General features: G+C 64.9%; 54 protein-coding genes and 1 riboswitch (2 of these 55 cut by a window edge). Of the genes, 17 read left to right on the top strand and 37 right to left on the bottom strand.

What is annotated here, in order from left to right:
* The 4 genes from CI15_RS15210 to CI15_RS15195 form a co-directional block, all read right to left on the bottom strand.
* Positions 1 to 598: the 5' portion of an NAD(P)H-dependent flavin oxidoreductase gene (locus tag CI15_RS15210; protein ID WP_062129152.1), read on the bottom strand. The gene continues 503 nt to the left of window position 1, outside the view; only the first 598 of its 1,101 coding nucleotides appear in the window; it begins with the start codon at positions 596 to 598; its stop codon lies beyond the left edge, outside the window.
* A 58-nt stretch (positions 599 to 656) separates the two neighbouring features.
* On the bottom strand, positions 657 to 1,928 hold the full coding sequence (locus CI15_RS15205; protein ID WP_062129150.1) for an MFS transporter: 1,272 nt from the start codon (positions 1,926 to 1,928) through the stop codon (positions 657 to 659).
* Positions 1,925 to 3,133: a YbfB/YjiJ family MFS transporter gene (locus CI15_RS15200; protein ID WP_062129148.1), complete on the bottom strand. Its 1,209-nt coding sequence runs from the start codon at positions 3,131 to 3,133 to the stop codon at positions 1,925 to 1,927. Before CI15_RS15200 ends, CI15_RS15205 begins: the two co-directional genes overlap by 4 nt.
* Before the next feature lie 136 nt (positions 3,134 to 3,269).
* Positions 3,270 to 4,196, bottom strand: a complete 927-nt coding sequence (locus CI15_RS15195; RefSeq protein ID WP_062129146.1) for a LysR family transcriptional regulator — start codon at positions 4,194 to 4,196, stop codon at positions 3,270 to 3,272.
* Between the two features lie 376 nt (positions 4,197 to 4,572).
* On the opposite strand from CI15_RS15195, the gene CI15_RS15190 reads away from it, so the two are divergent.
* From CI15_RS15190 to CI15_RS15180, 3 genes are all read left to right on the top strand, one after another.
* Positions 4,573 to 5,019 (top strand): Ohr family peroxiredoxin, encoded by a 447-nt coding sequence (locus CI15_RS15190; RefSeq protein ID WP_062129144.1) that lies wholly within the window; start codon positions 4,573 to 4,575, stop codon positions 5,017 to 5,019.
* A gap of 73 nt (positions 5,020 to 5,092) precedes the next feature.
* The gene (locus CI15_RS15185) at positions 5,093 to 5,539 is read left to right on the top strand and encodes an OsmC family protein (RefSeq protein WP_062129142.1); all 447 of its coding nucleotides are present in this window, start codon (positions 5,093 to 5,095) and stop codon (positions 5,537 to 5,539) included.
* A 69-nt stretch (positions 5,540 to 5,608) separates the two neighbouring features.
* Entirely contained in the window at positions 5,609 to 5,878 is a 270-nt protein-coding gene (locus tag CI15_RS15180) for a hypothetical protein (RefSeq protein WP_062129140.1), read from the top strand.
* Here CI15_RS15180 and CI15_RS15175 read toward each other — a convergent pair.
* The 4 genes from CI15_RS15175 to CI15_RS15160 all read right to left on the bottom strand — a co-directional run bounded on the left by CI15_RS15175 (position 5,875) and on the right by CI15_RS15160 (position 9,878).
* Complete coding sequence (locus tag CI15_RS15175) at positions 5,875 to 6,249, bottom strand: DUF190 domain-containing protein (protein ID WP_062129138.1); 375 nt, start codon at positions 6,247 to 6,249, stop codon at positions 5,875 to 5,877. The two genes, CI15_RS15180 and CI15_RS15175, sit on opposite strands and share 4 nt — an antisense overlap.
* 151 nt (positions 6,250 to 6,400) lie before the next feature.
* The gene (locus CI15_RS15170) at positions 6,401 to 6,730 is read right to left on the bottom strand and encodes a DUF190 domain-containing protein (protein ID WP_062129136.1); all 330 of its coding nucleotides are present in this window, start codon (positions 6,728 to 6,730) and stop codon (positions 6,401 to 6,403) included.
* Positions 6,731 to 6,795: 65 nt separating this feature from the next.
* On the bottom strand, positions 6,796 to 8,346 hold the full coding sequence (locus CI15_RS15165) for a MutS-related protein (RefSeq protein WP_062129134.1): 1,551 nt from the start codon (positions 8,344 to 8,346) through the stop codon (positions 6,796 to 6,798).
* Entirely contained in the window at positions 8,343 to 9,878 is a 1,536-nt protein-coding gene (locus CI15_RS15160) for a MutS-related protein (protein ID WP_062129360.1), read from the bottom strand. The genes CI15_RS15165 and CI15_RS15160 overlap by 4 nt, the downstream gene beginning before the upstream one ends.
* A gap of 174 nt (positions 9,879 to 10,052) precedes the next feature.
* Positions 10,053 to 10,116: riboswitch (Fluoride riboswitch) on the bottom strand.
* A 234-nt stretch (positions 10,117 to 10,350) separates the two neighbouring features.
* Between CI15_RS15160 and CI15_RS15155 the strand changes: the two genes are divergently transcribed.
* Together CI15_RS15155 and CI15_RS15150 are read left to right on the top strand one after the other, a co-directional pair.
* Positions 10,351 to 10,947, top strand: coding sequence for a cytochrome b (locus CI15_RS15155; RefSeq protein ID WP_062129132.1), 597 nt, complete (start codon positions 10,351 to 10,353; stop codon positions 10,945 to 10,947).
* Between the two features lie 119 nt (positions 10,948 to 11,066).
* Positions 11,067 to 12,431 carry an MBL fold metallo-hydrolase RNA specificity domain-containing protein gene (locus CI15_RS15150; protein ID WP_062129130.1) on the top strand — a complete coding sequence of 455 codons (1,365 nt, stop codon included), beginning with the start codon at positions 11,067 to 11,069 and terminating at the stop codon, positions 12,429 to 12,431.
* Between the two features lie 9 nt (positions 12,432 to 12,440).
* On the opposite strand, the gene CI15_RS15145 is transcribed toward CI15_RS15150, so the two are convergent.
* The 6 genes from CI15_RS15145 to CI15_RS15120 form a co-directional block, all read right to left on the bottom strand.
* Positions 12,441 to 13,091 (bottom strand): BON domain-containing protein, encoded by a 651-nt coding sequence (locus tag CI15_RS15145; RefSeq protein WP_062129128.1) that lies wholly within the window; start codon positions 13,089 to 13,091, stop codon positions 12,441 to 12,443.
* A 63-nt stretch (positions 13,092 to 13,154) separates the two neighbouring features.
* Positions 13,155 to 13,505: an Hsp20/alpha crystallin family protein gene (locus tag CI15_RS15140; RefSeq protein WP_062129126.1), complete on the bottom strand. Its 351-nt coding sequence runs from the start codon at positions 13,503 to 13,505 to the stop codon at positions 13,155 to 13,157.
* A gap of 101 nt (positions 13,506 to 13,606) precedes the next feature.
* A complete protein-coding gene (locus tag CI15_RS15135; protein ID WP_062129359.1) occupies positions 13,607 to 13,882 on the bottom strand; it encodes a DUF1488 family protein in 276 nt (91 codons plus the stop codon).
* A 173-nt stretch (positions 13,883 to 14,055) separates the two neighbouring features.
* Positions 14,056 to 14,910 carry a potassium channel family protein gene (locus CI15_RS15130; RefSeq protein WP_062129124.1) on the bottom strand — a complete coding sequence of 285 codons (855 nt, stop codon included), beginning with the start codon at positions 14,908 to 14,910 and terminating at the stop codon, positions 14,056 to 14,058.
* 184 nt (positions 14,911 to 15,094) lie between these two features.
* Complete coding sequence (chrA, locus tag CI15_RS15125; RefSeq protein ID WP_062129122.1) at positions 15,095 to 16,345, bottom strand: chromate efflux transporter; 1,251 nt, start codon at positions 16,343 to 16,345, stop codon at positions 15,095 to 15,097.
* A 6-nt stretch (positions 16,346 to 16,351) separates the two neighbouring features.
* Entirely contained in the window at positions 16,352 to 17,557 is a 1,206-nt protein-coding gene (locus CI15_RS15120) for a succinylglutamate desuccinylase/aspartoacylase family protein (RefSeq protein ID WP_062129120.1), read from the bottom strand.
* Positions 17,558 to 18,101: 544 nt separating this feature from the next.
* Between CI15_RS15120 and CI15_RS15115 the strand changes: the two genes are divergently transcribed.
* Positions 18,102 to 19,040, top strand: a complete 939-nt coding sequence (locus CI15_RS15115) for a helix-turn-helix domain-containing protein (protein WP_062129118.1) — start codon at positions 18,102 to 18,104, stop codon at positions 19,038 to 19,040.
* 48 nt (positions 19,041 to 19,088) lie between these two features.
* On the opposite strand, the gene CI15_RS15110 is transcribed toward CI15_RS15115, so the two are convergent.
* The 19 genes from CI15_RS15110 to CI15_RS15025 form a co-directional block, all read right to left on the bottom strand.
* Positions 19,089 to 20,111 (bottom strand): phosphotransferase enzyme family protein, encoded by a 1,023-nt coding sequence (locus tag CI15_RS15110; protein WP_062129116.1) that lies wholly within the window; start codon positions 20,109 to 20,111, stop codon positions 19,089 to 19,091.
* Positions 20,112 to 20,119: 8 nt separating this feature from the next.
* Positions 20,120 to 21,403, bottom strand: coding sequence for an aspartate aminotransferase family protein (locus CI15_RS15105; protein WP_062129115.1), 1,284 nt, complete (start codon positions 21,401 to 21,403; stop codon positions 20,120 to 20,122).
* A complete protein-coding gene (locus tag CI15_RS15100) occupies positions 21,396 to 22,631 on the bottom strand; it encodes an MFS transporter (RefSeq protein ID WP_062129113.1) in 1,236 nt (411 codons plus the stop codon). Before CI15_RS15100 ends, CI15_RS15105 begins: the two co-directional genes overlap by 8 nt.
* 26 nt (positions 22,632 to 22,657) lie before the next feature.
* Positions 22,658 to 24,136, bottom strand: a complete 1,479-nt coding sequence (gene styD, locus CI15_RS15095) for a phenylacetaldehyde dehydrogenase StyD (RefSeq protein ID WP_062129111.1) — start codon at positions 24,134 to 24,136, stop codon at positions 22,658 to 22,660.
* A 58-nt stretch (positions 24,137 to 24,194) separates the two neighbouring features.
* Positions 24,195 to 25,190, bottom strand: a complete 996-nt coding sequence (locus CI15_RS15090) for a WD40/YVTN/BNR-like repeat-containing protein (protein ID WP_062129109.1) — start codon at positions 25,188 to 25,190, stop codon at positions 24,195 to 24,197.
* A 33-nt stretch (positions 25,191 to 25,223) separates the two neighbouring features.
* Positions 25,224 to 27,587 carry an efflux RND transporter permease subunit gene (locus tag CI15_RS15085; RefSeq protein ID WP_062129108.1) on the bottom strand — a complete coding sequence of 788 codons (2,364 nt, stop codon included), beginning with the start codon at positions 27,585 to 27,587 and terminating at the stop codon, positions 25,224 to 25,226.
* A gap of 81 nt (positions 27,588 to 27,668) precedes the next feature.
* Positions 27,669 to 29,492, bottom strand: a complete 1,824-nt coding sequence (locus CI15_RS15080) for a DUF1302 domain-containing protein (protein ID WP_420915862.1) — start codon at positions 29,490 to 29,492, stop codon at positions 27,669 to 27,671.
* An 87-nt stretch (positions 29,493 to 29,579) separates the two neighbouring features.
* Positions 29,580 to 30,941 (bottom strand): DUF1329 domain-containing protein, encoded by a 1,362-nt coding sequence (locus CI15_RS15075; protein WP_062129104.1) that lies wholly within the window; start codon positions 30,939 to 30,941, stop codon positions 29,580 to 29,582.
* Positions 30,942 to 30,991: 50 nt separating this feature from the next.
* Positions 30,992 to 31,468, bottom strand: coding sequence for a c-type cytochrome (locus CI15_RS15070; RefSeq protein ID WP_062129102.1), 477 nt, complete (start codon positions 31,466 to 31,468; stop codon positions 30,992 to 30,994).
* Positions 31,465 to 31,971, bottom strand: coding sequence for a c-type cytochrome (locus CI15_RS15065; protein WP_062129100.1), 507 nt, complete (start codon positions 31,969 to 31,971; stop codon positions 31,465 to 31,467). Before CI15_RS15065 ends, CI15_RS15070 begins: the two co-directional genes overlap by 4 nt.
* Complete coding sequence (locus CI15_RS15060) at positions 31,968 to 32,507, bottom strand: methylamine dehydrogenase light chain (protein WP_062129358.1); 540 nt, start codon at positions 32,505 to 32,507, stop codon at positions 31,968 to 31,970. Before CI15_RS15060 ends, CI15_RS15065 begins: the two co-directional genes overlap by 4 nt.
* 37 nt (positions 32,508 to 32,544) lie before the next feature.
* Positions 32,545 to 33,186: a methylamine dehydrogenase accessory protein MauD gene (gene mauD, locus CI15_RS15055; protein ID WP_062129098.1), complete on the bottom strand. Its 642-nt coding sequence runs from the start codon at positions 33,184 to 33,186 to the stop codon at positions 32,545 to 32,547.
* Positions 33,186 to 33,752 (bottom strand): MauE/DoxX family redox-associated membrane protein, encoded by a 567-nt coding sequence (locus CI15_RS15050; protein ID WP_062129097.1) that lies wholly within the window; start codon positions 33,750 to 33,752, stop codon positions 33,186 to 33,188. Before CI15_RS15050 ends, mauD begins: the two co-directional genes overlap by 1 nt.
* 13 nt (positions 33,753 to 33,765) lie before the next feature.
* Complete coding sequence (locus CI15_RS15045; RefSeq protein WP_062129095.1) at positions 33,766 to 34,914, bottom strand: amine dehydrogenase large subunit; 1,149 nt, start codon at positions 34,912 to 34,914, stop codon at positions 33,766 to 33,768.
* A 214-nt stretch (positions 34,915 to 35,128) separates the two neighbouring features.
* Complete coding sequence (locus CI15_RS15040; RefSeq protein ID WP_062129093.1) at positions 35,129 to 35,551, bottom strand: hypothetical protein; 423 nt, start codon at positions 35,549 to 35,551, stop codon at positions 35,129 to 35,131.
* 75 nt (positions 35,552 to 35,626) lie between these two features.
* Positions 35,627 to 36,502 carry a helix-turn-helix domain-containing protein gene (locus tag CI15_RS15035; protein WP_062129357.1) on the bottom strand — a complete coding sequence of 292 codons (876 nt, stop codon included), beginning with the start codon at positions 36,500 to 36,502 and terminating at the stop codon, positions 35,627 to 35,629.
* 13 nt (positions 36,503 to 36,515) lie between these two features.
* Complete coding sequence (locus CI15_RS15030; RefSeq protein ID WP_062129091.1) at positions 36,516 to 37,097, bottom strand: carboxymuconolactone decarboxylase family protein; 582 nt, start codon at positions 37,095 to 37,097, stop codon at positions 36,516 to 36,518.
* A 457-nt stretch (positions 37,098 to 37,554) separates the two neighbouring features.
* Positions 37,555 to 37,965 carry a hypothetical protein gene (locus tag CI15_RS36515; RefSeq protein ID WP_153041115.1) on the bottom strand — a complete coding sequence of 137 codons (411 nt, stop codon included), beginning with the start codon at positions 37,963 to 37,965 and terminating at the stop codon, positions 37,555 to 37,557.
* A gap of 14 nt (positions 37,966 to 37,979) precedes the next feature.
* Positions 37,980 to 38,567 carry an RNase A-like domain-containing protein gene (locus CI15_RS15025; protein ID WP_062129089.1) on the bottom strand — a complete coding sequence of 196 codons (588 nt, stop codon included), beginning with the start codon at positions 38,565 to 38,567 and terminating at the stop codon, positions 37,980 to 37,982.
* 223 nt (positions 38,568 to 38,790) lie between these two features.
* On the opposite strand from CI15_RS15025, the gene CI15_RS15020 reads away from it, so the two are divergent.
* On the top strand, positions 38,791 to 39,807 hold the full coding sequence (locus CI15_RS15020; protein ID WP_062129088.1) for an alcohol dehydrogenase: 1,017 nt from the start codon (positions 38,791 to 38,793) through the stop codon (positions 39,805 to 39,807).
* A 153-nt stretch (positions 39,808 to 39,960) separates the two neighbouring features.
* On the opposite strand, the gene katG is transcribed toward CI15_RS15020, so the two are convergent.
* Together katG and CI15_RS36510 are read right to left on the bottom strand one after the other, a co-directional pair.
* Positions 39,961 to 42,222, bottom strand: coding sequence for a catalase/peroxidase HPI (gene katG, locus CI15_RS15015; RefSeq protein WP_062129086.1), 2,262 nt, complete (start codon positions 42,220 to 42,222; stop codon positions 39,961 to 39,963).
* 626 nt (positions 42,223 to 42,848) lie between these two features.
* Positions 42,849 to 43,091: a hypothetical protein gene (locus tag CI15_RS36510; protein ID WP_153041114.1), complete on the bottom strand. Its 243-nt coding sequence runs from the start codon at positions 43,089 to 43,091 to the stop codon at positions 42,849 to 42,851.
* 144 nt (positions 43,092 to 43,235) lie between these two features.
* On the opposite strand from CI15_RS36510, the gene CI15_RS15010 reads away from it, so the two are divergent.
* From CI15_RS15010 to CI15_RS14995, 4 genes are all read left to right on the top strand, one after another.
* Entirely contained in the window at positions 43,236 to 43,805 is a 570-nt protein-coding gene (locus CI15_RS15010; RefSeq protein WP_062129084.1) for a hypothetical protein, read from the top strand.
* A gap of 473 nt (positions 43,806 to 44,278) precedes the next feature.
* Positions 44,279 to 44,863: a DUF2760 domain-containing protein gene (locus CI15_RS15005; RefSeq protein WP_062129082.1), complete on the top strand. Its 585-nt coding sequence runs from the start codon at positions 44,279 to 44,281 to the stop codon at positions 44,861 to 44,863.
* Entirely contained in the window at positions 44,860 to 46,707 is a 1,848-nt protein-coding gene (locus tag CI15_RS15000; protein WP_062129080.1) for an Hsp70 family protein, read from the top strand. Before CI15_RS15005 ends, CI15_RS15000 begins: the two co-directional genes overlap by 4 nt.
* Entirely contained in the window at positions 46,704 to 49,595 is a 2,892-nt protein-coding gene (locus tag CI15_RS14995) for an Hsp70 family protein (protein WP_174543231.1), read from the top strand. Before CI15_RS15000 ends, CI15_RS14995 begins: the two co-directional genes overlap by 4 nt.
* A gap of 26 nt (positions 49,596 to 49,621) precedes the next feature.
* Here CI15_RS14995 and CI15_RS14990 read toward each other — a convergent pair whose 3' ends face one another.
* A complete protein-coding gene (locus CI15_RS14990; RefSeq protein WP_062129079.1) occupies positions 49,622 to 50,551 on the bottom strand; it encodes an alpha/beta hydrolase fold domain-containing protein in 930 nt (309 codons plus the stop codon).
* Between the two features lie 121 nt (positions 50,552 to 50,672).
* On the opposite strand from CI15_RS14990, the gene CI15_RS14985 reads away from it, so the two are divergent.
* The 3 genes from CI15_RS14985 (at position 50,673) to CI15_RS14975 (ending at position 53,412) form a co-directional block, all read left to right on the top strand.
* A complete protein-coding gene (locus CI15_RS14985) occupies positions 50,673 to 51,590 on the top strand; it encodes a LysR family transcriptional regulator (RefSeq protein ID WP_062129077.1) in 918 nt (305 codons plus the stop codon).
* A 188-nt stretch (positions 51,591 to 51,778) separates the two neighbouring features.
* The gene (locus CI15_RS14980; RefSeq protein ID WP_062129075.1) at positions 51,779 to 52,147 is read left to right on the top strand and encodes a YciI family protein; all 369 of its coding nucleotides are present in this window, start codon (positions 51,779 to 51,781) and stop codon (positions 52,145 to 52,147) included.
* Positions 52,144 to 53,412, top strand: coding sequence for an RNA polymerase sigma factor (locus CI15_RS14975; RefSeq protein WP_062129074.1), 1,269 nt, complete (start codon positions 52,144 to 52,146; stop codon positions 53,410 to 53,412). Before CI15_RS14980 ends, CI15_RS14975 begins: the two co-directional genes overlap by 4 nt.
* 26 nt (positions 53,413 to 53,438) lie before the next feature.
* On the opposite strand, the gene CI15_RS14970 is transcribed toward CI15_RS14975, so the two are convergent.
* Complete coding sequence (locus tag CI15_RS14970) at positions 53,439 to 54,347, bottom strand: LysR family transcriptional regulator (RefSeq protein WP_062129072.1); 909 nt, start codon at positions 54,345 to 54,347, stop codon at positions 53,439 to 53,441.
* A 110-nt stretch (positions 54,348 to 54,457) separates the two neighbouring features.
* Here CI15_RS14970 and CI15_RS14965 point away from each other — a divergent pair, with 110 nt between their 5' ends.
* The 3 genes from CI15_RS14965 to CI15_RS14955 all read left to right on the top strand — a co-directional run.
* Complete coding sequence (locus CI15_RS14965; RefSeq protein WP_062129070.1) at positions 54,458 to 55,246, top strand: gamma-glutamyl-gamma-aminobutyrate hydrolase family protein; 789 nt, start codon at positions 54,458 to 54,460, stop codon at positions 55,244 to 55,246.
* Positions 55,247 to 55,262: 16 nt separating this feature from the next.
* Entirely contained in the window at positions 55,263 to 56,366 is a 1,104-nt protein-coding gene (locus CI15_RS14960; protein ID WP_241495844.1) for a M14 family metallopeptidase, read from the top strand.
* A 65-nt stretch (positions 56,367 to 56,431) separates the two neighbouring features.
* Positions 56,432 to 56,525, top strand: the start of a protein-coding gene (locus CI15_RS14955) for an MFS transporter (RefSeq protein ID WP_062129068.1). The gene runs 1,223 nt beyond the window's last position; the window shows 94 of its 1,317 coding nt (coding positions 1-94); it begins with the start codon at positions 56,432 to 56,434; its stop codon lies beyond the right edge, outside the window.

The following is a 56,525-nucleotide window of genomic DNA, read 5'->3' as shown; positions in this document are numbered from 1 at the left end:
GCTCGTCGCGCCCGGTCGTGTCGAACACGCCGCGATGGCCGCCCGCTTCGATGCCCTGGGCGACGATCGCGTCGACACCGGCCTCGACGGCCGCTGCCGCTTCGTCGAGATGGGTGGCGCTCGCCAGCAACCGGATGCCCGCGTGCTTCAGCTGCGCGATCACCGCATCGGGCGGCAAGCCGAAATGGAAGCTCACCACGGCCGGTTTTTCCGCGAGCAGCATCGCTTGCATCGCTGTGTCGACGACGAAGCTCGTGTATATCTCGGCGAGCGACGCCGGCGGCGTCGCGCCGTATTGCCGGAACACGGGTTCGAGCCAGTCGAGCCAGGCGCGCTCGACGGCGGCATCGGGCGTGGCCGGGCGATGGCAGAACACGTTGACGTTGAACGGCCGCGTCGTCAGCTCGCGGGTCTGGTGGATCGCGCGGCGCGCGTTCTCCGCGCTCATCGCGGCCACGCCGAGCGAGCCGAGGCCGCCCGCGTTCGACACCGCGGCGGCCAGCGCCGGCGTGGTGACGCCCGCCATGGGCGCCTGAATGATCGGCTTCTGGATGCCGAGCGAGCGCAGCAACGCGCGATTGTCCGTTTGAGTGCTCATGGTCGTTTTCCACCCGATGCGTAAGCAAGTTCAATGTGTCTGCCAGCCGGTGCGCTGGTCAGACTCCAGCGCGGCGCTGCGCCCAATGCGCGAGGCCGCCGCAAGCGATCAGCAGTGCGCCGGTCACGAAGAACACCGCGTGCAGCCCGAGATGAACGCCGATCACGCCGCCGATCACCGGGCCCACCACCTGGCCGCTGAATTGCGCCGACTGCAGATAGCCGAGCATGCGACCGGTCCTGCTTTCGTCCACCGATTGCCGCGCCAGCTTGCCGATCGACGGCAACAGACCCGCGAGGGTCATGCCCATCAGCATGCGCAGCGCCGCGAGTTGCCACCAGTGCGTCACGAACGCTTGCGGCACCATCGCGAGCCCGGTGAGCACGAGGCAGGCGATGATCACGCGCCAGCTCCCGAACCGGTCGGCGAGCGCGCCGAGGCGCGCGGCCGTCAGCATGCTCCCGAGCGCCGAGCATGCCATAACCACGCCCGCCACGCGCGCGAGATGCGCCGCGCCCACGCCAAGTCCGCCGATATATACGGTGATGATCGGCTCGATCGACATATTGGCGAGCAGCACCATCATTGCCGTGACGAGCAGCGCGGCCACCACCACGTAATTGACGCGGCGCACGGGCGTGCCCGCCGCGTCGCGCGCGTGGGCTTGCGCGTCGCTGGCCGGGTGAAATTCTTCCTTCACGACGAAGATCGTCAGGAGCGCCGCCGCGGCGATCATCGCGCCGCCCGCGAAGAACGTGCCGCGAATGCCGATCCAGTCAGGCAGCACGCCGCCGACCAGCGGCCCGACGAGGTTGCCCGCGAGCGCGCCCGTCGACAGGATGCCGAGTGCCCAGCCCGCACGTTCGCGCGGCGCCTGGGTGCCCACCATCACCGTTGACGCCGACGCATAACCCCCGACCAGACCGGCGACGAGCCGTAGCGCGACCAGTTCGTACACATTGTGCGCCACGCCGATCAACGACATGACCACAGCCATGCCGATCGCCGCGCGAACGAGCATCGGCTTGCGGCCGAAGCGGTCGGCGAGGCGCCCCCACAGCGGCGCGGTGAGCGCGGTGCCGAGGAAGGTCGCGCCGAACGCGATGCCCGACCACTGGATCACGGCGGACTGCGAAGTGACGCCGAGCTGCCGGACATAGAGTGGCAGGAACGGCAGCAGCATGCTCAGGCTGACGAGCGTCGTGAACGAGCCGAACACGCAGACGACGAGATTGCGCCGCCAGTACTGGACGTTGCGCTCGGCGTAGCCACGCGGCTGCGCATGGGGTTGCCCGAGCGCTGTCGGTGTGGTGGAAACCGTCGAACTCATTTCGCTCTCCGCGCGGAAAAAAGCTCGACAGCGAGTGCGAGCACAAGCGCGCCCGCGCCAATCACGTACAGCATCCGATAATTGCCGCCGCTCGACGAAAACACGAACGAAAGACCGTAGGCGGCCAGCGCCTGCATCACGGCGAAGCTCGTCGTTGCACGGCTCCACGCCGGCTTGACGGCCGACGGATGATGCGCGAGCAACTCGTTCACGCGGCCGAGCGCGAGCGGCACGATGCCCGGTGTGAAGGCGCCCACGACCAGGGCGGAAACCATCAGTCCCGCCGACCCGAACAGACCCGCGGCCGGGATCGCGACCGCCGCGGCCTGCACCAGAAACGCGACGCGCAGCGCCGGACCAAAGCCCGCGCGATCGGCAAGATGCCCCGCCGCGAGCGGCCCGACGATCGCGCCGATGCCGTACAACACCCAGAATTCGGCCCCCGCCTCCACGCCGCGCCCGAGCCCGCGCGCGACGAAATCGACGAGAAACAGCATGTGCGGGACGAGCCCCACCGCGTTCAGACCATATTCGACGTAGAGCGCGCGCAGACCGGCGCGAGGATAGGCTGGCGCTTTTTCGAAGCGCGAGTGCGGATCAGCGTGAACGGGCGCGGCGTGCTCGGGCCAGCCGTTCCACGCCACGACCGTGAGCAGCAGCGAAACGGTCGCGAGCCCGAGCCACGTGGCCGTGAGCCCCTGATGCAACAGGATCGGCACGATCGTCCCCGAGGCCGCGATGCCGAGGCCGATACCGGTGAAGATCCCGCCGCTCGCGAAACCGCGGCGCGCGGCCGGCACGTGCGCCAGGATGGTCGGCGCGGCGAGCACCATCAGCGCGCCGCCCGAGAGGCCCGAGGCCAGCCGCCAGACGAAAAACCACAGGAACGACACGGGCGCCGCGCAGGCCACGAAGGCGAGGGTCGCGAGCAGCATCATCGCGCGCAACACGGTGGCGGGCTTGGCCACCCGCACCATCGCGCCGGCCAGCAGCGCGCCGGCGAGATAGCCGCCGAGGTTCGCCGCGCCGAGATAGGCGGCGGTCGAGGCGGGAAACCAGTGCGCGCCGATGATCGCCGGTAACAGCGGCGTATAGGCAAAACGCGCGAGACCGATGCCGATGAGGCTCGCGCTAGCCCCGGCGAGCGTGCCCCGCCAGACGTTGTAGCCGGCCGGAGCGGCCGGATTCGAGACGGCTTGCTGCATGACGACTCCCCTGGACCGATGCTGTTAAGCACCTGATGAAGATGGAAGTCAGTCTAGTTCGGCTCGCGTTCCGGGAGAATCGCCGCGTCGCGTAAGTCATTCTTCCGCGCGGCGAACGAATCGGCGTCAATCGGAGTCAATCGGCGTCGGTGATTTGCTGCGCCCGTTCGAAATACTCTCGCAGCAGCGGCGCGGCGAAATCGACGAAGCTGCGTACCTTGGGCACGGCCAGGCGCCCGTGCGGCGTCACCAGATTCGCGGGCAGCGGCATGTGCTCGCTGTCGCGCAACACGATCTTCAGCGCACCGGACTTGACCTGCTCGGCCACATGGTAGGAAAAGAGCCGCGTGACGCCATGCCCCTCCACGGCCGAAGCCAGCGCCGCGCGGATCGTGTTGACGATGACACGCGGCGTGAACCGCACGACTTGCGGCAGGGCCGCCTGCCGCGCCGCCGGAAAGCTCCACGAGTCGAGGCCGAAATGCGTCATCGAAATGATCGGATGGCTGGCGAGATCGGCCGGCGTGACGATGGCCGGATGCGTGGCGAGATAGTCGGGCGAAGCGACCACCACCCTTCTCACCTCGCCCACCGGAATGGCGACGAGCGTCGAGTCCTGCAGATGCGCAATGCGCAACGCCACGTCGAGTCCCTCGTCGATGAGGCTCACGGGCCGGTCGAGCAGGTGCAGGCGGATCGATGCCTGCGGATGGCGATCGAGAAACGCGTCGACGATCGGGCGCAGTACCGCCTCGCCCACGGCCACCGCCGCCGTCACGCCGAGCAGGCCGCGCGGCGCGGAGCGCTCGTCGGCCGCGAGCAGGTCCGCTTCCTCGAGATCGGCGAGGATGCGCCGGCACGCCAGCGCATAGCGCTCCCCTGCCTCGCTGAGCCGGATCGTGCGGGTAGTCCGGTGGAGCAACGGTGTGCCCGTGTGCGTCTCCAGAAACGCGATGGCCCGGCTCACCGCGGCGGGCGAGCGGCCGAGCCGGCGGCCTGCGCCCGCGAGACTTCCCTCGTCGAGCGTGGCGACGAATACCTTCATGGCATCGATGCGGTCCATGGCGTGTTGGGTCTCGGGGTGGGTTTGGGCGGTGCTGCGGTCTTTTCGGTCGGTGAAGCGCGGATCGATCTTAGCGGAATACGGCCCCACGGCAGTGTCAGCACGTTGCAGAAGATCGTGGAGAGGATGAACTGCTTCATCGTCGACGCCCACCTGAGCAGCTCAATAGCTTGTTGGGCTACGTTCCGGTCGCGGCATTGGGTCAGGCGAAGTCACTCCGGCTGCCGTGGGATCTTTACTCGTCCTATCGGCAACTCGCATGCGATTGAAATTATTTCGATTGACATTGCGAGTGTCTTTCCCCATCATGCAACGCATGCGATTACATCGCATACGATTTAAAGCACTCTCCCCCTTATTTACACAGGAATTCATCATGACCAGGATCGATCAAGTCCTCTTTTCGGGCAACTCCAATGCCGCAGTCAATCACGATCCCGATGTCCAGCGTGGTGAGCACGGCGTGCTCGACCTCAAGCTATCCGCGCTCAACGGCGAAAGCCGCGATTTCATTGCGACCGAGCTCCACCCGCGAGCCGAGCAGCTGTTTGCGGGCGCGTGGTCGGCCTGTTACATCAGCGCATTCGAGATTGCGGCCTCGATGAGGAAGGTCACGCTGCCGTCTGACTATTCTGTGGACATCGCGGTTAGTGTCGGGACGGTCGGTAACGGGTTCTGTCTCGGCGCCGAGTTCACCATTCGTGCGCCGGGTCTTGCAGCGGACGTCGTCGAGGCAATCGCGAACCGCGCCCATCAGATCTGCCCCTACTCGAAGGCTGTGCACGGCAACATCGAGGTCGGCCTGAACATCGTCACGGCATAACATTTACATCGCATGCGATTATATCGCATGAGTTTAAACACACTGATTATCTTTGTAGAGATAGGAATCCATCATGGAAAAGATCGAAAAAGTCCTCGCCTCAGGCAACTCCCACGCCACCGTCAACCGAGACCCTAATGTCCAGCCCGGCGAGTTTGGCGCCTACGACCTCAAGCTGACAGCACCCGGCCTTGAAAACGTCGAATTCATCGGCACCGATCCCCACCCGCGAGCCGAGCAGCTGTTTGCAGGCGCCTGGTCGGCCTGTTACACCACGGTGTTCGGGATGGCCGCGCAGCTGAAGAAGGTCACGCTGCCGCCCGACTATTCCGTGGACATCAAGGTGAACATCGGCCAGACCGGCAGCGCATGGTTCCTCGGCGCCAATTTCGACATCCGCGTTCCGGGTGTGGAAAAGGAGGTCGTTGAGAAAATCGCGCACCTGGCCCATCAGATCTGCCCGTACTCGAAGTCTGTGCGCGGCAATATCGAGATCGTTACGAACATCGTCACGCAGTAACCCGGCAGGGCACGTGCGTCCCGCTGGGACACGTGCCCGTCACTAAACATTATTTCGGGAATACCCATCATGAAGACCAACGTTTTCTTTGCACTGCTGGCCGCAGTTTTCGCGTCTGCCGCCGCACCCGCGTTCGCCAGCGGCTATGGACCGGCCCCCGTCTACGAGCCTTCGGTTGGCGCACCGGCAGCGCAAAGCGCTCCCAGCCTGCGAACCATCGGCGCTGAACGCGCGGACACTGGCAGGGAACAGGCGTATGGCGGTGCGGCCTCCGGACTGTCGCAAGCGGGGAGCCGTGCTACCTTGGTGCCGCGCCAAAGCCTGTTCGCACACCACTAATCGTGCGGTCGCCGGCCAAAAAGCGAGAAATGCTTTTTGGCCGCGGCGTCGTGCCCCTCTTCGCCCAGCACGCCAAACTCGACCGGCGTGCGCGTGTAAAACACGTGCACCTGCTGCAGTCTGACGACCTCGAGCATGCGCTGCGCCTCGTCCTCGGTCACCGCCAGAATGATCTGCACGGGCTGATCCGCAAGCCTCAGCGCATGCGCCGCATGATGAGCGCCCGCGTGCCCCGTTCCTTCCGCGCAGTTGATGACGGTGGCGCCATGAATGCCGAGTTGCTTCGCCTCGTGCAGCAGCCATTCGGTGACCGTATGGTGGCCGTGGCGACGATTCTGCTCGGTGTAAAACGTCAGCTGGTAGCCGTTCATGTCTGCCTCCGTCGATCGGCACCACCCACATCGCGGCGGCCTGCCGTAGCAACGGCCATGCGATGGATCTTCATCGGCAAAGTCTAGTGCAATCGAGCAGCGCGCGGGATATTGCAGCGCGTCACGAGCGGCGGCGACGGTCGCGCCGACGTCAGTCGGCCGCGGGTGTTCCAAGGGTGTCGTATTCGATCGGCACGCGGGTATAGAAGAGCCGAACTCCGCTGCCGTGCAATTTTGCAAGCAGCGCATCGATGTGCGCATCGCTCGCAATCACCGTCACCGCGACCGGTTGATCGGCCAGTTCGAAAAAGCGCGCCGCATGGAATCTGCCCGTTGCGCCGACACCCTCGGCGATTTCGGTGACCGTCGCGCCGACGATCCCCGCGCGCCTGACTTCGTCGAGTATCCAGTCGACGACGGTCATGCGCCGGACGCGATGACTTTGATTGGCCGCGTACAGGGTCAATTGGCTGCCGTTCATGCGCGCCTCCGTTGTTTGCGCAGCGCCGCGACATGATGCGAGGCCGGATGAAAACCGACACTCGGCTACTTTACCCCCGACAGCGCTTCGGCCGAGGGCGGGGCCTCGTCGGCATCGCCCTCATGTGCGCCGAAAATGCGCCGGTACACATCCTCCCCGAAGCTGGTCTGCAGCGGCCTCGCCTCGATCAGCCGGAAAGTGCGTTCGCCGCCTTCAAGCCGTTGTGCGCGCAGGAACAGCGACGGGAACGTGCCGTTCTCGTGCAGCCCGCTCGCGAGCGTGAACAGATGTGTCACCAGACAGATCTTCACGCGCTTCTCCAGCAGCGCATCGACGATCTGCCGGCCGATCGCCGAGCCCTCGCGTTCATTGGTCGAGGCGAATGATTCATTGGACAGCAGGAGCGCATTCTCCTGCAGATGATCGACGATTTCGCTCATGCGCCTCAACTCCTCGTCGAACTTGCCGCCGCGCATCGACGGGTCTTCCTCGCGTTTGTAATGCGTGAAGATCCCGCTCGCGATGTTCGCGTCGAACGACGCCGCGCCGACTGGCATGCCCGCCTGCATCATCACCTGGGCCATGCCGATGCTACGCAGGAAGGTGGATTTGCCGCCCTGGTTCGCACCGGTGACGACGATCAGATCCTTGCCATTCGCGTCAGCGTCGTTGCCGACCGGCGCGCGATTCATACGCAACGCCAGGCTCACGTCATGGAGCGCCTCGAACCGATGTTGCCGCTCGGCGCTCAGGCGGCACACCGGCATGCACAGCGGCACGCCGCGCGCGATCAGATCCGCGCGCAGGTTCAGGCATCCGAGGTAGAAGCCCAGCTCCGCGCGCAGCATCGAGAAAAAGCTTTTGATGTGGTCGCCCGATTGCGCAAGCGCGTTCGCCACATGGTCGATGCCGCGCGCCTCCAGCTCGGATAGTGCGCGCGCGCCGCTTTCGTCGCGATCGGCGATGCGGAAGGTCCGCGACGGCGAACGCTTCGCAAAGAGCCGGCGCAACAGATTCGGCTCGCGCTCATGCGGCTTGCGCAGCACGTAACGCGTGCCCTTGTTGCCGCGCCCCAGTTGCGCGCTGATCAGCACGCCGTGGCGGAACTTCAGTTCCTTCAGACAGACCGTGATCGCGGCAAAGTAATCGTCGCTCAACGCTTCGCGGATCATCGCGCAAAAGCGTTGCAAGCCAGCGGATCGAAACACGCTGCCCTGCTGGTCGACGGTGTCGCGCAGCTTGCGCAGCACCGGGATGAAGGCCTGCACCAGATCGCGGGCCGAATGCAGGACGCTGCTCGCCGATGCAGTCAGCCCCCAATAGAAGCTCTTGCGCTCCGCCTCGACGGCTTGAACCGCGATCACATAGAGTTGCCGGACGGCCGACTCGTGATCGATGCAATCCTGCAGAACGGCTTGCCGGTACAGAATGGTGTCGAGCTCGGTGAGGCTCTCAGGAACGACTTTCCTCGCGATGTCGTACAGAAAGTTGTCGCCCGCGGCCATCGCGCGATACACGATATCGAGTTCGAGGTCCTGATTCAGGGTCTGTTCGTTCCACCGCGCGTCGCGGCTCCAATCGAAGTCGCGCGCGTCATAGAGCAGATGCGCTTTCATGATGCGAGCCGCTCCTTCAGGCGTTCATAGGTCAGCCCGTATTGTTCGGCGATCGACACCGCGTACGCGCGGCCATCGGCGGGCCGCCTGCGCACGCGCAACGTGCGCGCCGACGGATCACCAGGGGCGATTTCGCTGACCATGCTGACCGTCTGCGGGCCGAGCCGTGCAAGCTCCTCGATGAAGGTCACGCATACACCGAGCGCATCGAGATCGATGATGCGGCCGACCATGCTGCGGCACAGGAACATCGCATCGGCGAGCGTCGTCGAACTGAAGATCTCGTTCATCAGAATGATGCTGCGAGGCGTCGCACGGGCGAGGATGTCGCGCATGCGCATCAGGTCGTCCTGCAGTTTGCCCCGCAAATCGGCGGTGTTTTCTTCACGCTCGAAGTGGGCGAACAGACGGTCGTACAGAAACAGACTGGCGCGTGTGCCGGGTACCGGACAGCCGAGCCGGCCGAGGTAATGGAGCTGACCGAAGGTTCGCGCGAACGTCGTTTTACCGCCATTGTTGGGCCCGGATACGACGAAAATGCGCTCCGGGCCTTCGAGGTACAGATCGTTGCAAATCACCGGCGAGCCCTGCGCGCAAAGTTTCGACGCGAGCGCGAGGTCGAACGTATCGTCGCAGCGGATGCTTTTGTTGACCGATGAGACCGACGGATAGGCGAACGCCAGTCCCGCTTCACGGCATGGCTGAATGTAGCCTCGATACGCGACGTAAAACTGGATTTCCCGGTCGAACGTTGCGACGGTCGGGTCGAGAAAATCCGCGTGCTTCGCGACGAAGTCCGACAGCCGCGCAAAAGGCTGCGGATCCAGTTCGGCGGCGCAGTCGAGAACCCGCGCCTCGACGTGATTCATCTCGGGCCAGTCTTTCAGCTCGACATGGCGGTCCTTGACGTCGCCCTGCCGGAAGCGCTCGAAAAGTCCCAGCACGTGTGCGCCGAAGTCGGTCTCGCCGCTGTCGTTGAACACGGTGACGACGCTGCCGTTGACGCGGAGGCAGTAACGGACGGCATCGAGTGCCGTCCTGGCGGCTTCGACGTCGCGCTGAAGCGTGTCGAACGATGCGCTGCCGAGATAACCGCGAAGCCATTCGACGAACTCGACGAGCCCACGGGATTTCAAGGCCGCCTGATCTAAAGCGCTACAGAGGGCCCGCGTTGCCAGACAATACTGCGAGGCGGCTTCCAGAAACCACCACTGCTTTTGCTTCGGATAATGGAGTTGCTCTGCCTGCTCGAGAGAAGCTCGCATTTTGCGCATCGCAAGCGTGAAGCTCTGTATCTCGGCGGAGATCTCGCTGCGGTCGAGATCGCGCATGACATCATGACGGTACGTCACCGCGCGTTCGCTTTTCAGTTCGGTGCGAAAGAACGGCACGAGGTCGTATTCGTCGTAACCGCGCACGATGTCACCGACGACCTGGTCGAGATTCAGATCGCCGAAGAACTCGGGCGCAACGACGGTGCCGCGCGGCGGACCGTCCTCGGGTGACTCGAACAGGATGCTGTGGAATGCCATCGCTTTCCTCTTTTTTTTCGCGCGCGCGATGCCTTGCGGCACAACATGGCGCCGACGCCCGGCATGGGCCGCGCATCATCGAAAAAGGCTGGGAAAGGCTGCGAGTGCAGCGTAGGCAAACGGGGCAGAGAGAAAGCTAGCCCGAAGAATTCGTGCGCCTACCTGCCTGTTCCCAGGCGTGTAGGCATCATCAGCCCGTTCGGGCGGTTTGCGGAGGAATGCCATCTCCTGAAACTCAGTGTATGCCGGTTGGCGTTGGCTAACAAGCATGGTTTGGGCAGGCCGCCCCTTAAGGAATTGTTCAGCAGGTACTGATACGCTGAGTAGGTGCCAACGGGGCGCGTACTTAGGATGTCGCGAGCGCGGCGACCTCACCGCGTCATCTGGCGCTGGCACTCTTCATGCTGACCCAGGCGTCGCGGCATCCCTGTTTCGTTGCACGCCATCGTTTCCATTCTGTTCGCTCAATCCGATGACCCATCTCAAACATTCACCCATGGTCGCGCAAGCCACGCGAATCGCGGCAGGCGACGACCGCACCCAGTACGACTCTTTCTCGATCCTGCTGCATTGGATTACGGTGATTCTGGTGTTGGCGCAGTTCGGTCTCGCCCAAACCTGGGGGTTTGCGCCGAAACCCACGCGCCACCTGATGATCGTCTCTCACATGTCGTTTGGCATCCTGCTGTCGGCCGTATTGATCGTTCGCATTGGCTGGCGCCTGCTACCCGGGCACGAAAGTCCCGCCGCTGCCGTGGGTTGGATCGAGCGAGCCGCGAAGGGGGTCCACTACCTGCTGTATGCGCTGCTCGTCAGCGAAGCCGTGCTGGGTTTCGTGCTGCGATGGTCCGGCAACGAATCGATGAGTTTTTTCGGCCTGCTGATCCCCTCCCCGTTTGCCCCGACCGACAAGGCCACGCATCATGCGATTGGCGAGGCGCATGATTTCATTGGCTGGACGATCATCGTGATCGCCGCGGGTCATGCGGCCGCCGCGCTGTTTCATCACTTCGTCCTGCGTGATGACGTGCTCAAGCGCATGCTGCCCGGAAAAGCCGGCGACGCGTAAATCATCGGCTGGCAGCTCGCGCGAGCGCTGCGCGGCCCATGATCCAGATCAATGGGCAGCCGCCTGTATCGGTTGAAATGGTGCCATGCGACACCTCGTCTGGACGCAATGGAGCAACCATGAAGCTGACCTTTCTCGGCGCAAGCGAGACCGTCACCGGTTCGAAGTATCTGCTCGAAGAACCCGGCTTGCGCATCCTCGTCGATTGCGGGCTGTTTCAGGGCTTGAAGAACCTGCGGCTGCGCAACTGGGCCCCGCTGCCGGTGCCCGCCGATTCGATCGACGCGGTGATCCTGACTCACGCCCATCTCGATCACAGCGGCTATCTGCCGTTGCTCGTGCGAAACGGCTTTCGCGGTCCCGTCTATTGCACGCCGGGCACCGCCGCGCTGTGCGGGATCATGTTGCCCGACAGCGCAAAGCTGCAGGAAGAGGAAGCGGATTTCGCGAACCGGCACGGCTTCTCGAAGCATCGGCCGGCGCTGCCGCTCTACACTCTGGACGACGCGCAGCGAGCGCTGGATCTGCTCGACCCACGGCGCTTCGACACGCCGGTCGCGTTGCCGCATGGGCTTTGCTTTCGCTTCCTGCCCTCGGGGCACATCCTCGGGGCGGCGAGCGTCATCCTGTGCCGCAATCACAAGGTGCTGGCGTTTTCCGGCGACGTCGGCCGCGCCGACGATCCGATCATGCGCGCGCCCACGCCGCTCGCGCACGCCGATTACCTCGTCGTCGAATCGACCTATGGCAACCGCCTGCACCCGGACACGAATCCGCAGGACGACCTCGAGCGGCTCTTCAGCCGGACCTTCGCCAAAGGCGGCGTGGTGGTGATGCCGTGCTTCGCGGTCGGACGCGCGCAGGAGATCCTCTACTACATCGCCAAGCTGCGAGAAACCGGGCGCATGGCGCGCGTGCCCGTCTATCTGGACAGCCCGATGGCGACCAACGTGACGGAGGTCTATCGCAAGCATCTCGCCGAACATCGGTTGACGATCTCCGATGCGAATGCACTCGACAAGGCCGCGATCATGGTCAGAAGCGTCGAGCAGTCCAAGGCGATCGCCTCGCATAACGGGCCGATGGTGATCATCGCCGGCAGCGGCATGGCGACCGGCGGGCGCGTGCTGCATCATCTGCGCCTGTACGCGTCCGATCCGCGCAATACGATCGCACTCGTCGGCTATCAGGCGGCGGGCACGCGCGGCGCCGCGCTGGCGGCGCATGAGCCGTCCATCAAACTGTTCGGCGAATACGTGCGGGTGCGCGCGAGCGTCGAATCGATCCCGTCGCTATCCGCGCATGCCGATTACCGCGAGATGCTGGATTGGCTCTCGAGTCTGACCGACGCGCCGACCCGCACGTTCGTCACGCACGGCGAGCCCGCGGCGGCCGATGCGATGCGGCGGCGCATCGCGGAGAAGTTCGGCTGGCCCTGCGAGGTGCCGGTCGATGGTCAAAGCGTGGAACTCGGGGAACTGTAAAGCGGCCCGTCATTCGACGACGAGATCGTCGACCACCGCGCATACGCCGGGCGTGCTCCACGCTACGCCGCGCGCGATCTTGCGTTCCGCGTAGGAGCCCACCTTGCCCGTCAGCGTCACGGTGCCGTCCTTCACGGCGATGCCGATGTGCCTGACTTCGCGCTCGGCGTGCCGCCGCATCGCCTCTTCGATGTGCTTGCCGATCTCGTTCGACGCGACCGTCGGGCGCACCTCGATCGCGTTGGTCAGCCCGCGTATGCCGCGCATCTGGCCGACGGCGCGCGCGGCGATATGGCGCTGGTAGGCCCAGTCGACCTCGCCCGTCAGCGTGACCCAGCCTTTTTCAACCTGGATCTTGACCGCATCGTGGGGCACGGCGACGCTCCAGTACAGAACCGCATGGACCGCGGCGGCCACGTCCTCGTCGCTGTGTTGATCCGGCTTCGGCAAGCGGACTTCCATGTCCACCACGACGGCCTTCACGCCGGCCACGCGCTGCGCAGCCTTTTCGGCGGCGAGTTTTTCGGCGAGGCTCGGCGGATGGCCGGACAGCGTGACCACGCCGTTCATCACCTCCACGCCGATATCGGTCGCGGTGACCGCCGGATCCCACTCGAACTCATCCTCGACTTCCTGCTTCAGTTGGCCGTCGGTTTTCATCACCTGTCTCCTCGCGGTGTCCATGCGACGGATCGTGCCGCGCCGTGCCCTGGTATCCGGGTATCACTCGACGCTCAGGCGCTTGCGATCGCCCGTCGACTTTTTCGGCAAGCTCAGCGACAGCACGCCGTCCTTGTATTCGGCTTTCGCGCTCGCCTCGTCGACTTCGGCGCCGAGCGCGAACGAGCGGCTGAACGTCCCCGAATAGCGCTCGCGGCGAATCACGCGCTCGCCTTCCTTTTCCTCCTTGTTGCGCTCGACCTTCGCGTTGATCGAAACGACGCGCCCGTCGATCTGCACGTCGATATCTTTCTTCTCGACGCCGGGCAGTTCGGCTTTCACCGAATAGGCGCCTTCGCTTTCCGTCACGTCGATCTTCATCGACGCAAGTTCGTTGTCCTGAGCCGGCAGCATCGAGCAATCGAACGAGCCGAGCTCGGCTCACCATGCCTTCAGCGTAGCCGGGCGTGAGGTCGCGTCGTTGATCCACGTCAAGCGCGTCCGCCGCACCGAACTCACGTGCAAAACCTGAAAAAGCCGCTGTGCAAGAGCACCGGTTTAGCGCCGACCTCGCCAAGCAGAAGCCGGGCGGCCTGTTCGATCTGAAAGCGATGCGCGAGGAACGCATTGACCAGATCGTCTTCCCGCAACGAGCGCGCGCCGAAATGATCTTCGAGCGCTTCGGCGGTGATCGCGCACTGCACGGGCCGATCGTCGACGAGCGCCGGAAACGCCAGCACCAGATCGCGGGCGCAGTATTCGGGCACGCAGGATGGAAAGGAAATAGGCATGGCGAACTCCCCTACGGGCATGAAGCGAAGCATCGGCGCCTGCCGGCTAGCGGACGCGCCGCGACGTCTCCAGCTTAGCCAGGTGAGTGATGGCGAACTTGACGTACGTCAAGGCGGCGTCCCACGTCGCCGGCTTGGAGTATCGTTTGCCGCGCGCTGATGGGCGGGCATGTTCATTGGCCCGCGCGCGTCGCGGAACCTGAGTTCGCGTCGCGGCGGTGCGAGGTGCCGTCGATCGACTGGCGCAACGCCTTCAGTTCGGCATGCATGCGCACGATCTCGTCGTTCAGATGCTTGATGTCCCGATGCATCTCGCGCCGCAACGCCCGCTCCTCCTTGCCGATGAACGCCGCGGCGATGCTCGCGAAGACGAGCGACAACATGCCGTAGCCGAGCAGCACGACGAATGCCGCGAACACGCGCGATGCGGGCGTCGTCGGCGCGATATCGCCATAGCCGACGGTCGCGCTGCTTTCGAACGCGAGCCACAGCCCTTCGGCATACGAATGGACGCGCGGTTCGAGCCAGTAGAAACCGCCGCCGGCCATCGCGAGCACGAGCGCGCCGGCGAGCAGCAGCCACATCAGACGGTTAGGTGCAACGAAGCCGCGCAGCGACAGCACGATGCGCAATGCCACGACACCCATGAACGACAATCGCAGCAGCCATTCGACGGGCGGCCAGGGCGGTGTGCCGAAGCCGATGCTGAAGGCCGCTCCGAAGGCGACGATCAGGTCGAGCCAGTTGTTCGCGAGCAGCGTCTTCGGCTGGCTGCTCAGATGGGCCAACCAGGTGAGCGACAAGCCGAAGCCGGCGAACATGCACAGATACAGTGTCCGCGACACGGTCAGCGCTGTCGGGGTGGGCACTGCCAGTTCGATGTAGAAGGCGGGAATCGCGAGGAAACTGAGCGCGCATAGCGCCCAGCGCAGATGGCGCCACGCGCGCACGGCCCGTGGGTTGTCGTTCGTGCCGATGCCGCCCAGCCCGTAGCCGGAAAGACCGTGGTCGATTAGCTTGTCTGTCATCGCGCGAATGGCTTGCGGCCTGTCGGGGTTCGCGCGATACCGTCCCGGTGCCGTCAACGCACGCTGGCCGCGCGATCATCCGTAGCAGCGTAACCGACACCCGGCTGAGCAGCTTGATGCAGATCAGTGCTTGCGAAAGACGTGACGCGGCTTGCCACCGGGCGCCGGCATCCGGGGATCGCTATCAGCCTGTCAGCCCCTGGTGCAGCAGCGCTTGCGCCACACCGGCCGCCACGCAGAATGCGACGACCGCAAGCGGCGGCACCTTCCAGCGCATCAACAGGAAAAAACCGATGCACGCGATGGCGAAATCCGCCGGCGACAGAACCGCACTCGTCCACACCGGCGAATAAAGCGCGGCAGCCAACAGCCCGACCACCGCGGCATTGACGCCGGCAAGCGCCGCCGCCATCGCCGCACGCGCGCGCAGCGCCTGCCACCACGGCAAGGCCGCGAGGACCAGCAGCAACCCCGGCAGAAAGATGCCCAGGGTCGCCAGCAGCGCGCCGCTCCAATGCCGGGGTGGCAAGGCCATCATCCAGCCGAGAAACGCCGCGAACGTGAACAGCGGTCCGGGCACGGCCTGGGCCGCGCCATAGCCGGCCAGGAAGTCGTTCGGCGCGACCCAGCCGGTCGCGACCGTTTCACGCTGCAACAACGGCAGCACCACGTGTCCGCCGCCGAACACGAGCGCACCGGAGCGATAGAACGCAGCGAATACGCGGATGCCTGGCGAGCCCTCGCTGGCCGCCCATAACGGCAACGCGAACAGCAGCGCGCAGAAGACCACCAGTGCGACTATGCCGAGCCTGCGCGACACCTGAAAGTCGCCGGGCCGTCGCGCAAGGGCACGGGGCGCTTGCGCCGGGGTCGTCCGGCATAGCGCGATACCGAGCAAGGCGCCCGCGACGATCACGATCAGTTGCGCGTAGACGGTGCTCAGCAAACTCAGCAGGACGAGCGACGCCAGGGCGATCGCCGCGCGGCGACGGTCCGGACAGAGACGCCGCGCCATCTCCCAGACGGCCTGCGCGACGACGGCCACCGCGACGAGTTTCAGGCCGTGAATCACGCCCGTGCCGGGCACGCCGCTCAGGTCCGGGGCAATCGCGGCAAAGGCCACCATCAAGAAGATCGACGGCAGCGTGAAGCCGCACGAGGCGGCCACGCCCCCAGCCCACCCTGCCCGCAACAGACCAATCGAGAATCCTGCCTGGCTGCTCGCCGGGCCCGGCAGAAATTGACACAGTCCAATCAGATCGGTGAAGGCTTCATCGTCGAGCCAGCGCCGGCGCTCGACGAACTCACGGCGGAAGTAGCCGAGGTGAGCGATCGGGCCGCCGAAGCTGGTCAGCCCGAGTTTCAGAAAGACGCAGAAAACTTCGATGGCGCGCGCGAGCAGAGAGCGGTGCGGCGGCGACAGGTCAGTATCCATGGCGGGTCACTCGGCGTAATCCTCCGGATTCTCCCGCCCCGCACTCTGATAAAGAATCATCACGAGAGGAATCCCAGGCTCCGCCGTCGCATCGGTACGGCGCCCGGTCACTTCGCCCGCAACCCCGCTCGTATATTCAGCCACCACCTCGCCAAACGTATTGCGCTGGACCGCCACTTTCTGCCCCGCCGTGACCTTGTCGTTCAGCTTGACCAGCAGTTCGACGAAGCCGCCATGCGTCGAGAGCACCGTGTGCCCGCTATTGCCGACGAAGATGCCCACGTCGCGCCCGGTGCGACCCATCGGGCCGGATATCACGCCATAGCGTTTCAGCACGTTCATCGTGCCTTCGACGAACAGCGGAATCATGGTGTGATCGAGCACGCGCGCGTCGCCCATTTCCGGTGTGATCGCCGGTATGCCGACGTTGATCAGCGCATTCGCGAGCAGCGTCGGATACGCGGGATTGTCGAAGATCTGCGCGATCGGAAACAGCTCCGCCATCGCGCGGGCTTCGGGCAATTCCATTCGAGCGAGGTTGAACGAGGTCAGGTCCATGCCGGTCGTGCCGGTGTGAAAGTCGAGCGCGTAGTCCGCGTTCGGCCGCAGCAACCGGTTGAACAGCAGTCCGGCGTGACGGCTCGGCGCGCTCGGGCCATTCTCGTTGCCCGGCCATTCGCGATTGATGTCGATGAGGTCGATGCCCCGCCCAGAATTCGGCCAGCGGCGCTCCATCGCCTCGAGGGCGGGACGCGAGACGTCGAGCACCGCGAGCACCGTGCCCGACATCCGGGCCGGATCGAGCTGGCTCACGACGGTCTGTATCGTGTGTATGGGGCTGATCTCATCGCCATGCACGCCGCTGATCAGGGCGACGCGCTTGCCCGGCTGCGCGCCGCGCACGACGATCACCGTCACGTACCAGTGCTGCCCCGTCGGCATCTGCACGCCCTGAAAATAGAACTTGTGCGTCGCGCCGCGCGGCAAGTCGTCGACGTCGAGCGCGCTGATCACCTTCTTGCCGTCGATCACGTCGCCGGTGTAGACCGTACCCCGCGCCATACCCGTTGCCGCGGCGGCGGCCGGGGCATTCGCGTTCTGCGCGTACGCGGTGCCAGCCTGCGTGACGAGCGCGGATGATGCGCCGACCAGTGCCATGGCCGTCTTCATGAAGTCGCGTCGATCGATACCATCTTTCGGTTCATTCTGCATGACGAGGGCTCCTTGTATGGTTCGCGCCGATTGCCTGCCCGGATTGCAGCGAATTCAGCCACGCTAACGCGAGTGCGAAAATAGCACGCGAGACACGATGTTCTACGCCGTTCACAAAGAATTGACCCCGGTGCGTGCAGGCGGAAACCGCGGCGCATAGCGCAGGTCCTGCGAGGGAGTGTGCCACTCACGAGTCGGATTTTCAGCGACGCTCCCGATCAGCGAGTCGGAACGTGAGCAGCGTCGACGCCCTGACGCAGCCAGCGATTTCCGGTTCACCAGATATAAGCGCCATTTATTCGGAACAGCATTTTCTATCGATTTGTCCGATCGGCTGAGTCGCCGTATCCTCGGTTCAAAAAGCACGACCTTCCGTCCGAATGTCGCCCGCAGAGGGCTGAAACCGGCAACCCAGGGCCATCCCGGGCTTGTCAGGAGACCGTCCTGCCTGCATTCTTCGCTACGAATTAACCGACCCATCGGTCGGTGATAGATAACCAGGGTCCCCATTCACCGATTGGCCCACGAATTGTCCGTAACCCGCATGCAGCTCGAGAATCACACCTTTACCGACGCCGGCGAACACGCCGCGCTGCTTTCCGGCTGGGAACAGCAGTATTTCCAGCTCGATTGCGGGCCCTTCCATGGTCGACTCCAGCAGGTCGGCGCGGACGGCATCCACGTGTTCTACGAATCGGTGAATCGCCGCATCGTGCAACAGGGCAGTACGCCGAGCGACATGCTCGTATTCGGCATCGTGCTCGACTCGAATTCGCCGGTCACCTTCGCGGACCGTTCCGTCACCACCGATTCGATCATCTGCGCACGCGCGAACCGCGAATTTTTCATGCATTTTCCGGGCGAAACCGCACTCCTCGGCCTCGGCGTGAAGCTGCCGTTGCTCGAGCGGCACCCGGAGCTGGCCGCGCGGCTCGAAAGCAGCATGTCCAACAAGAACCCGGTGATTCCGCTCGCCCCCGGTGCGCGCGAGCAGTTCATCGCGCTCTGGCGCTACGTGACCGACGAGGTGTTCGCGCTGAACGCGTTTGCGCAGTCGGACCTCGCACAACGCCGCGTCACCGCGCAGATTCTCGACATGCTCGATGCGCTGGTCGAGAGCGGCATCCGCGACGAAAGAGCCGATATCACGTGGATGTCGCATAGCGACGTGGTGGCGCGCGCGCACGAGATGATCCTCGCGCGTCCGCTGGAGCCCGTGACCGTGCAGGAGCTGTGCGAAGCGCTGCGGATCAGCCGGCGCACGGTGCAAACGAGCTTTCGCCTCGTGACCGGCAAATCGCCGGTCGAATATATGCGCGCGATCCGCCTGAACCACGTGCGCCAGATGCTGCGCACGGCGCCATCGGTCGATCTGACCGTGCGTGACGCCGCGCAACGGTGGGGCTTTTTTCACTCGGGACACTTCACGCAGGACTATCGCGAACTGTTCGACGCGATGCCGTCCGACAATCGCCCGCGATAACCCAACCTGTTCGACCGTGGAAAGCCGGGGCACGCCCCGGCTTTTCGCTTATCTGCCTCCCAGGTAGTCTTCGACAGCCGACGTCGCATAGTCGATCAGCACCGGCGTCAGCGTCTTCGCGGTCTCCGTATGCTTTCTTCTGTGCACCCAGCCCAGGTAGGTCGTGCTGCGCGCCGCCATGAACAGCGGCAATTGCCGCAACTGCTCGTCGGAAAGCGCTCGATGCACGCGATAGCCGGTCACGAAGGCCTGCCTGGCCGCATCGAAGTACGGCTCGCCGCGAATGAAGTACAACGACGTCGCCACGTCGAACAGGTGCCAGCCAAAGCCCGCATCGTCGAAATCGATCACGCGCACGCGCTCGCCGTCCACCAGCACGTTCTCCGGCACGAGATCGGCGTGGATCAGGCCGAACCGTTCGGCATCCTTGCCATAGGCGTTCAGGTCGGCCCAGATCGCCTCGCGCGCGCGCTCGAACAGACGCCGCTGCGACGCGTCCAGCTGCTCCAGCTCCCAGTAGCGGCCCCACAGCGGCTCGTCGCCCGCCAGCCCCTGTTCGCACCAGCTATGTCGCTGGAAGCCGTCGGGCGCGCGCCACGCGCTCGTATGGTTGTGCATGCGCGCCGCGATGCCGCCCAGCGTGTGGTAGCGCTGCGCGATGTCGCCCTCGCCGCCGTCGAGGCCCGATTCGAGCGCGCCGAGCTGCCGCCCGTCGACCCATTCGAGCACGTCGATCTGGCGGCCCGCGGGTAGCGCGTCGCTGTGCACGCGCTCGAACGGCCGCCCTTCGCGCGAGCTCACCACCTGCGGCACTTCGATGCCTGCGCCGGCGAGTGCGCGCATCCATTCGAATTCGGAGTGAAGCGCCGCGTCGTCGTGATAGCCGAGCCGGTGAATGCGCAGCACGGCACGGCGCCCGTCCCGCGTATCGACGCGAAACACGGCGTTCTCGCGGATCTTGATCGGCTCGAGCGTCGGGCGGTCGAGGTCCCAGAGCTCCAGCGCCTGCGAGGCGAGAGATTGCAGCGCGAACGCGTCCTCCGACGCGCGCGCGTCTTCTGTACGGGTCATGGCGGTCCTCAGAGGGAGCAGAGCACGGCGTCGAGCGTGTCGATCAGCTGATCGGCGTGAGCGGTCGAGAACGGCATCGGCGGACGGATCTTGAGGATGTTGTCGTGCACGCCGATCCGGCTGATCAGCACACCACGCTCGCGCATCGCATTGACGACGCGACGCGCCACGCCGCCGGCCGGTGTCTTCGCGACCCGGTCTTCGACCATCTCGACCGCGAAGAACAGACCGCTGCCGCGCACGTCGCCGATCGCCGCATGCTTGTCGGCGAGTCCGCGCAGCATGTCGAGCACGTAGCGGCCCACGGTCTGCGCATTGCCTTGCAGCCCTTCGTCGGCGATCACGTCGAGCACGGCCATGCCCGCCGCGCATGAAACGGGGTTGCCCGCGAACGTGTTGAAGTACATCGGATTGCGCTCGGCGAAGTCTTCCATCAGCTCGCGGCGCGCCACCACGCCGGCGAGCGGATGGCCGTTGCCCATCGGCTTGCCCATCGTGACGATGTCGGGCGTCACGCCGAGCTTCTGGTGACCCCAGAAATGCGAGCCGAAACGCGCGAAGCCGCCCTGCACTTCGTCCGAGATATAGACGCCGCCCGCGCGACGCACCTTCTCCACGGCGCGCGCGAGGTAACCCGCGGGCACGTCCGGCAAACCCTCGCACGACAGCCCCGAGCACATCAGCAGGCCGGCGACGCGCACGCCGTCGGCTTCGAAGGCGTCGATCGCCTTCTGCACTTCGTCGGCGTAGCGCGTCGCCAGTTCGTCCTCGCTCATGTCGCCGCGTTCGCGATACGGGTCGATGACCGGAATCGTGCGGACGTAGCGCCCCCGCTGCTCGGCCGTCGACAGAAACGAGCTGACCTGCACGACCGCCGCCGTGTTGCCGTGATACGAATGCGCGGTGCAGATGATGCCCATGTTGCCGGTGCATTCGCGCGCGATGCGCAACGCGAGTTCGTTCGCCTCGCTGCCGGTGCAGCAGAACATCACCATCGGCAGCGACGCGTCGAAGGTCGACACGAGCCGCTCGCCATACGCAACGATGTTCTCGTGCAGATACCGCGTGCTCGTGTTCAGCTGCGAAGCCTGCCGCGCGATCGCGTCGCTGATGCGCGGATGGCAGTGCCCGACATGCGGCACATTGTTGTACGCGTCGAGATAGCGCCTGCCTTCGGCGTCGTACAGCCAGACGCCCTCGCCGCGCACCAGATGCAACGGCTCGTCGTAGAACAGCGGCGCGCGTTTGCCGAGTACGCGGTAGCGGCGTTGCAGCAGATCCTGATCAGGCATGAGGCGTCTCCGTGAGTGGAGCGGCGTTGGCGTTCGCGCTGGCCTCGCGCAGCATGGACGCATGACGGCGCACCGGAAAATAGATGAGGAACCAGCTCGCGACGAACAGCGCGACGCCGGAACCGATGACGGTCGAATAGGTGCCCGACGTCATGACGAAGGCCGCGAACGCGGGGCCGGCCGCGAGGCCGATCATCTGCATCGCGGTCGCCGCGAGGACCATCCGCCCGCGCCGGTCGAACACGGCCATCGCCGACAGCAAGGCCGGCTGGGCCACGTTCCAGAAAAAGTTGTAGATGCACACGACGAGCGCGAAGATCGCGAACGTCGTGTGCGCGGTCAGCAGAAGCAGGCACAACGAACCGCCGAGCACGCTCGCCGTGAGCGCGCGCGAGCGGCCGATGCGCGCGCCGCACGCACCGAACGCCCATGCGCCGAGCACGCCCATGAACTGCGACAGCGTCAGCGCGTTGGCGACCTGCTGCTCGTCGAGGCCGTCGTTGGTGCCGATCAGGAACAGATACGCCCACACGATGCCCTGCGCGACGAAGTACAGCAGCATCGCCAGTAACGCGGACGCCTTCGCGGGCGTGGGCAGTTCGATCGCATTCGCGTCGGAATGCGGCGCGCTCTCGCCGCCGCGCGGCAAAAAGCGCACGAACGGCAGCACCAGCAACGGAAACGCGGCGAAGAAAAACAGCAGCAGCCGGATGCCGCCGAGCGCGAACGCGCTCGGCACGAGCCACAACCCCAGCGCGCCATAGATCATCACCCACATGATCAGGTAGCCGAAGTTGCGGTCCGGATTCGCGGTCAGCCCGACCGCCGCGAAGCTCAGCGAGATCAGGCCGCCCGCGCCGATGCCGACGAGGAATCGCAACACCAGAAAGACGTCATGCGCGGGCGTGAACGCGGAAGCCGCGTTGCCGGCCGCCATCAGCAGGATCGACAGCACGCTCACCGTGCGCCAGTTCACGCGTTTCGCGACAAGCGGCAGCAGGATCGAGCTGAGGGCAATGCCCCACACCTCGATCGACGCCGCGTAGCCCGCCGCCACCGCGTCGAAGCCGAGATACTTGACGAAGCCCTCGACGACCGCCGGCTGGACGATGAACACCTCCGGCCCGACCACGCCCGCGAGTATCGCTACCCACAGGCGCGCCCGGGAACTCGAATCCGTCTGTTCGCGCATGCCGCTGTCCTGCAGTTCGACTGTTGACGTATCCATGGTGCATTGACCCTTGAGTGTAGGCTTCAGTAGGCGAAGCAGACCGATTTCGTCTCGGTGTACGCATCGATGATCGCGCGCCCGTGCTCGCGACCGACGCCCGACGACTTGAAGCCGCCGAACGGCAAAGCCGGATCGACCATGTTGTGCGAATTGACCCACACCGTGCCGGCCTCCATGCGATCGACCACGCGCAGCGCCTTGTCGAGCTGGTTGGTCCAGACGCTCGCGCCCAGGCCGTACTCGCTCGAATTCGCGGCGCTGATCGCTTCCTCCAGATCGTCGTAAGGCATCGCGACCAGCACCGGGCCGAACACTTCCTCGTTGACGAGCGAAAGCGGCCGGCGCGCTTCGTTGGCGACCACGGTCGGGCGCACGAAATAGCCGGCGCCGTCGTGCGCCGCGCCACCCGCGAGGATTTCACCGCCCTGCGCGCGGCCCTCCGCGATCATGCCGACGACCTTGTCGCGATGACGCGACGACACGAGCGGACCCATCTGCGTCTTCTCGTCGAAACCGGAACCGAGCACGAGGCTGTTGGCGACCTGCGCGATGCCTTCGACGATCTGCCCGTACATCTTGCGCGGCACATAGAGGCGCGAGCCCGCCGTGCACACCTGGCCGTGATTGAAGAAGATCGCGCCCGCCGCGCCTTCGATCGCCTTGCGCGGATCGCAGTCGTCGAGCACGATCACCGGGCTCTTGCCGCCCAGTTCGAGCGACACGCGGCGGATATCACGGCCGCATTGCGCGCCGATCAGACGGCCCACTTCGGTCGAGCCGGTGAACGTCACCTTGTCGACGTCGGGATGGCGCACCAGCGCCGCGCCCGCGGTTTCGCCGCGGCCGGTGACGACGTTCAGCACGCCCGCCGGGAAGCCGGCTTCGAGCGCGAGCTCGGCGAGGCGGATCGCGGTCAGCGGCGTTTCCTCGGCGGGCTTGAGCACCACGGTGCAGCCGCAGGCGAGCGCCGGCGCGATCTTCCAGACCGCCATCAGCAACGGGAAATTCCACGGCACGATCGCGGCGACCACGCCGGCCGGCACGCGCTGCGTCGACGCGCGATACTGCACGCCCGGCGGAAAGCTCAGCGACAGATCGACCGTGCTGCCCTCGATCTTGGTCGCCCAGCCGGCCATATAGCGCAACCACTGCGCGCTGCCGCCCACTTCGAGCATGCGCGAGAAGCCGAGCAGCTTGCCCTGGTTCAGGGTTTCGAGCGCGGCGAGTTCGTCGCCATGCTGCTCGACCAGATCGGCGAGCTTGAGCAGCAGACGTTCACGCGCGGCCGGCGGCATGCGGCGCCATTCGTTCGATTCGAACGCGCTCTTCGCGACGGCGACGGCGGCCGCGACGTCCTCGGCGTCGCCGTCGGGCACCTGCGCGATTTCACGGCCGGTGGCCGGGTCATAGACCGCGAAGGTCTTGCCGCTGCGCGCGGCGGTGGCATGGCCACCCACGATCATCTGGGTGTGGAGGTTCGCAAGCAATGCGTCGATATTCATGTCTGCTCCTGATTGATCTCGTTGATCCGGTTGATCGGGTTAGTCTGGTTGATCTGGTTTAGCGGGCGATCACGCCGTCTTTCGAAAACAGCACGGGCGAGCCGTCGTTGCTCAATACCAGCGCGGTCAGCGCGTCGCGGCCCGGCAATTGCTTCGCCACGAATTCGCGCGCGCCCGGCTGTCTTACCGTCACGGAGCCATCTAGTGCCACGGCGGCCACGCCGTGCGCGTTCGCGACGAGATCGGTGATCGAACCGCTGGCGCCGGACGCCACCGGCTGCCACGTCGCGCCGTTGTCGCTGCTCGCGAACAGATTGCCGCGCAGTCCGCCCACGTAGATCGTCCGATCGGACGCCACCACGCCGCTCCACAGCGTGCCCTTGTAGCCCGTGTGCAGCGCCTGCCAGCTCGCGCCGTCATCGTTGGAGCGGTAGACGGTGCCCTGCTCGGCCGCGATATAGACGTCCTTGCCCTGGCCCGCGAACACCGAGAACAGATTCAGTCCGCTTTTGGCGTCGCCTCCGCCCGCGCTCTGGCCAAGCGGTTGGGTCTTCCAGGTGGCGCCGCCGTCGTCGGTCGTGACGAGCAGCGACCACAGGCCCACGGCCCAGCCGTGACGCTCGTCGCGGAACGCGATCGAGAACAGCGGCTGGTCGACACTGGTATCGGAGCGTTGCACGCGCCAGTTCTCGCCGCCGTCGTCGGTGCGCAGCACGACGCCCCAGTGCCCGGCCGCCCAGCCGTGCTGCGCATCGGCGAAGGCGACCGAGGTCAGCGTCGCATTGGCCGGCACGTCGTGCGCCTGGCGGAAATGCGCGCCGTTGTCGTCCGACAGCAGAATCACGCCCCGTTCGCCGACCGCGACGATGCGGCTGCCGGCGAGCGTCGCGCCGAGCATCATCGAGCGCTCCGCGCCGTCGCGATGTTTCGCGGCCGTGAGCGCGACCTTGGTGTCGGGCGCGGCGCCCGCGAGCGCGTCGTGTGCGCAGCAAAGCGCTGCCAGCACGGCGAGCGCTGCCGCGCAGGCGCTCTTCAGGCTCTTTGTCTTTTGCATGATGCGTTGTCCTTAGGTAGTCCCGATGGCGCGCTAGTGAGTGAAGAAGCTCGAGCTCTTGACCGCCGAGCGGCGCGGAAAGAGCCGCGTGAGCCAGACCGCGAGCGCGGGCAGCGCCGTCATCGCCATCACGAGATTGACGATGAACATGAACGCGAGCAGCTTGCCCATGTCCGCCTGGAACTTCAGCGCCGAGAAGCTCCATGTCGCCACACCCACCGCGAGCGTGATCGCCGTGAAGATCGTCGCCACGCCGACTTCGAGAATCGCCTGCTCGACCGCCTTCACGATCGGCATGTCATGCGAGAGATGCTCCTGCAGGCGGTTGTAGATATAGAACGCGTAGTCGACGCCGATGCCGACCGCGAGCACCATCACCGGCAGCGTTGCGACCGTCAGGCCGATCTGCAGTTGCTTCATGAACCAGTAGCCGATGAAGGTCGCCACGGTCAGCGGCAGGCAGCACGCGATCACCGCACGGAAGTCGCGATACGCGAGCAGCACGAGCACGATGATCGCCGCGTACACGTAGAGCATCATCGGCAGTTCGCTGCGCGCCACTTCGTCGTTGGTCGCGGCCAGCACGCCCGCGTTGCCGGCGGCGAGGCGGATCGTCACGCCGTCCAGATGGTTCTCCGTGCGATAGGTCTTCACCGCGTCGATCACACGATTGATCGTCGAGGCCTTGTGATCCGACAGGAACAGATGCACCGCGCTCATGCGGCAATCCTTCGTCATGTAGCCGTGCACGCGGTTGATCTCCGCGCTCAGTGCCGCATAGTTGGTCGGATCGATCGGCACGACGAACATCTTCGGATTGCCTTCGTTGTAGCCCTCGTTGTAGGTGCGCAGCATCTGCGGATACGAGCTGACCGAGACGACGCCCGGCACGCGACTCACCGACCCGACGAAGTCGTCCTCGAACAGGCCGAGGCGCGGATCGGTGCAATCGCCCGAATTCGGCGCTTCGAACACGACCGTGAGCCAGTCGAGGCCGACGTCGTAGCTGCTGGAGATCGCCACCGCGTCTTCGTTGAAGCGCGAATCGGCGCGCAACTCGGGCGCCCCCGGCTGCAACGTGCCGACCACGCGATCGCGGCTTTGCCACACCGCCATGCCGAATACCAGCGCCGTCACCGCCAGCGTGATCGCCGCGTTGCGCGGTTCGGCGAGGCGCGCAAGCAGCCTCAGCCAGTGAGCGCGCCGCTTGCGCGCGGCGAGCGCGCGGTCCGCGTATTCCTTCGTGAAATGCAGGCACGATGCGACGACCGGCAGCATCACGAGGTTCGTCACGATCTTGTAGCCGACGCCGAGCGATGCCGTGATCGCGAGCTCGCGCACCATCGGAATCGGAATCAGCAGCAGCGTCACGAACGACACCAGCGCGGTGACGAGCGCGAGCGTGCCCGGAATCAGCAGGCCGCTGAAGCTGTGGCGCGCGGCCTCCATCGGCGTGCGTCCGTGCGACAGTTCGCGCACGATGAAGTTGATCTGCTGGATGCCGTGCGACACGCCGATTGCGAACACCAGAAACGGCACCAGCACCGCGAGCGGATCGAGCCCGAAACCGAGGATGCGCAGCGTGCCGAACTGCCAGACGAGCGAGGTGAGCGAGCACACGATCGGCAGGATCGTGAAGCGCAGCGAGCGGCTATACCAGTAGACGGCGCCGGCCGTCAGCACCAGCGCGAGCGCGCAGAACACCAGCACGCCGGATGCGCCATCGGCGATGTCGCCGATCTGCTTGGCAAAGCCGATGATCTGCACCTGAAAGTCACCGTTTTCATACGGCTGGCGCAGCTTCTGTTCGAGCAGATGGTTAAAGGCCACATAGTCGAGCGCGTTGCCGTTCGCATCGCGCTCGTTCAGCTCGGCCGTGACCATCGCGCTCGTCTGGTCGCGCGAGACGAGCACGCCGACGTAGCCGCCCGCCGAGGTCGACTGGCGAATCGAGTCGATCTTCTCCGGCGTCAGACTCTCCGGCGTGATCGTGCCGTCGATCAGCGGGTCCGCGCGAAAACCGTCTTCGGTGATTTCGTTGACGAAGGAATTAGGCGTCCAGAGCGACTGCACGCCGCCGCGATCGACATCCGGCAAATAACCGACGGCCTGCGTGATCTGGTAGAGGCGCGTCAGGCCCTCGCGTGTCCAGATCGTGCCCTTGCGCGCCTTCAGCACGACCGTGACCCGGTTCGCGCCGAGCAGATCGTTGCCGTATTGCCGGAACGTTTTCACGTATTCGTGCTGGGTTGGAATCTGCTTGTCGAATCCCGCGTCCATGCGCAATTGCAATGCGAATACGGCCATCACGACCGTAAAGACGGCGATCACACCCAAGGTGATCGCGCGATGCCCGAACAGGAACGCCTCGAGCTTGCTTACCAGACGATTCAACACATTGCGCCCCTCAAAGTCTGCTGCTGATCCACGGTGCGCGCCCGGGACGGGCGCGCACCTACCTGCCTGAAAACCTGCTGCTTAAAAATTGCGTGTTGCGAACATGCCGACGAAGTTGCGGTCGGCGTACGGGTTACCGACGGTGTTGTGACCGCCGAAGAACGCCGTGAAGTTGATGCCGGCCTGCCAGACCGTGGGGTTCTGGTTGAACAGCACATACACGTTGACCGACTTCGCGCCTTGCATGTAATTCGCGGTGAAGGTCGGCGTGTAGCCGTACAGCGCGTCGGTGAACGTCACACCCGGCGTGACCTGCCAGCCCGGGATGATCGTGCCGTCATAGGTCCAGTTGAAGTCGACGGTCGCCCCGACCGAACTCGACGTGCCTTGCGCGGCCGTAATCGGATAGCCGAAGCCCGAGTTGTTGTTCAGCCACGTGAAGTAGCCGGCGGCGGGCGCCTGCGTAACCTGCTGACCGTCGACCGTGCGCGTGAGGCCGTTCGAATTGAGGCCCGGATAGTAGATCCACGCGAGTTCCATCGTCAGCAACGCCATGTCGGCGTGAATCAGCTTCAGGAACGGATAGTCGCTTTGCGTGAGACTCAGCTGGCCGTTGATCAGGTACTGCAGTTTCTTGCGGTCTTCCCACTGCTGGCAGGTGATGCCCGACACGGCGTTGGTGTTGAAGTCCAGCGGACCGCCCGCGCCGAAGCAGCCGGACAGCGCGACCGCATCGTGCGGACGGTACGACAGCTCGGTGCCGATCGCCCAGTCGCCGATGCCGAAGTTCGCGCTCGCGCCGAACAGTTGCCGGTTGTTCAGGTACTGGAACTGCATCGTGCCGTTCGGTTGTCCCGCGACGACCGGGGCCTTGTCGGTGTAGTTCTCGTAGTAGAAGCCGAAGTTGACGTCGACGCTCTTCGGCTTGTAGTTGAACTTGATACCGAACTGCGGACGGTATTTGTTCGGCAATTCGGTCGCGGTCGGCACGCCGATCGAGTTGAACGGCGGCCCCGCAAACTGACCGTTGACGAGCCCGTTGGTGATGCCGCCCAGCACTTCGGCGTTACCCGCGTTCGGACCCGCGATGGCCCCTGGGTCCAGGCCGCCCACGTTGCCATTGAGCGTGCTCACGCTCGCCGGACCGGAACCGCGTCCGAAGATGTCGCCGACCGACCAGTACGAGCCGACCGGCGGATAGCGGTTGCTTTTCCAACTGAACTGGTAGTAGGCCTCGGTGCTGAGTCCCGCCGTGATGCCGCTCGCGAAGCTGATCATCGGCTCGGGCAGCAACGCCTGCTTCAACTGCGTGCCCGGGATCAACAGCTTCTGGATATCGACCGGGTTGGTCGCGTTGATGCCGTTGGTCGCGAAGTAGCTCTCGCCCCAGTTGATGACCTGGTTACCGAGCCGCACGTGCGCCGTGTGGTCGTTGAGCGTGAAGTCCTTCTGAACCCACAGATCGAGCAGATCGACCGGATAGACGATCTGCGCGCTCGCGGTGCTCGACAGCGGCGTACGGTTGGTGTCTTTCGCCAGAAAGTCGTACATGCCGGTGCCGCGCACCATGAACTTGACGCCCTGGCTCGGCATCGCCAGCAACAGCTCGCTCGTCGCACTGACGTACGTGCTGAACGGCTGCCCCTTCCGGTAATTGAGGTTGCCGTCGTCGCCGTTGGACCACTGCGCGGTGTTCGCGCCCGCGCCGCAACCGTTGGCGTTCGGGTCGCCGGTCAGCGAGCAGCTCGGGTTCTTGACCCGGATGCCGCCGCCCGCGGTCAGGTTCGTGACCCACGAACCGTTGACGGCGCCGTCATCGAGGGTGAACTCGTATGCCGAGGCGCCCTGTGCCGCCATCAGCAGAACTAATGAAACTGCTGCGCTGATCTTTGTTTTCGATATCACGCTCTTCCCCTGCCTGCTTTCTTCCAGGTCGTATATGAAGAGTGGCGGCGCAATGCTGCGTATGCGCCGCCACTGCCTGACGCTACGTTATCGCTCGCTCACCGTGCGCAGATTCTCGGACGAATAGAAGTCGTCCTTGAAACGCGCATCGTTCGAATCTTCGTACCAGCGGATGTCGGTGTTGGTACCGATGGTCGACTGGTCGGTCACGTAGCGGCCGTTGTTGAGGTCGTACTGGACGAACGGCTCGACATCGCAGGCGCCGTGCAACTCATACACGGGGATCGGATACGCTTCCTTGACCTTCCACAGCTTGCCCTGGGCATCGTAGTCTTCGCCTGCCACCGCAAGGCCGCTGTCCTCGTCGATGTAGAAGACCTTCTTCGAGGCCACGTGACGCACGCCCGACTTCAGGGTCGCCTCGACCACGTAGACACGGTGCATCTCGTAGCGGCGCGCGTCGGGGTTCACGCCGTCCGGCTTGAAGACGTCCTCGAACTTGTCCTTGAAGTTGTACATCCCGAAGTCGTCGTAAGGGATATAGATTTCCTTCTTGCCGGCGAGCTTCCAGTTGAAGCGGTCGAGCTGGCCATTGAAGAGCCACGGCTCGTCGACCGTGTACTGGTTCTCGAAGCCGATCTGCGGCGCGTCGTACGAGTACGCCGGCATGCGGCGCACGCGGCGCTGACCGGTGAAGTAGTAGAACGTGTCGTTGCCCTTGTCGAAGTAATCGCGTTGCACGAGACCCTGTCCGGCCAGCGCGGCGGGCGTCTCATAGGCGAAATAGATCGCGTAGAGCATGCCGGCCTGCTGCGGCGAGGTCGCGCCCTTCTTGCCCCACGGGAAGAACAGCGTCTGCTTCGACTCGGCCTTGATCCACTCGCTGCTGCCCGGGCGCGGCGAGGCCGCCGTCACCGCCTTCTGCCATTCGGCGCCGATGCCGCGATAGCGCGCGAGGTGATCCCACATCGCTTCGGCGCCGGTCTTCGGCGCGGGGAACGGCATGCCCGGCAGGCTCGCGCTCTGCAGATTCTCGCCGGTCGAATCCATCTTCGCCTGGCTCGCGTTCAACGTCGTGTTGGCCTGCACGAAGTCGGGCGCGCCGCATTCGCGGTGCGTCGGATAGATGTCCATCCGGTAGCCCTTCTTCTGCTTGATCAGCTCGATCTGGCCGGGCGTCAGATTGTCCGCGTACTTGTCGACGTTGCTCGCGTCGATCGAGTACAGCGGCTTTTCGCCCTTGTGCTTCCAGAAGTCGCCGCGCACCTTGCCGAACGACCAGTCCGCGGGCGACGCCTGCGGACCCGCGTACGCGGGAACCTTGCCGTCGGCGCTCGCGCCCTTCTCCATGCCGGCGGTATCCGCCAGCGCGCTACTCGCGAGTGTTCCCAGCACGGCGGCCAGCACCGCTGCCGAACACATTGCCATTACCTGCGTCTTGCCTTTCATCGTCTCGTCTCCCGATACCTGTTGAATCGCCCGGCCGTCGCTGCGGCCACTTAGTACTGGTCTGCCACCGCCGTATCGCCATTCCTGCGCAGACTCTCGATCAGAGCCTTGCGATGTTTAGCGACGTCGGTGAGCGCGGGCCGCCGCTTCGCGGCGACTTCCTGCGCGGTATAAGGCCTGAAATCCGCGGGCCTCGTGTCTGCATTCCTCGTGTCGATGAGCCAGTTCAGAACGTTCGCGAGTTCCGCGTCGCTCAACGACGAGTTCGATGCGCCCGGCACGCGCATCACGAACTCGCGTCCCTCGGGGACGCGCACGAAGTGTCCGAGCTCGCCCGTGAGCGGAGGCACCTTGCCTGCGATGGCGTGCGCGTCGCCGGTGTGACAGCCCATGCAGTTGAGGACCCATGCCTGCCGCGCGGCCGCGACGTCGTAGCCGCGCTCCTCTGCGTGCACGGCCGCACCCGACACCGCCGCGCTCACGGCGAGCAACGCGGCATACAGTTGGCGTGCACGCGTCGTCTTCATAGCCCGATACTCTTGAGCGCGACGTCGCGGTGCGCGCGCACCTGGGCGCCGTCCATCTGCGTCGCGCGCAGCGCCTTCACTTCAGCCGCGGTGAACGGCTTCGCGCCCGCATGCTTCGCGTTCACGTCGAACACGAGGTAATTCAGCACGTTCGCGAGGTCCTCGTCGGACTCGACGCGAAAGCTCGGCATCTTGAAGTTGTAGCTCTTGTCCTTGATCGCGATCGTGCCGAACATGCCGTTGAGCACGGTCAGACCGAGCTGCGTGCGCCCCTCTGCGTTCGCCGCGTAGCGGCCCGGCAGATCGGTGAGCGGCGGCGCGAGACCGTCCTGCCCCTTGCCGCCCGCCTGGTGGCAGACCGCGCACTTGGCGTCGAAGAACGCCTTGCCCGGCGCGTACTGAACGTTTTGTGCCGACGCTGCGCCCGCGCTCAACGCAGCGCCCGTCACGCACAAGCTCACGGCCCACTTCGCGAGGCGCCGGCTGGAAATCGTCGTTGTCATTGCTGCGCCACTCCGAGCAAGGCAGATACTGAGCAGTGATAGTTCGCGTTGCCGCTCGCCATGCACCAGTTGATGTCGTTATCGAGCGAGAGCTTGTAGAGCGGCTTCTCGCGTTCGTTGCGGTTGCAGAAGCAGCGGCCGCACGAGGTTTTGCCGCAGCAGTCGTTGTACGACACGATGTAGTCGGTGCCGTCGTGCGGATTGCGGCAGGTGCCGATCCACGTGATCGGCGACGGTGACGTGCCCGGCGGGCAGCTGCTCGAGGTGCCGCCGCAGCAACTGCACAGCCAGCCGTCGATCGCGCAATAGCGCCAGTAATCGCAGCTATACGGGTCATCCGTTTTGCCCGCGCCCGGTGCGCTTGCGGCACTAGCCGCCGCGGCGTTGTCCGCCGCAAACGTGCGGTCCACCGGCAGCAGCGGCACGAGCGCCGAGCCGACCAGCGCGCGGCCGAGCGTGGCCATCGCACTGCGCCGCGAGCTGCGCTGCGCGACGCTGCGCGCCTTCAACTCGAAGAAAGAGTCGAACCATTTCATGCTTGTCGTCCTGTCGTTCTGGTGTGTGGTGACGTGCTCAGGCGTGCTGCGCGTGGTCCGCATGCTCGGCGTGATCGGCATGATCGGCGTGCTCGCCGTGGACGAACTCCTGCAGCGAGGCCACGCCGCGTTCCTTCGCCTCGAACAGGCTTTCGAGGTGCTCGCGCGAATTCACGAGACCCTTCGCGCGGACCTTGCCCGTTTCATCGATCAGCAGTGCGTAGGGCAGCTTGCCGATCTGATACGCGAGCCCCAACTCCTGCGAGAGCACGTACGGGTACTGGCCTAAGCCCAGCTTCTTGTAGAACGCCGCGTGCTCGGTGGTGTCGCCGTCGCTCGCCAGGACGATGTCGGTGGCCGTTTCGCGCGCCTGGATCGACGGCAGCAGCGGCAGCAGCTTCTTGCACACCGGGCAGCTCGGCGACAGGAAGAACACCAGGGTGCTGCGGCCCTTGGCCGAGATGCCGCCCACCTTGACCTGACGGCCGTCGAGCGCGTTGAGTTCGAACGACGGACCCACGGTGCCGACCGCCGGCCCCTTGTCGATCATCAGCGCGCCGACGGGCATCAGGCGTTCGTACAGCACGCCGATCTGGCGCACGAGCGCGAGTGAGATGGCGCCGAGCGCCAGCACGCCCAGCCACAGCAAAACATTGGAGATCAACAGTGCGTTTTCCATTACGAGTTCCTCAGGTGATTCAGCTTCGGACGGTTGGCGAGCAGCACGTCCAGGGTAAAGAAGGCGGCCACGGCGACGAGCGTCGCGGCGAGCACGCTCAGGTAGTCGAACCAGACCACCACGCGTGCGCTTTGCGGCATGCACACCAGCGCGGCGAGCACCGCCAAGAGCAGCGTGCGGGCGACATGCGCCCAGCCGATCGAGTGCGGCACGGCCACTCCCGGCTGGCGAAAGCCATTGCAGCCGCAATCGATGTCGGTGCGCCCGCGCGCCACATTGATACCGAGCGCGAGCGCGAACAGCACGAACAGCGCGGCGAGCGCGGCGGCGCCGAAGCTGCGCGTCGCCGGTACGAGGCTTGCGAGCGCGGCGGCGATTTCGACGAGCGGCAGCACAAACGCGAACGGCGCGACCAGTGCGTGCGGCAACAGATCGAAACCGGCGACGACCCGTTGCTGGTCGTCCTGGCGCGCCACCTTCGGCAACGCGAGCGACAGCGTGATGATCGATGTCGCGGCGAGCGCGACGCTCGAGACGACCGGATCGATGACGAGGCCTGGATTCATTGCATGCACCTCGTTACGGATTGATCAGCAGCGACGCGGTCGCGCCGATCTGCTTGTGAACGTGTTTGAGCTTGCCCGTCGCCGCGTCGGCGACGATCACGTCCGAGTTCGTCGTGATGCCATAGAACAGCGGATGCGCGTCCTCGCTGACCTGAATCGACAGCAGCGGGTCGATCTTCTGGTCCGCGAGCTTCCAGCGCGCGATGCGCTTGTGCGTCTTCAGGTCGAACACCCAGACTTCGCTAGCGGGGTCCTTGTGCGTATCCACGTTGCCCTGATGCATCGCCACGAACAGACGCTGCGTCGGCACGTGCAGCGCGGTTTGCTGCAGCCCGCCCGGACGCCAGCCCGCCTTCGCCTCGTCCGGCGTGACGAGCGCCCACGGCGCGCCGAACACCGGCGCGGCGCCGCTGAAGTCGGCGGTGCGCACGTTGCCGTTGAACGTCGCGAACCAGTACGTATTGCCGCTGCGCGACGCGTTGACGAACGCCGGATCCTTGTCGACGTCGATGAACGCGTCGGACAATTTACGGCTTTTCTCCTTGCCGTTCGGGCCGAGCACGACGGTCAGTGCCTTGCCGCTTTCGCACAGCGACGTGAAGCGGTCGTTACCCGACGGATAGGCGAGCACGCAGCCGTCCGTATCGATCTCGCCAGCGACCTGATGCGTGGCCGTATTGATCACGGTGACCGACGTCGCGGGCGTGATGTTCGATACGTACAGCCACTTGCCGTCCTTCGACATCGAGGTGTTGTACGGCGACGGCACGCTTTGCGCGTGCTTCGCCGGAATCACCACTTCACCGGTGATCTGCAACGTGGTGTTGTCGGTCGTTTCGACGACGTCGGTACGCGTGCCGTGCGAGCCGCGTGCGAAGTAAGTCGTCGCGACGTAGCTGGTCTTGTGATCGGGGCTGATCGCGAGACCCGGCGCGAAGCCGGCATCGATCTGGCCGAGCAGGCGGTCCTTGTCGGCGTCGATCACGTAAGTGCGCGCGTCCGTCATCGAGCTGAAGTTCACGTCCATGACGTACAGCTGATGCGGGCTGTACGCCGGCATCTTCGCGATCGTCAGGTCTTCGGCCTTTTCGGTTGCGAGTACCTGGGTCGCCATGGCGACGCTGCTCAACATCAGCAGCGCCCATCTCCGTTTTCTTTGCATCTCTTCTCCGCAAAAACATTCGTTATGGCATTGCGGAAAAGTAACTGGTGAGAATTGCGGAAACAGCTCCCAAATCGGCAAACGATAGATAGATTTATTACGTCTTTATTACGAACCCAATAACCGGCTTACGAACGCGTGCGAGGCATTTTTCTGCGGCGGTGAATAGCGGGGATGACCCGTATGCGCGAGCCGTGGTCGAGCGGGTGGCGGATCAGTCGTCCCAGCCGGTTTCTTTGCAAAGCGCCTGTTCGAGACCCGGCACGCAGGCTTCGAATTGATTGCGCGAGCCGAACAGGCGCGTGGGCAGCAACACGGCTTCGGCGGCGTTAATCAACAGCAGTGCGACGTTGATGCGGCGGTCCGTATGACGAATCACCGCGAAGTGGTGACGCGGAAGTTCGCCGTTGAAACGCGGGTCGGCGCTGGTGATGTCCTCGTCGTCGTGCAAACCTTCGAGTTGCGCGTCGGGGACGACGCACCACGATTCCGGTAAACGCTCGAGCACGTCGGTCACGTCGCCGAAATCGGAAATGACGGCCGCGTGCGAATTGAGCGCGCGCCGGAACCAGAGTGGCTCGTCGGCTGCTTCGACGTGAAGCGCCGCGACCGGAAACAGTAGAAGCCCGTTGTCCATGGAGAGTAGGAATAACGACGGATTACGCAACCTGAGTGGGTCGGATGATCGCCTAAAAACGGCGGCCCCGATATATCACGGCGTACGGTTTGCCGATATTGGAGGTCGCCGCGACGCATGCGCGGCAAGCAGCTGCTGATGACGCGCCTCGGTGGCATCGTCGGCGGGGAACATGCATTCGACGCGCAATTCCTGCGCGGCCACGTTTTGCGGTGTGCCCACGGTCGTGACCATCGAGAAATAGCGCAGCACCACGCCTTCGCTGACGAAGCTTAGTGGAATCATCGGCAGCGTGGCGTGCGTGGTGGACGCCCCGTGATGCGTTCTCCAGTCGCGCGGCACGTCGGGATACGCGAGCAGTTCGTCGAGCAGACGCTTCGTGCTGTCGCCGATCACGTGCCCCACCGACTCGCGATACACGCGTTGCAGCAGGCTGCGCGCCACCTCATCCCAATCGGCGACGAACGGACGCATGCCGAGCGGATCGAAGATCAGATGCAGCATGTTGCGCGGGCCTTCACGCGCGGCCATGTCGATGAAACAGTCGAAAAAACGCGGCGCCGCGTCGTTGCTCATCAGCACGTTCCAGTCGCGGTCCATCACGAGCGCGGGAAACGGTTCATGCTGACGCACAACGCGTTCGAGCGCGCGAACCACGCTGTGCATTTCCTGCGCATTCCATGGCGCTTCCGAATAGATCGGCGCGTAACCGGCGGCCAGCAGCAGCGCATTGCGCTCGCGCAGCGGGACGTCGAGCGTCTGCGCAAGCGTCAGCAGCGTGTCGCGGCCCGGCACGCTGCGCCCGCTTTCGATAAAACTGATCTGCCGCTGCGAATAGCCGGCCTCGAGCGACAGATCGAGCTGACTCACGCCACGCACGTCACGCCAATAGCGCAACAGACTGCCGAGATCACCGGCCTGCGGTTTCTGATCGTGACTCGTGACGTTCATCATCTTTCCTTCGTCAGGACGGCTGAACAGATGCGCTTCGGCGCGCGGGCGCATGCCACGCGAATTCCTCGAACTGGGCTTCGAGCGGCGGCTCGGTCACGCTTCCGGTGTAGTTCGTGATCGTCGAAGCGGCGACTACCGCCACCACCTCGAGCACCTGCTCCGCGCTGAAGCCTGCCGCGAGGAAGCGTTGCCGATCCTCGCCGGTGAGGTGCCCGCGCTGTTCGATCAGCGTGCGCGCGAGCGTCGACAGCGCCGCCAACTTCGCGTCGCCGGGCACGCCGCCGTGGCGGATCGACTCGACATCGGCATGAGGCAAGCCCGCCTGCAAGCCGAGCGCGGTATGAAACGCGACCGCCCATTCGCTGGCGTTCGTGACGGCGTTGGTGAGCAGCAGCGTCTGGATTTGCGGCTCCGTCAGACTGCTCGCATGCACGCGTTCGAACAGACCGATGAAGCCGTTGATCAGCACCGGCGAAGCGGCCATCTTGGCGGCGATGTTCGGAATCACGCCGAACGCCTGTTGCAGTTTCTGGAGCACGGGTTTCGATTGCTCGGGAGCGGATTCGATCGTGTGAACGGGATAGGTGGACATGATGGTATCTCCTTGACGTGTGCGGCATCGGATCGACGACGCGGTAGTTGGAGATTAGTGGAGGGCCCGCAGCCCGCCAATTACATCGGATGTCATCGCCCGCAGCACTGACGCAGACGGCCGCGCGTGAATGGAGTGCTGCGCGGGTGCCGCCAGAGGCTGGAAAAGCGGTAGATTGGCGGCGCGAGGCCTTCCCGCGAATATTAGAAATGCGGACGCGAAAGCTCACGAATATCGCCAGCCAATACCTCACAAAGCTTTTCGCACCCGGTAGCGCATTTCACGCGACCCACCACTGGCTTGCCTTGGCGGCGGAGCGTGCGAACACGTAAGCAACCAGAAGTGCAAACGCCGCGGAGGAAATGCGAACATCGCCATGCATGCACGCACCGGACGGCAAAAAACGTCCGAGACGGGAGCGCGCCGATCATGACGATCTGAAAGATGGACTCCTGGTTTAATCCTCGTCCTCAAACCAGATACAAAAATATCGGCCATCCCCATTCGATATCACGATTCCTGAGTCAAAAGTCGAATCGGTGAACGGATACCATGAACCCTGTATGACCAAGCTTCCATTTGAGAAATAACGACTATTTTCACACTCATTTTCTTCAATAATTTTTTTGGCAAAAAATCGGGCCCGTTCTTCCGGCATGCATTCGCAGTCATATGCTTGACCTTTCCATAGCAAATTTGTCAGGATAGATATTGCTCCATCCCTGTCCCGCTCTGATAGCTCGTTTGCATCAGGTTTCAACCCAAATTTTTGAAGGGCTATTGACAAATTATTCGAATAGTCAATAACAACAGACGCCCTAAGGTCGCAGGGGGATCGTTCTGCAAGAATTTCTGCTATGACATTCATTTCAGCAACTTCCGCTATTTAATCAAATAAGCCGTGAGAACATAATACGGCATGCCGTTGTATGATTCACACTTCAAGATCATCCTTATCTTATTCAAGGAAATCTTGTGATTTGTTTCTCGGACAACGCCATAGCCAATCTCCCCGGCGACGTCATCAACAAGAACGAGCTTCCCGCCTCCTCTGGCAGACTTCGACCAACAGCTTATTTTCGTTGAATTTTTCTGCATTACTTCGGAAATGGCTCGCTCTGCTATGTGAGGATCGGCATTCATCGCCTTGGCGAGCTTCGTCGTGCCCTGCTGGGTCAGCGTGGCTGTATCCTGTCCCGTCCAGACCTGACGCAGACCCGCCGCGGCCGTGTCAGAGGCGTGTGCGCCGAAGACGATACACCCGGCCTTGCTCGCCATCGTCGGTTCTGGCATCACACACAGCGCCCCGGCTCCGACCATTTCCAACAGACCGCCGACCAGTTGCAACCCGCCCCATAGCCGGTTGGAAAGCATCTCCGTGGGGCTGATCGACTGACGGGTCAGTACCGCCGCCAGTTGCGGCGCACTGAGCACCACTCGCACGCTGCCCGAATCCTGCTGATACGACATTCCAGATTCCTCTGTAGCTGTTGAAGGACTGCCAAGCTTGCCGGCAACTACAGGGACAGGAAATGGGCGATGGATGATTTTGAGCTTCCGCTGCCTCAAAACCTTCGTCCAGGCTCATTTGCCGTCGGATAACGCTTCCTTCTGGCGAGCACATTGGGCGCGGACTATCATGTTCGGGTTTGTTCCCCTCTTGTCCCGTTCATCACTGGAAAGGAAGAACATCATGCCCCGAATGAAAGCAGTCGAAGTGAAACAGGCCGGCGGCCCACTCGAACTGGTCGAGCGCGACGTGCCCGAACCGGGTGCGGGTCATGTGCGCATCAGGATTCAGGCTTGCGGCATCTGCCATAGCGATGTGATGACCAAGGAAGGTCTGTGGCCCGGCCTCTCCTATCCGCGTGTGCCCGGGCACGAGATCGCGGGCGTGATCGATGCGCTCGGCGCGGGTGTCGAGGGCTGGCAAGCGGGGCAGCGTGTCGGGGTCGGCTGGCACGGCGGGCATTGCGGCAAATGCGAACACTGCCGCCGTGGCGACTTCGTGCTGTGCAAGTTCGCGCTGATCCCCGGCATCAGCTACGACGGCGGCTACGCCGAATACATGGTGGCCCCGGTCGAAGCGTTGGCGCGCATTCCCGACGATCTGTCCGACGTCGATGCCGCGCCGCTGCTCTGCGCGGGCATCACGACCTTCAACGCGATACGCAACAGCGGCGCGCGCGCCGGCGACGTGGTCGCGATTCTCGGTATCGGCGGCCTCGGGCATCTCGGCGTGCAGTTCGCGCGCAAGATGGGCTTTCGCACGGTGGCGATCGCACGCGGTCAGGACAAGGCCCCGCTCGCGCAGCAACTGGGCGCGCATCATTACATCGACAGCAAAACGGAAAACGTCGCCGAGGCGCTGCAGGCACTCGGCGGCGCGAAGCTGATCCTCGCCACGGTGACGAGCGGCAAGGCGATGAGCGCTGTGCTCGGCGGTCTCGGCCTGAACGGCAAGCTCGTGATGGTCGGCGTTTCCGAAGAACCGGTCGAAGTGCCGATCACGCCATTCATCATGGGACGCAACTCGGTGCAAGGCTGGCCCTCGGGCACCTCGGCCGATTCGCAGGACACGCTCGCATTCAGCGCGCTAAGCGGCGTGAAGCCGATGATCGAGGAATATCCGCTCGCCGACGCGGCAAAAGCCTTCGACCGCATGATGAGCGGTCATGCGCGCTTCAGGGTGGTGTTGAAGACGGCTTGACCCGAACAGGCCGACGATTCACGCGATTCACGCGCATAAAGAAACGGTGCGATCCCCGGTTTCCCGACGATCGCACCGCGCGTTGCAAAACGAGCCTTAAAACGAAACGATCCGCGGCGAGCAAAAGCTGATCGCTCGCCGCATCGGCTTCACTCAAGCCAGCTCGAAGCGATCCAGGTTCATCACCTTGACCCACGCGGCTACGAAGTCGCGTGTGAACTTCTCCTTGCCATCCTGGCTCGCGTAGACCTCGCCCAAGGCGCGCAGCACCGAGTTCGAGCCGAACACCAGGTCGACGCGCGTACCCGTCCACTTGACCGCGCCAGTCTTCGAGTCGCAGCCTTCGAACGTTTCCGCGGCGGGCGAGATCGGCGTCCATTCCGTGCCCATGTCGAGCAGATTGCGGAAGAAGTCGTTGGTGAGCGTTTCCGGCTTGTCGGTCAGGACACCGTGCGAGTCGCTGCCCGCGCCTACCTTCAGCACGCGCAGGCCGCCGATCAGCACCGTCATCTCCGGCGCCGTCAACGTCAGCAGTTGCGCCTTGTCGATCAGCAGCTTCTCGGCCACCACCGGGAACTTGCCCTTCAGATAGTTGCGGAAGCCGTCGTGGACCGGCTCGAGCATCCCGACCGATTCGACGTCGGTCTGATCCTGCGACGCATCCATGCGACCCGGCGAAAACGGCACCGTGATCTGCTGACCGGCGTTCTTCGCGGCCTGCTCGATGGCGGCGCCGCCTGCCAGCACGATCAGGTCGGCGAGCGAAATCTTCTTGCCGCCCGCCCCACCGTTGAACTCGCTCTGGATGCCTTCGAGCACCTTCAGCACCTTCGCGAGCTCGGCGGGCTGGTTCACGTCCCAGTCCTTCTGCGGCGCGAGCCGGATGCGCGCGCCGTTGGCGCCGCCGCGCTTGTCGGAGCCACGGAACGTCGAAGCCGACGCCCACGCGGTCGTCACCAGTTGCGACACCGACAGCCCGGACGCGAGGACCTTCTGCTTGAGCGCGGCGACATCCTTGTCGTCGACGAGCGGATGATCGACGGCCGGAATCGGGTCCTGCCACAGCAGTTGCTCGCTCGGCACTTCCGGGCCCAGATAGCGGGCACGCGGACCCATGTCGCGGTGCGTCAACTTGAACCACGCACGCGCGAAGGCGTCGGCGAACTCGTCGGGGTTGGCCATGAAGCGCCGCGAGATCTTTTCATAGACCGGATCGAGGCGCAGCGACAGGTCGGTCGTCAGCATCGTCGGCAGCAGTTTTTTCGACGGATCATGCGCGTGCGGGATCGTCGGCTGCGCGCCTTTCGCGACCCACTGGTTGGCGCCCGCCGGGCTCTTCGTCAGTTCCCACTCGTGACCGAACAGGTTCTGGAAGAAGCCCATGCCCCACTGCGTCGGCGTCGCGGACCACGTGACTTCGATACCGCTCGTGATCGTGTCGCCGCCCCTGCCGGTGCCGAAGCTGTTGCGCCAGCCGAGCCCCTGGGCTTCGAGCCCCGCACCTTCCGGCTCCGGTCCGACGTTATCGGCCGGACCCGCGCCGTGCGTCTTGCCGAACGTGTGGCCACCGGCGATCAGCGCGACGGTTTCCTCGTCGTTCATGGCCATGCGGGCGAAGGTTTCGCGGATGTCGACCGCCGCGGCGAGCGGATCGGGGTTGCCGTCCGGGCCTTCGGGGTTCACGTAGATCAGGCCCATCTGCACCGCGCCGAGCGGATTTTCGAGGTTGCGCCCGGGCGAATCGGTGCGGCTCTCCTCCTCACCGTGCAGTTCCGGGTCGGCGACGATCACGCCTTCGTCGTCTTCCTTGCCGGCCGCGCCCTTGCCATAGCGCACGTCGCCACCGAGCCAGGTCTTTTCATTGCCCCAGTAGACGTCCTGATCCGGTTCCCACGTGTCCTCGCGGCCAGCGCCGAAACCGAACGTCTTGAAGCCCATCGTTTCGAGCGCGACGTTACCGGTCAGGACCAGCAGGTCGGCCCACGAAATTTTCTGGCCGTATTTCTGCTTGATCGGCCATAGCAGCCGGCGCGCCTTGTCGAGGCTCACGTTGTCCGGCCAGCTATTGAGCGGCGCGAACCGCTGCTGGCCGCGCCCTGCGCCGCCACGGCCGTCGCCGATGCGGTACGTGCCGGCGGCATGCCATGCCATACGGATGAACAGCGGGCCATAGTGACCGAAGTCGGCGGGCCACCAGGGCTGCGAATCGGTCATCAGCGCAGCGAGGTCTTTCTTGAGCGCGTCGTAGTCGAGGCTCTTGAATGCCTCGGCATAGTTGAAGTCCTTGTCTAGCGGGTTGGAGCGGTTCGAATGCTGGTTTAGCAGGTCGAGGCGCAACTGCTTCGGCCACCAGTCTCGGTTGGTTGTCCCGCCGCCGGCGGTGTGGATGAACGGGCACTTTGCTTCGCTTGACATGCGTTCTCTCCTTTGGAGGATGTCTCCGTTGTCGATCGGAGTCGGTGCCGTTGCACTCTCTCCAATCCCATGCAAGGTACTTGTTATGCGTTCGTCATGCTGTCAGGCTTCCGTGGCAATTTGACGATCCGGAAAACCCGCCAGCCAGCCGAATGACTCAGCAGTGCACTCAGAGGCGTTGATGACCGTTGCTGCGATTCAACGAGTCGAAATCAAGGTCGGGGGGAACGCGACCGGTTCTACATGACAGGTGACTCCGGCCGGCACGCCACTCCTATTCGAATATAGGCCAGCACAAAGTTCAATAGAATTCGAATCCGGCAATGCCAGCCATAGAGGGCGACTATAACGGGCCCTATAGCGGGCCGCGAGCGCGCGGCATCTCTCTACTGTATGCCGATCGACCGACGCTGGGTCGAAGCTTGAGCGCGCTCGCCTGTTTTGCGCCCCGCACAGCCGACTGTGTGATAGGGTTTCGCGTTCCGTCCGCAACAGAGCGGACACTGTTTTCTTCTCAGACGAACGCCTTTCGTGGCGCCTGAACTGCGCCGAAGGCGATCACGTTTTACTCGATACGACCAAAGTTTGCCTGCACACCGGGAACGACGCGAAGCATACCGAGACCGTTAGTCGGAATCGGATGTGGGGGCGGCGCGAAGTCGAAGGAAGGCAATGCCGGCGGCAATTAAACGCGGATCAGGCGTGTCAAATTCGCCGCGATTTCGTGCGTGACTCCAGTTATTTTTTTCAATGAAATCAGACAACAAGGCCATGTGCAATCGTGCATTGGCTTCAGTTGTCCCTGCCATTTCCGTTTGAATAGCGTGCGCATTGGCGGGAATTTGTTTATTCGAATTGCATAAATCCACGCCATTTGCAATTCAAATCCCATTACCCGCCTGTAATACAACGTAAACGTCACAATTCCCTAATCTTTGATTCGCATATCAAGAACCCAAAAGACCGTCCGTTAATAAAACGTCGTTCGACAAATAATCAATACAAACTGGGGAATGAAGTTGAAAACCATCACCAAGGCGCTGCTGGCGTCGGCCGCGTGCGCGTCCTTTCTTGCGGGCTGCGCCACCAACTCGCAAGGCCAACTCGTCATCGACCCGGACAAGGTGAACGAAGTGATCGTGAGCGCGCTGACGCCGCCGCCTCCGGTACCGGTCGTCGTCGAGCCCGTCTATCAACCGATGCCGACCGATGTGTACGTCGCCAACGTGGTCGACCGCGATGTCGTGATCGTCGGTGGCGATACGTATATCTGGGCCGTCGGCCCGGACGGCGTCCGGCATCGTCAGTTCTATGCGCATGGCGATCATCGGGCGGAGGTTTTTCATCGTCGTGAGGAACTGCATCACGTGATGGCGAGCCACGACGGTCGTCTGCCGGATCATGCGTTCGGCGGCGAGCGGCCAGGCGGCGCACATCCGCCGCTCGGGCGTCCGGGTGGCCCCGCGCCCGCGATGGCCGCGCACGGTCAGCCGCCGCGAGCCGACATGCGCGCGGCCGCCCCGGCGCGGCCCGCGCCGGCGCCAGTGGCGAAGTCGGCATCGAAGGATCCGAAGAAGTCATAACGCGGCCGCCCTGCGCTTGATCGCGTATGCGGCAAAGCCAAACGGGAAGAGCCACATACCGGCCAACGCGCCGCACTCCGGCCTCTTCCCGTCACTTTCCCCCGACTCACGGCCAGGAGCCGCTCGGCTCACCATCCCGGCCTTCATCGGCCGCCCTCCGCCCCCAAGTCCCCGCCAATCCCACCCCATTGCCCGCTAGAATTGCCGGCTTTGTCCGCGTCCGGGCGCGCCGCAAGGCAAAATACGGGTTTTGCGCGCGCCGCACGCGTGGCCGCACCGGGTCGCGCTTGCGTCCTCGAGCGTCGCCGTCGAGCGGCTCGGCGCTGGCATTGGCCCGGGTAGACGCCCCGGCCGCGCCCCGGCCGCGCGCCGACCCGCAACACCACCGCCCCGCCCGTCCCGTCGGCTTCGCTGCCCGGCGCACGCGCGCGGCAAGGACCGCTCGTCCCTAACAGAGCAGATCAGGAGCCTTTATGAGCGATTCGAACCCATCCTTCCTCGGCCGGATTTCCCTGGCCGTGGGCACGTTTTTCAGCATTCTCGGCAATGGCGAGTTCGCCGCCGACGTGCTGCGCCTGCGTAACGGCGAAAAAGTCGGCGCAGCCCCAGCGCCCACGGCGCCGGCACCCGCCCCCGCTCCACAACCGAAGCCGCAACCCGCGCCGGTGCTGAAGGAGGCCACCCCCGACGCCGCGCTGCAACTGCTCGGCCTGCTGCAGCGCGATGCGCGCTTCATCGATTTCGTCGAGGAAGACATCAAGGGCTATAGCGACGCCGACATCGGCGCGGCCGCGCGCCTCGTGCACGAAGGCTGCCGCGCGACGCTGCGCGAGCATTTCACGATCCGCCCGGTACGCGACGAAGCCGAAGGCAGCCGCGTGACGCTGCCCGCAGGCTTCGACGCGAGCTCGGTGCGTCTGACCGGCAATGTGGTCGGCAGCGCGCCGTTTAACGGCAGCATCAGCCATCGCGGCTGGCGCGTCGACGACGTGCGTCTGCCGAAGCTCGCGGACGGCCATAACGCGAAAGTGATCGCACCGGCGGAGGTGGAGCTATGAGCGACGCACGCTATTCGATCGGCATCGATCTCGGCACCACTCACTGCGCGCTGTCCTACGTGGACACGCACGCGAGCGACGGCGAGAAAACCACCCAGGACGTGCTGCCGATCGCGCAGCTCACGGGCCCCGGCGCAATCGACAATCTGCCGCTGTTGCCGTCGTTCCTGTACCTGCCCCACCCCGACGAACTGGCTTCCGGCGATCTCTACCTGCCGTGGACCGGCCAGCGCGAATTCGCGGTCGGCGAATTCGCGCGCAACCGCGGCGCCGGCACGCCGATCCGGCTCGTGTCGAGCGCGAAAAGCTGGCTGTGCCATCCCGGCGTCGACCGACGCGCGGGCATTCTGCCGAACGACGCGCCGCCCGAAGTCGCGCGCGTGTCGCCGCTCGAAAGCTCGGTGCGCTATCTGACGCACCTGCGCGAAGCATGGGACCACGTGCATCCGGATGCGCCGTTCGGCGAGCAGGACGTCACCGTGACGATCCCCGCCTCGTTCGACCCCGCCGCGCGCGAGCTGACCGCCGAAGCGGCCGAGGTCGCCGGCTTCACGCGTATGACGTTGCTCGAAGAGCCGCAGGCGGCGCTCTATAGCTGGATCCAGAAGAGCGGCGGCCAGTGGCGCAAGCAGGTCAAGGTCGGCGACATCATCCTCGTCGTCGACGTGGGCGGCGGCACGACCGACCTGTCGCTGATCGCGGTGATCGAGCGCGACGGCAATCTCGAACTGCATCGCGTCGCGGTCGGCGATCACATCCTGCTCGGCGGCGACAACATGGACCTCGCGCTCGCGCACGTGGTCGCGCGCAAGCTCGCGGCGCAAGGCACCCAGGCCGACGCGTGGCAGCTGCGCGCGCTCACCTACGCGTGCCGCGCGGCGAAGGAGACGCTGCTGTCCGACTCCGCCACCGACACCGTGCCGCTCGTCGTGCCGAGTCGCGGCTCGAAGCTGATCGGCGGCTCGATCCGCACCGAGCTGACGCGGGCCGAACTCACACAGACGATCCTCGACGGCTTCTTCCCGCAGGTCGACAGCGCCGCGCGTCCGGTGAGCCGCGCGCGCGTGGGTCTGACGCAGCTCGGTCTGCCGTATGCGCAGGACGCCGGCATCACGCGGCATCTGGCGGCGTTCCTCGGCCGTCAGGTCGGCGCGCTCACCGAACTCGAAGGACTGCGCGAGCATGTCGCGCAAAACGCGAGCTTCCTGCATCCGACCGCGGTGCTGTTCAACGGCGGCGTGTTCAAGTCGGAACTGCTGGTCGAGCGCATCATGGGCACGCTGAACGGCTGGCTCGCGGCCGAAGGCGCGGCCCCCGCGCGCCTGCTCGAAGGCGCGGACCTCGATCTGGCGGTCGCGCGCGGCGCGGCCTACTACGGCTACGTGCGACGCGGCCGTGGCGTGCGGATTCGCGGCGGCACCGCGCGCGCCTACTACATCGCGATCGAATCGGCGATGCCGGCCGTGCCCGGGCTCGAACCGCCGGTGCAGGCGCTGTGCGTCGCGCCGTTCGGCATGGAAGAAGGCACCGACGCCGAGCTGCCCGCGCAGGAGTTCGGGCTGGTCGTCGGCGAACCGGTGCATTTCCGTTTCTTCGGCTCATCGGTGCGTCGTCAGGATCAGGTCGGCACGCTGCTCGACTACTGGGGCCCCGAGGAGCTGCAGGAGCTCGAGGAAATTCAGGCGACGCTGCCCGCGGCCGGCCGCACCGCCGGTGAAGTCGTGCCGGTCAAGCTGCACGCGCGCGTGACCGAAGCGGGCACGCTCGAACTCGAAGCGATTCCGCGCGGCTCCGACGAACGCTGGAAGGTCGAATTCGACGTGCGCGGCAACGCGAATGCATGACTGAGATGAAGCGGTACAGCGTCGGCATCGATCTCGGCACCAGCAACACGGTGCTCGCGTATGCGGAAGCCGGATCGCAGCAGATCCGCGTGTTCGAGATCGAGCAGCTGGTGAGCCCCGGCGAGGTTGCCGCGCGGCCGCTGTTGCCGTCGGTGCGCTATCAGGCGGCCGATGGCGAGCTGAGCGCAGCGGATCTGCAACTGCCGTGGTCCGGCGCAGGCGCAAACGCAGGTACTAGCACGGCGCAAGGCAAGGACGCGGCGCAACCGGTCGTGGTCGGCCGGCTTGCGCGGCTGCTCGGCGCTCAGGTGCCGGGGCGGCTCGTCGCGAGCGCGAAAAGCTGGCTGTCGCATGGCTCGGTCGATCGCGTCGCGCCGATCCTGCCGTGGGGCGCGTCGGACGACGTCCGCAAGATCTCGCCGGTCGAGGCGAGCGCGAGCTACCTCGCGCACGTGCGCGCCGCGTGGAACCAGCAGTTCCCGAAGGCACCGCTCGAACAGCAGGACGTGGTGCTAACCGTCCCCGCCTCGTTCGACGAAGGCGCGCGCGCGTTGACCGTCGAAGCCGCGCGCCTGGCCGGGCTGCCGTCGCTGCGGTTGCTCGAGGAGCCGCAAGCCGCGTTCTACGACTGGCTGTTCCAGCATCGCGACAAGCTTGCCGACGAGCTGGCCGCAACCCGGCTCGTGCTGATCTGCGACGTCGGCGGCGGCACGACCGATCTGACGCTGATCGAAGTCGGCCTCAGCGATGACGGCGAGCCGCTTCTCACACGCGTCGGCGTCGGCAATCACCTGATGCTCGGCGGCGACAACATGGACCTCGCGCTCGCGCATCTGGCCGAGCCGCGCTTGTTGGGCGATGCGGGTGCCGGTGGCGAGGCGCCGCAGCGGCTGTCGGCGGCGAGCCTGTCGCAGCTGGTCGAACGGTGCCGGGTCGCGAAGGAACAACTGCTTGGCGCACAGGCGCCCGAATCGGCATCGGTCACGCTGCTCGGCGCGGGCTCGAAGCTGATCGGCGGCGCGCGCAGCGCGCAGGTCACGCGCGACGAGGTCGAGAAGATCATCGTCGATGGTTTCTTTCCGCGCGTGGCCGCGCATGAGCGGCCGGGACGCCCGCGCGGCGCGATCGTCGAATTCGGCCTGCCGTACGCAACCGATGCGGCGGTCACGCGGCATATCGCGGCGTTTCTCGAACGCTTCGCCGCGCAATCGCGCAAGGCGCTGGGCACGGATGCCAGCGCGAACGACACACCCGCCACGGCCACCCTGCCCGTTCCCGACACGCTCCTGCTGAACGGCGGCGTGTTTCGCGCCGACGCGCTGTCGCGGCGTCTCGCCGACACGCTGGGCGACTGGCGCGGCGCACCACTGAACGTACTGCACAACGACAACCCCGACGTCGCGGTCGCGCGCGGCGCGGTCGCCTATACGCTCGCGCGCGCGGGCTTCGCCCCGAAGATCGGCGGCGGTTCGCCGCGCAGCTATTTTCTGGTGCTCGACGAAACGCCCGGCGGCAAAGACGAGGCCGAGCCGGACGCGGCTCCGGCGCAACGCGGCATCTGCGTGCTGCCGCGCGGCACCGAGGAAGGTCACGAAATCCTGATCGCCGAGCGCACGTTCGCGCTGCGGCTCGGGCATCCGGTGCGGTTTCATCTGGTGTCATCGAGCTCGGACACGGCGTATCAGCCTGGCGAACTGGTCGATCTCACGCGCGGCGATTTCGTGCGCCTGCCGCCGATCGCGACGATCGTGCAGCCGCGCGACGGCCACCCCGCCGCGCGCGAAACTGCGGTGCGCATCGCGACGTCGCTGACCGAAGTCGGCACGCTCGACGTGCATTGCATCGAGCTCGACGATCCGTCGCAACGCTGGCTGCTCGAATTCCAGTTGCGCGGCGAAGACGCGCACGTGAATCTGGCCGCCGCTGGCGCGCAGCAGCGCCATCCTGCGCTCGATCGCGCGCTCGAACTGATCGACCGCTGTTTTGGCTCCCGCGCGCAAAAGGTCGATCCGAAGGAAATCAAACGGCTGCGCGCGCAGCTCGAACATCTGCTCGGCCCGCGCGATAGCTGGAACAGCGCGCTGCTGCGCGAACTGTTCGGCGCGCTATGGGAGCGCGCGCGCCGCCGGCGCCGCTCGGCCGATCACGAGCGGCTGTGGCTGAATCTGGCGGGCTATTGCGTGCGGCCCGGCTTCGGCTATCCGCTCGACGAATGGCGCGTCGAGCAACTGTGGACGCTGTTCGACGACGGCATCCAGTACGTGACGGACAGCCAGGTCTGGTCCGAATGGTGGACGCTGTGGCGTCGGGCGGCCGGTGGTCTTGGCGAAGACGCGCAACTGCGCGTGCTCGACGCGATGGACTATTTGCAGAAGGCCGCGCAATCGCGTCACAAGCTGCCGTTCGACGTCGCGAAGACCGGCTTCGCCGACATGGTGCGCCTCGCCGCCTCGCTCGAACGGATTCCGGCCGAACGCAAGATCGAACTCGGCGAGGCGGTGCTCACGCGTCTGAAAAAGCCCGCGGAAAACCATCAAAGCTGGTGGGCGATCGGACGGATCGGCGCACGGCAGCCGTTTTACGGCAGCGCGCATAGCGTCGTGCCACCCGAGGTCGCCGCGCCGTGGCTCGACGCGATCCTCGCGCTCGATTGGAAAAAGGTCGACCCCGCCGCGTTCGCGGCCGTGCAGATCGCCCGCATGACCGGCGACCGTTCGCGCGATCTGCCCGACGCGTTGCGCGCGAGCGTCGTGCGACGCCTCGAAGCGACCAATGCGCCGCGCGCGTGGATCGCGATGGTCAGCGAAGTCGTCGCGCTCGATGATGCCGACGAAGGTCGTGTGTTCGGCGAATCGCTGCCGGTGGGGTTGAAGCTGATCGGCGGCTAAGGCCTTTCGCGACCAGATCCAGCCGCTCAGTTCCGGGACCGCAAGATAAACCCCGCGATCTGATCCAATGCGTATCGCGCGCTTGCCAGCTCACGCGTGGATCGCTGGAACACATGATGGAGTCCCTCGTAGATCTCCAGCTGCACCGCGTTTCCACGCTGCGCGGCGGCGTTCGCGTAGCGGAGCGCGTCGTCGAGCAGCAGTTCTTCCGTTCCGACCTGAATTGCGATCGGCGGCAGATGCTCGGGGACGTCATACAGCGGCGACGCGCGCCGGTCCGCGGGATCGGCGGCCCCAAGATACGCGGCGGCGGCATCGGTGAGTATGGGTCGGGTCAGAACCGGGTCGCGCGTCTCTTCATTGCGCGCCGACGGCCCCGTCAACGCAAGATCGACCCACGGCGAGAAAGCGACGACACACGCGACGTTCAACGACCGCCCCCCGTCCGCCCCCAAGGCCGCGAGCGCAAGGCTCGCGCCTGCCGAGTCGCCAACCAGCGCGATGTCGCGAAGGCCTGACTTGGACAACCACCGCAGCGCGTCAATCGCAGCGTCGTGTGCCGCGGGAAACGGATGCTCGGGCGCCAGCGGATAGTCGAGAACGAAGGTGTCGATGCCGGCGCGCACAGCGATCTGGCTCGCGAAGCCGCGATAACCCGTAGCGGACCCCAAGACGAACGCGCCGCCGTGCAGAAACAGGATCGCGCGGTCGGGCAACGCAGAGGCGGGCCTCACCCACCAACCCTTTACGTCTGCGCCTTCGACTCTCTCAAGGTCGACGCCATCCGCCACGGGTGTCTGTGCGGTCATCGCGTCGTACGCCTCGCGCAGGGTTCCAGCGGACTGCGCAAACAGCCGCTGGGTACGGTCGAGCACCGATGTCACCGCCTCACGGTCGGCCTCGTTCAAGGGGTGCCGCGTTTCGATCAGGTTCGTCTGCTGTACGTCGCTCATCATGGCTCCTTCGGTGCATGCGCACGTTGTCGATGAGCTAGACGATATCGATTCCAGATCGCATCCAGAAGAACGCTTGCCGGAATACAATCCATTCCATTCTGGAAGTTTCGGGAGACCGAGGATGGACCGGCTGGACGCGCTCAAACTCTTCATCCGCATCGTCGAGGGCGGCAGTTTCGCCGCCGCGGCGCGCGAAATCGGCGTGGGTCAGCCCGCGGTCAGCAAGCAGATCGCGTCGCTCGAACGCCATCTCGGCGCTCAACTGGTCAGGCGCACGTCGCGCAGCATGACGCTGACCGAGACTGGGCAATCGGTCTATGAAGCGGCTTTGCGCATCGTTGGAGACTTCAACGAGCTCGAGTCGTCCGTCGGGCATGGCCAGCTATCCCCGGCCGGTCTGATCCGGGTCACCGTGGCGCCGGTTTTTGGCCGGCTGTATGTCGTGCCGCACCTGCCGGCATTTTTCTCCAGGTATCCCCATGTGTCGGTGGATCTGTCGGCCACGGAGAGAAAAGTCAATCTGATCGAGGAAGGCTTCGACCTGTCGATCAGAAGCGGGCCGCTTGCCGATTCTTCGATGATCGCGAGGCATCTGGCCGCGAGTCCAGTCGTGGTCGTCGCCACACCCGAGTACTTCGAAAAGCACGGGCGCCCTGAGCGACCACAGGATCTCGACCGGCATATCTGCGTCGTCTTCGCGCCCAGACGCGAGCCGCGAGCCTGGCGCTTCGACAACGCCGACGGCCCGGGCTTGCATGTGCCGTCCGGCAATTTTCACACTGGCGACGCGGAACAGATTCGCGCTGCCGTACTCGCTCATATGGGCCTGGTTCAGGCGCCCGCATGGCTCTTTGCAGCGGAAATCGCGAGCGGCGCGGTCATTAGCGTGTTGGCCGATTTCGCGCCGGCGCCGTTGCCCATCCATGCCGTTCATGCTGCCGGCAGGCGCTTGCCGAGCAAGACCCGCGTCTTTATCGAGTTCGTTTCGGAGATCCTGACAGCCGATCGCGGGCCGGCCTTCGTCCCGGACAGTCTCTAGCGGGTAGCGCGCCGGCACGAGGTTGCGCATCGACAACGCGCGTCGCCCGCCCGACAATGCCTTGCGAAACACCGTCGAACGGGTCCGCGCTTTTTTTGACGCCACCTGTCCGTCAGCCAGCGGCCCGCGCGTCATTGTGATGGCGGCCGATGCAATTCATCCGCCTCAACCCCATGACGGAGGCTCAAATGGAATACCTGTTGATGATCTACTCGGAAGAAAACGGCTGGAACAAGATGACCGACAGCGAGCGGCAGCAAGGCGTCGCCGCCTATCACGCATACACCGAATCGTTGAAAAAAGCGGGCGCGCTGGTGGGCGCGAACCGGCTGCAGCATACGAGCACGGCCACCACGGTGCGGCTCGTCGACGGCAAGCCGCAGGTACTCGACGGACCCTACTCCGATTCGAAGGAGCAGCTCGCCGGCTACTACCTGATCGATGTGCCCAACCTGGACGCGGCGATGGCGTGGGCGTCACGTTGTCCCGGCGCGGCGCACGGCGTGATGGAGGTGCGCCCGGTCTGGACCGCGCCGTACGAAGCGCCCTCTGCATGAGTTCGTCCGGCGGCGCGCGCGACGGTGACGACAGCGCGCGTTCGATGGCCGAGGCGGTCGCGCGCCGCAGCTACGGCAAGCTCGTCGCGCTGCTGGCGATGCGCACGCGCGACGTCGCCGCGGCCGAGGACGCGCTCGCCGACGCCTTCGCGGCGGCGCTCGCGGACTGGCCGCAGCACGGCTGCCCCGCGAGTCCGGAAGCGTGGCTGATGACGGTGGCGCGGCGTCGGGCGATCGACGGCGCGCGCCATCGCCTGGTCGGCGACGAGGTCACGAACCAGCTCGTGATCCTCGCCGACGAGATCGACGAGTACGAAGCGGGCGCGCTGCCCGACCGGCGGCTTGCGCTGTTGTTCGCGTGCACGCACCCTGCGCTCGAAGCCGCGATTCGCACCCCGCTGATGCTGCAAGTCGTGTTGGGACTGGAAGCGAAGACGATCGCGTCCGCGTTCCTGATGTCGCCCGCCGCGATGAGCAAACGCCTCGTGCGGGCGAAGACCAAGATCCGCGAAGCGGGCATTCCGTTCAGCGTACCCGAGCGCGAGGAGCTGCCTGGCCGGCTCGCCGCCGTGCTCGAAGCGGTCTATGCGACGTACGCGGAAGGCTGGACCGACCCGGTCGGCGGCGATACCGAAAGGCGCGAGCTCGCCGGCGAGGCGCTGTATCTCGCGCAATTGCTCGTCGAATTGCTTCCCGAGGAACCCGAGACGCTGGGTCTGCTCGCGCTGATGCTGTTCGCGCAGGCGCGGCGAGACGCGCGACGCGATGCGGCCGGCGACTACGTGCCGCTATCGGCTCAGGACCCGGCGACATGGAACGCGCCGATGATCGACGCGGCGAACGCACTGCTGCGGCGCGCGAACGCGCTCAACGCAATCGGACGCTTTCAGCTCGAGGCCGCGCTGCAGTCGGCGCACGTGCATCGCTGCCGCACGCGTCGCCCGAACTGGGATGAGGTCGTGCAGCTCTACGATGGGCTGCTCGCGATTGCAGCATCGCCGGTGGTCGCGGTGAACCGCGCGCTCGCTGTGGCGGAACGCGACGGCCCACAGGCGGCCCTCGACGCGCTGGCGCCCTATGCGGACGATCCGCGGTTGGCCGACTACCAGCCCTACTGGGCCGCGCGCGCCAATCTGCTCGCGCGTGCCGGCGCCAGGGCGCAAGCACTCGACGCGTACGATCTGGCGATCGGCCTCGAGCGCGATCCGGCCGTGCGCCGGTTCCTGCAGAGCAAGCGGACGGAGCTTGCGTCGGCGAGCGGCTAGCAGCGCTCGGCGTTCGCGAGCTTCGCTCACACAATGGCGCCGAGGCGCTCGCGCACGATCGCAAAGGCTTGCTCAGCGGCGGGAATGAGCGTTCGTCCTTTGAGGCGGACGATCCCGAGCGTCAGTTCCATGTCCGGCTGCGGCGTCACATCGAGCGCTTGCATCTCGTTGTTTCGCAGGGCCCCAAGCATCGCAAAATCGGTCGATGTCACGATCGCGTCACTCGACGCCACGAGGTCATAGACGGTTGGAAGATCGCTGGCGATCACCGCGAAGTGATCGGCGAATGGGCCGCTCAGACCGTACAGCTCCATGAAGCGACGAGCGAGCGTCTCTTCCAGATAACCGGTGGCAATCAACGGAAACTGCCTCAAGGCGCTCAGCGTGACCGCCGGTAACTCCGACAGAGGATGACCAATCCGCGCGTACCAGCCGAACCGGCATCGGTAGATCGGTTCAATCGCGACATCGGGATGACATGCCGCAACCCGGATGTCGCCAATGAAGAAGTCGAGTTTTTCCTCGAGCAACAAGCGCATCAACTGGTCCGACGTTTCGATGACGGAGCGCAGCTTGACCTGCGGCGACGCGGTCAGCGACTGAAGCAACATCGGTTTGAGCAACGTGCCGGCGAGCGACGAGCCCATTCCAAACGTCAGGGTTCCCGCGCCGCCGGCGCGCATGAACTCGATGGCCCGCAAACCTTCTTTCTCTTCGAAGACGATCCGCCTCGCCCGTTCGGCGAAGGTGAACGCATACGGAGTGGGTTGCAGCCGGCGATCGGTCCGGTCGAACAACGGCGCGCCCAGCGACTCCTCCAACGCCCGCACGCTTCGCGACAGCGCCGGTTGGCTCAGGTGAACGCTTTGCGCGGCGGCACTCAATGTCCCCTCGCTCAACAGCGCCAGGAAGTGATGAAGCTGTCTCGTGTTCATGGCGATCTACCACTTGCAAAGAATGCATGACAAACAACAATTATATGCAATTTACACAAATACTGAGGCTCACTAGACTGGGCCTGACAATCCCGAAATGTGTAATCGACATGACTCATCCCCTTCCTCGCAGGCCGGTCGTCGCCGTAGTGGCCGACCTCTTCGAACGACAGAAGCATGCCGCCCATGCGGTGCTCGACGGCTACGTGCGCGCCCTCGCGGACGTGGCGCAGGTGCTCCCGCTGATCGTGCCGGCTCATGACGAAGGGATCGACGCGGCCACGCTGATCGACACGATCGACGGTTTCGTGCTGACCGGCAGCCCCTCCAACGTCGCGGCCGAGCGCTACGGCGCGGCGCCGCTGCCGGCCTCGACGACCGTCGACCCGGCTCGCGACGCGGTCTCCTTGCGCCTGTTGCCCAGTATGGTCGACGCCGGCGTGCCGTTTCTCGGCATCTGTCGCGGCTTCCAGGAACTCAATGTCGCGTTTGGCGGCAGCCTGGAGCGTGCGGTCCATGACCAGCCGGGTCGCCTCGATCATCGCGAGGGCGATCACGACCGGCCGCTCACGGGTTGGTACGAGGACCGCCACGCGATCCAGATCGTGCCCGGCGGCCGCCTCGCCAAGCTATCGGGCGAGACCAACGCGATGGTCAACTCGTTGCACCATCAGGGTATCGACAGATTGGGCCGCGGCCTCACCGTCGAGGCGACGGCGCCGGATGGCCTGATCGAAGCCATCTCGGTCGAAGCGGCGCCGCAGTTCACGCTGGGGGTGCAGTGGCACCCCGAGATGCGGGTCTCCGACAGTCCGTTTGCGCGGGCAATCTTCAGCGCCTTTGGCGATGCCTGCCGGCTTCGCCAACAGCAGCGCCTGCAATCCCGCCATCACATCTGACTCGCTCTATCTAACCGTGACACACACCCAATTCAACCCGCTCTTTAGCGACAGCTATGCCGAGGCGCGTGAGAAATTCCTCGCCGCGGCGGCCCGTCGCGCGCTGAGTGTCGACTCGTACGAACTACCGTTACGTGGCGCCGATGGCGAGACGCTCGCAACCGACGTGGTGCTCGACGGACCCGCCGGAGCATCGAACTTGCTGATCGTCATCAGTGGATGCCATGGCGTCGAAGGTTATTGCGGCTCCGCGATCCAGACCGGCCTGCTCGAACTCGGTCCGAACGTGGCGGCAGGCGACGCCGACGACACGGCCGTGCTGCACATCCACGCCGTCAATCCGTATGGCTTTTCGCATAACCGCCGGGCCACGCACGAAAACGTCGACCTGAACCGCAATTTCGTCGATTTTTCCGCGCCGCTTCCCGAGAACCGCGACTACGCGGAAATCCACGATCTGCTGTTGCCACCCGAGTGGCCGCCGCGCCCTGAAACCGAAGCGCGTCTGAACGCGTTCCAGCAGCGCGTCGGCGCGCGTGGCTTCCAGCGCGCAGTCGCGCTGGGGCAGTACGCGTTCGCGGACGGGCTGCATTTCGGCGGCGTCGTGCCGACCTGGAGCAACACGACGTTCCGGTCGATCTTGCGCAAATACGGGGCGGCCAGCCGCCATATCGGCTCCATCGACATTCACACCGGTCTTGGCCCGTACGGCGTGGGCGAGCGCATTTTCGCGGCGCCCGACGATTGCGCCACGCTGCTGCGCTCGCGACAGTGGTGGGGCGACAACCTGACCCGCGTGAGCACCGGAACGTCGACCAGCATCGCGCTGACCGGCCCCATCCAGACGGCGCTCGCACAGGAACTGCCGCACGCCACGCAGACGAATGTGTGCCTCGAATTCGGCACCTATCCTCTAGAGGACGTCATTCTCGCGATGCGATCCGAGCACTGGCTGCACCGCTATGGCTGCCAGGACACGCCGAAGCACGATTCGATCAAGGCCGCATTCAAGCGCGCGTTCTACCCATCAGGCGACGACTGGAAACTTGCCGTCTGGATCCAGGGACGCGAGGTGTATCTGCAGTCGCTCAATGGCCTGCGAAGAAGCGGTGCCCAGTAGTCGTCCCTTGCAGCCAGTCGCGATGTCGCGACGCGAACAAGGGCACCCATAAGGAGACCCAAGAAATGACCACTTCAAGTGCACTCGACGCCTGCCTTCAGGATGGCAGCAGCGTGCGCCAGACGCGCCCCGCGATCAGCCGCACAGCGGTCGCCGGAG

The sequence above is a fragment of the Paraburkholderia monticola genome, from assembly GCF_001580545.1.
Classification (GTDB): Bacteria; Pseudomonadota; Gammaproteobacteria; order Burkholderiales; family Burkholderiaceae; genus Paraburkholderia; species Paraburkholderia monticola.
Note: the sequence above shows the minus strand (reverse complement) of the source record. Positions and strands in the feature narration are given on the sequence as shown.

Coding starts and splice junctions, on each gene's coding strand:
- CI15_RS14980 (WP_062129075.1), top strand. CDS start 51,779: ATGGAATACCTGTTGATGATCTACTCGGAAGAAAACGGCTGGAACAAG.
- CI15_RS15205 (WP_062129150.1), bottom strand. CDS start 1,928: ATGAGTTCGACGGTTTCCACCACACCGACAGCGCTCGGGCAACCCCAT.
- CI15_RS15165 (WP_062129134.1), bottom strand. CDS start 8,346: ATGAAAGCGCATCTGCTCTATGACGCGCGCGACTTCGATTGGAGCCGC.
- CI15_RS15065 (WP_062129100.1), bottom strand. CDS start 31,971: ATGACAACGACGATTTCCAGCCGGCGCCTCGCGAAGTGGGCCGTGAGC.
- CI15_RS15070 (WP_062129102.1), bottom strand. CDS start 31,468: ATGAAGACGACGCGTGCACGCCAACTGTATGCCGCGTTGCTCGCCGTG.
- CI15_RS14970 (WP_062129072.1), bottom strand. CDS start 54,347: ATGAACACGAGACAGCTTCATCACTTCCTGGCGCTGTTGAGCGAGGGG.
- CI15_RS14965 (WP_062129070.1), top strand. CDS start 54,458: ATGACTCATCCCCTTCCTCGCAGGCCGGTCGTCGCCGTAGTGGCCGAC.
- CI15_RS15060 (WP_062129358.1), bottom strand. CDS start 32,507: ATGAAATGGTTCGACTCTTTCTTCGAGTTGAAGGCGCGCAGCGTCGCG.
- CI15_RS15035 (WP_062129357.1), bottom strand. CDS start 36,502: ATGAACGTCACGAGTCACGATCAGAAACCGCAGGCCGGTGATCTCGGC.
- CI15_RS15000 (WP_062129080.1), top strand. CDS start 44,860: ATGAGCGACGCACGCTATTCGATCGGCATCGATCTCGGCACCACTCAC.
- mauD (WP_062129098.1), bottom strand. CDS start 33,186: ATGGAAAACGCACTGTTGATCTCCAATGTTTTGCTGTGGCTGGGCGTG.
- CI15_RS15145 (WP_062129128.1), bottom strand. CDS start 13,091: ATGAAAACCGACGGCCAACTGAAGCAGGAAGTCGAGGATGAGTTCGAG.
- CI15_RS14990 (WP_062129079.1), bottom strand. CDS start 50,551: ATGATGAGCGACGTACAGCAGACGAACCTGATCGAAACGCGGCACCCC.
- CI15_RS15140 (WP_062129126.1), bottom strand. CDS start 13,505: ATGCTGCCGGCTCAGGACAACGAACTTGCGTCGATGAAGATCGACGTG.
- CI15_RS15160 (WP_062129360.1), bottom strand. CDS start 9,878: ATGGCATTCCACAGCATCCTGTTCGAGTCACCCGAGGACGGTCCGCCG.
- CI15_RS15020 (WP_062129088.1), top strand. CDS start 38,791: ATGCCCCGAATGAAAGCAGTCGAAGTGAAACAGGCCGGCGGCCCACTC.
- CI15_RS15120 (WP_062129120.1), bottom strand. CDS start 17,557: ATGCAGAATGAACCGAAAGATGGTATCGATCGACGCGACTTCATGAAG.
- CI15_RS15155 (WP_062129132.1), top strand. CDS start 10,351: ATGACCCATCTCAAACATTCACCCATGGTCGCGCAAGCCACGCGAATC.
- chrA (WP_062129122.1), bottom strand. CDS start 16,345: ATGGATACTGACCTGTCGCCGCCGCACCGCTCTCTGCTCGCGCGCGCC.
- CI15_RS15135 (WP_062129359.1), bottom strand. CDS start 13,882: ATGCCTATTTCCTTTCCATCCTGCGTGCCCGAATACTGCGCCCGCGAT.
- CI15_RS15190 (WP_062129144.1), top strand. CDS start 4,573: ATGACCAGGATCGATCAAGTCCTCTTTTCGGGCAACTCCAATGCCGCA.
- CI15_RS14985 (WP_062129077.1), top strand. CDS start 50,673: ATGGACCGGCTGGACGCGCTCAAACTCTTCATCCGCATCGTCGAGGGC.
- CI15_RS15130 (WP_062129124.1), bottom strand. CDS start 14,910: ATGACAGACAAGCTAATCGACCACGGTCTTTCCGGCTACGGGCTGGGC.
- CI15_RS15180 (WP_062129140.1), top strand. CDS start 5,609: ATGAAGACCAACGTTTTCTTTGCACTGCTGGCCGCAGTTTTCGCGTCT.
- CI15_RS15110 (WP_062129116.1), bottom strand. CDS start 20,111: ATGACCCGTACAGAAGACGCGCGCGCGTCGGAGGACGCGTTCGCGCTG.
- CI15_RS15040 (WP_062129093.1), bottom strand. CDS start 35,551: ATGGACAACGGGCTTCTACTGTTTCCGGTCGCGGCGCTTCACGTCGAA.
- CI15_RS36515 (WP_153041115.1), bottom strand. CDS start 37,965: ATGAATGTCATAGCAGAAATTCTTGCAGAACGATCCCCCTGCGACCTT.
- CI15_RS15175 (WP_062129138.1), bottom strand. CDS start 6,249: ATGAACGGCTACCAGCTGACGTTTTACACCGAGCAGAATCGTCGCCAC.
- CI15_RS15005 (WP_062129082.1), top strand. CDS start 44,279: ATGAGCGATTCGAACCCATCCTTCCTCGGCCGGATTTCCCTGGCCGTG.
- CI15_RS15150 (WP_062129130.1), top strand. CDS start 11,067: ATGAAGCTGACCTTTCTCGGCGCAAGCGAGACCGTCACCGGTTCGAAG.
- CI15_RS14995 (WP_174543231.1), top strand. CDS start 46,704: ATGACTGAGATGAAGCGGTACAGCGTCGGCATCGATCTCGGCACCAGC.
- CI15_RS15185 (WP_062129142.1), top strand. CDS start 5,093: ATGGAAAAGATCGAAAAAGTCCTCGCCTCAGGCAACTCCCACGCCACC.
- CI15_RS15200 (WP_062129148.1), bottom strand. CDS start 3,133: ATGCAGCAAGCCGTCTCGAATCCGGCCGCTCCGGCCGGCTACAACGTC.
- CI15_RS15105 (WP_062129115.1), bottom strand. CDS start 21,403: ATGCCTGATCAGGATCTGCTGCAACGCCGCTACCGCGTACTCGGCAAA.
- CI15_RS15195 (WP_062129146.1), bottom strand. CDS start 4,196: ATGGACCGCATCGATGCCATGAAGGTATTCGTCGCCACGCTCGACGAG.
- styD (WP_062129111.1), bottom strand. CDS start 24,136: ATGAATATCGACGCATTGCTTGCGAACCTCCACACCCAGATGATCGTG.
- CI15_RS15050 (WP_062129097.1), bottom strand. CDS start 33,752: ATGAATCCAGGCCTCGTCATCGATCCGGTCGTCTCGAGCGTCGCGCTC.
- CI15_RS15100 (WP_062129113.1), bottom strand. CDS start 22,631: ATGGATACGTCAACAGTCGAACTGCAGGACAGCGGCATGCGCGAACAG.
- CI15_RS15030 (WP_062129091.1), bottom strand. CDS start 37,097: ATGTCCACCTATCCCGTTCACACGATCGAATCCGCTCCCGAGCAATCG.
- CI15_RS15115 (WP_062129118.1), top strand. CDS start 18,102: ATGCAGCTCGAGAATCACACCTTTACCGACGCCGGCGAACACGCCGCG.
- CI15_RS15010 (WP_062129084.1), top strand. CDS start 43,236: ATGAAGTTGAAAACCATCACCAAGGCGCTGCTGGCGTCGGCCGCGTGC.
- CI15_RS15170 (WP_062129136.1), bottom strand. CDS start 6,730: ATGAACGGCAGCCAATTGACCCTGTACGCGGCCAATCAAAGTCATCGC.
- CI15_RS15025 (WP_062129089.1), bottom strand. CDS start 38,567: ATGTCGTATCAGCAGGATTCGGGCAGCGTGCGAGTGGTGCTCAGTGCG.
- katG (WP_062129086.1), bottom strand. CDS start 42,222: ATGTCAAGCGAAGCAAAGTGCCCGTTCATCCACACCGCCGGCGGCGGG.
- CI15_RS15075 (WP_062129104.1), bottom strand. CDS start 30,941: ATGAAAGGCAAGACGCAGGTAATGGCAATGTGTTCGGCAGCGGTGCTG.
- CI15_RS15045 (WP_062129095.1), bottom strand. CDS start 34,914: ATGCAAAGAAAACGGAGATGGGCGCTGCTGATGTTGAGCAGCGTCGCC.
- CI15_RS15090 (WP_062129109.1), bottom strand. CDS start 25,190: ATGCAAAAGACAAAGAGCCTGAAGAGCGCCTGCGCGGCAGCGCTCGCC.
- CI15_RS14975 (WP_062129074.1), top strand. CDS start 52,144: ATGAGTTCGTCCGGCGGCGCGCGCGACGGTGACGACAGCGCGCGTTCG.